The organism is Pedobacter sp. GR22-10 (assembly GCF_026239715.1).
Classification (GTDB): Bacteria; Bacteroidota; Bacteroidia; order Sphingobacteriales; family Sphingobacteriaceae; genus Pedobacter.
This window is the reverse complement of sequence record NZ_JAPIVR010000001.1, coordinates 1,614,801-1,672,471: the sequence shown is the minus strand read 5'-3', so window position 1 is coordinate 1,672,471 and position 57,671 is coordinate 1,614,801. Positions and strand designations below refer to the sequence as shown.

Annotated in this window: 48 protein-coding genes (1 of these 48 only partly in view); 18 read left to right on the top strand and 30 right to left on the bottom strand. The window is 39.0% G+C overall.

Annotated features, from left to right (window positions below; translation table 11 throughout):
* Window positions 1-976: 976 nt before the first annotated feature.
* From OQX64_RS07225 to OQX64_RS07210, 4 genes are all read right to left on the bottom strand, one after another.
* Window positions 977-2,296, bottom strand: coding sequence for a gluconate:H+ symporter (locus OQX64_RS07225; RefSeq protein ID WP_265818223.1), 1,320 nt, complete (start codon window positions 2,294-2,296; stop codon window positions 977-979).
* A 9-nt stretch (window positions 2,297-2,305) separates the two neighbouring features.
* Window positions 2,306-4,021: an IlvD/Edd family dehydratase gene (locus OQX64_RS07220; protein ID WP_265818222.1), complete on the bottom strand. Its 1,716-nt coding sequence runs from the start codon at window positions 4,019-4,021 to the stop codon at window positions 2,306-2,308.
* 135 nt (window positions 4,022-4,156) lie between these two features.
* Window positions 4,157-4,993, bottom strand: a complete 837-nt coding sequence (locus OQX64_RS07215) for a fumarylacetoacetate hydrolase family protein (RefSeq protein WP_265818221.1) — start codon at window positions 4,991-4,993, stop codon at window positions 4,157-4,159.
* Between the two features lie 274 nt (window positions 4,994-5,267).
* Window positions 5,268-6,155, bottom strand: coding sequence for an AraC family transcriptional regulator (locus tag OQX64_RS07210; RefSeq protein ID WP_265818220.1), 888 nt, complete (start codon window positions 6,153-6,155; stop codon window positions 5,268-5,270).
* Between the two features lie 572 nt (window positions 6,156-6,727).
* Here OQX64_RS07210 and OQX64_RS07205 point away from each other — a divergent pair.
* The 3 genes from OQX64_RS07205 to OQX64_RS07195 all read left to right on the top strand — a co-directional run bounded on the left by OQX64_RS07205 (window position 6,728) and on the right by OQX64_RS07195 (window position 13,273).
* A complete protein-coding gene (locus OQX64_RS07205; RefSeq protein WP_265818219.1) occupies window positions 6,728-9,898 on the top strand; it encodes a SusC/RagA family TonB-linked outer membrane protein in 3,171 nt (1,056 codons plus the stop codon).
* A 13-nt stretch (window positions 9,899-9,911) separates the two neighbouring features.
* The gene (locus OQX64_RS07200) at window positions 9,912-11,462 is read left to right on the top strand and encodes a SusD/RagB family nutrient-binding outer membrane lipoprotein (RefSeq protein ID WP_265818218.1); all 1,551 of its coding nucleotides are present in this window, start codon (window positions 9,912-9,914) and stop codon (window positions 11,460-11,462) included.
* A 293-nt stretch (window positions 11,463-11,755) separates the two neighbouring features.
* Window positions 11,756-13,273: a serine hydrolase domain-containing protein gene (locus tag OQX64_RS07195; RefSeq protein WP_265818217.1), complete on the top strand. Its 1,518-nt coding sequence runs from the start codon at window positions 11,756-11,758 to the stop codon at window positions 13,271-13,273.
* A gap of 62 nt (window positions 13,274-13,335) precedes the next feature.
* Here OQX64_RS07195 and OQX64_RS07190 read toward each other — a convergent pair whose 3' ends face one another.
* The 3 genes from OQX64_RS07190 to OQX64_RS07180 form a co-directional block, all read right to left on the bottom strand.
* Window positions 13,336-14,472 carry a sensor histidine kinase gene (locus OQX64_RS07190; RefSeq protein WP_265818216.1) on the bottom strand — a complete coding sequence of 379 codons (1,137 nt, stop codon included), beginning with the start codon at window positions 14,470-14,472 and terminating at the stop codon, window positions 13,336-13,338.
* Between the two features lie 228 nt (window positions 14,473-14,700).
* Window positions 14,701-15,465, bottom strand: coding sequence for a LytR/AlgR family response regulator transcription factor (locus OQX64_RS07185; protein WP_265818215.1), 765 nt, complete (start codon window positions 15,463-15,465; stop codon window positions 14,701-14,703).
* Between the two features lie 350 nt (window positions 15,466-15,815).
* Window positions 15,816-16,445 carry an outer membrane beta-barrel protein gene (locus OQX64_RS07180; RefSeq protein ID WP_265818214.1) on the bottom strand — a complete coding sequence of 210 codons (630 nt, stop codon included), beginning with the start codon at window positions 16,443-16,445 and terminating at the stop codon, window positions 15,816-15,818.
* A gap of 700 nt (window positions 16,446-17,145) precedes the next feature.
* Between OQX64_RS07180 and OQX64_RS07175 the strand changes: the two genes are divergently transcribed.
* Window positions 17,146-18,411 (top strand): NAD(P)/FAD-dependent oxidoreductase, encoded by a 1,266-nt coding sequence (locus OQX64_RS07175; protein ID WP_265818213.1) that lies wholly within the window; start codon window positions 17,146-17,148, stop codon window positions 18,409-18,411.
* Between the two features lie 35 nt (window positions 18,412-18,446).
* Window positions 18,447-18,545: a glycoside hydrolase family 2 TIM barrel-domain containing protein gene (locus OQX64_RS22545; protein WP_416240462.1), complete on the top strand. Its 99-nt coding sequence runs from the start codon at window positions 18,447-18,449 to the stop codon at window positions 18,543-18,545.
* A gap of 177 nt (window positions 18,546-18,722) precedes the next feature.
* Here the strand turns inward: OQX64_RS22545 and OQX64_RS07170 are convergent, their stop codons facing one another.
* The 5 genes from OQX64_RS07170 to OQX64_RS07150 form a co-directional block, all read right to left on the bottom strand.
* Window positions 18,723-20,102 (bottom strand): DUF3526 domain-containing protein, encoded by a 1,380-nt coding sequence (locus OQX64_RS07170; protein ID WP_265818212.1) that lies wholly within the window; start codon window positions 20,100-20,102, stop codon window positions 18,723-18,725.
* A gap of 7 nt (window positions 20,103-20,109) precedes the next feature.
* Window positions 20,110-21,555: an ABC transporter permease gene (locus tag OQX64_RS07165; RefSeq protein ID WP_265818211.1), complete on the bottom strand. Its 1,446-nt coding sequence runs from the start codon at window positions 21,553-21,555 to the stop codon at window positions 20,110-20,112.
* A complete protein-coding gene (locus OQX64_RS07160; RefSeq protein WP_265818210.1) occupies window positions 21,555-24,062 on the bottom strand; it encodes a TonB-dependent receptor in 2,508 nt (835 codons plus the stop codon). The genes OQX64_RS07165 and OQX64_RS07160 overlap by 1 nt, the downstream gene beginning before the upstream one ends.
* Before the next feature lie 13 nt (window positions 24,063-24,075).
* Complete coding sequence (locus tag OQX64_RS07155; protein ID WP_088301502.1) at window positions 24,076-24,771, bottom strand: ABC transporter ATP-binding protein; 696 nt, start codon at window positions 24,769-24,771, stop codon at window positions 24,076-24,078.
* 92 nt (window positions 24,772-24,863) lie between these two features.
* Window positions 24,864-25,238 (bottom strand): hypothetical protein, encoded by a 375-nt coding sequence (locus tag OQX64_RS07150; protein WP_265818209.1) that lies wholly within the window; start codon window positions 25,236-25,238, stop codon window positions 24,864-24,866.
* 306 nt (window positions 25,239-25,544) lie between these two features.
* Between OQX64_RS07150 and ligD the strand changes: the two genes are divergently transcribed.
* The 7 genes from ligD to OQX64_RS07115 all read left to right on the top strand — a co-directional run bounded on the left by ligD (window position 25,545) and on the right by OQX64_RS07115 (window position 32,965).
* Entirely contained in the window at window positions 25,545-28,244 is a 2,700-nt protein-coding gene (gene ligD, locus OQX64_RS07145) for a DNA ligase D (RefSeq protein ID WP_265818208.1), read from the top strand.
* A gap of 45 nt (window positions 28,245-28,289) precedes the next feature.
* Window positions 28,290-28,586 (top strand): Dabb family protein, encoded by a 297-nt coding sequence (locus OQX64_RS07140; RefSeq protein ID WP_265818207.1) that lies wholly within the window; start codon window positions 28,290-28,292, stop codon window positions 28,584-28,586.
* Window positions 28,587-28,733: 147 nt separating this feature from the next.
* Complete coding sequence (locus OQX64_RS07135) at window positions 28,734-29,054, top strand: hypothetical protein (RefSeq protein WP_265818206.1); 321 nt, start codon at window positions 28,734-28,736, stop codon at window positions 29,052-29,054.
* Between the two features lie 90 nt (window positions 29,055-29,144).
* Window positions 29,145-29,342 carry a hypothetical protein gene (locus tag OQX64_RS07130; RefSeq protein ID WP_088301497.1) on the top strand — a complete coding sequence of 66 codons (198 nt, stop codon included), beginning with the start codon at window positions 29,145-29,147 and terminating at the stop codon, window positions 29,340-29,342.
* Between the two features lie 74 nt (window positions 29,343-29,416).
* A complete protein-coding gene (locus OQX64_RS07125; protein WP_265818205.1) occupies window positions 29,417-30,577 on the top strand; it encodes a DUF3095 family protein in 1,161 nt (386 codons plus the stop codon).
* A 27-nt stretch (window positions 30,578-30,604) separates the two neighbouring features.
* The gene (locus OQX64_RS07120; RefSeq protein ID WP_265818204.1) at window positions 30,605-32,029 is read left to right on the top strand and encodes an NAD-dependent succinate-semialdehyde dehydrogenase; all 1,425 of its coding nucleotides are present in this window, start codon (window positions 30,605-30,607) and stop codon (window positions 32,027-32,029) included.
* Window positions 32,030-32,035: 6 nt separating this feature from the next.
* Window positions 32,036-32,965, top strand: coding sequence for an NADP-dependent oxidoreductase (locus OQX64_RS07115; protein ID WP_088301495.1), 930 nt, complete (start codon window positions 32,036-32,038; stop codon window positions 32,963-32,965).
* Window positions 32,966-32,996: 31 nt separating this feature from the next.
* On the opposite strand, the gene OQX64_RS07110 is transcribed toward OQX64_RS07115, so the two are convergent.
* The 5 genes from OQX64_RS07110 to OQX64_RS07090 all read right to left on the bottom strand — a co-directional run bounded on the left by OQX64_RS07110 (window position 32,997) and on the right by OQX64_RS07090 (window position 37,260).
* A complete protein-coding gene (locus tag OQX64_RS07110; RefSeq protein WP_265818203.1) occupies window positions 32,997-33,920 on the bottom strand; it encodes a cation diffusion facilitator family transporter in 924 nt (307 codons plus the stop codon).
* Between the two features lie 117 nt (window positions 33,921-34,037).
* The gene (gene mgrA, locus OQX64_RS07105) at window positions 34,038-35,027 is read right to left on the bottom strand and encodes an L-glyceraldehyde 3-phosphate reductase (protein WP_265818202.1); all 990 of its coding nucleotides are present in this window, start codon (window positions 35,025-35,027) and stop codon (window positions 34,038-34,040) included.
* Window positions 35,028-35,076: 49 nt separating this feature from the next.
* The gene (locus OQX64_RS07100; protein WP_416240469.1) at window positions 35,077-35,739 is read right to left on the bottom strand and encodes an HAD family hydrolase; all 663 of its coding nucleotides are present in this window, start codon (window positions 35,737-35,739) and stop codon (window positions 35,077-35,079) included.
* 57 nt (window positions 35,740-35,796) lie between these two features.
* Window positions 35,797-36,462, bottom strand: coding sequence for a phosphatase PAP2 family protein (locus tag OQX64_RS07095; protein ID WP_265818200.1), 666 nt, complete (start codon window positions 36,460-36,462; stop codon window positions 35,797-35,799).
* A 447-nt stretch (window positions 36,463-36,909) separates the two neighbouring features.
* Window positions 36,910-37,260, bottom strand: a complete 351-nt coding sequence (locus OQX64_RS07090) for a hypothetical protein (protein ID WP_265818199.1) — start codon at window positions 37,258-37,260, stop codon at window positions 36,910-36,912.
* A gap of 223 nt (window positions 37,261-37,483) precedes the next feature.
* On the opposite strand from OQX64_RS07090, the gene OQX64_RS07085 reads away from it, so the two are divergent.
* Entirely contained in the window at window positions 37,484-38,221 is a 738-nt protein-coding gene (locus tag OQX64_RS07085; protein WP_265818198.1) for a dienelactone hydrolase family protein, read from the top strand.
* Window positions 38,222-38,564: 343 nt separating this feature from the next.
* Here OQX64_RS07085 and OQX64_RS07080 read toward each other — a convergent pair whose 3' ends face one another.
* Window positions 38,565-39,425 carry a helix-turn-helix domain-containing protein gene (locus OQX64_RS07080; protein ID WP_088301489.1) on the bottom strand — a complete coding sequence of 287 codons (861 nt, stop codon included), beginning with the start codon at window positions 39,423-39,425 and terminating at the stop codon, window positions 38,565-38,567.
* A gap of 206 nt (window positions 39,426-39,631) precedes the next feature.
* Here OQX64_RS07080 and hxlB point away from each other — a divergent pair, with 206 nt between their 5' ends.
* Together hxlB and hxlA are read left to right on the top strand one after the other, a co-directional pair.
* On the top strand, window positions 39,632-40,231 hold the full coding sequence (gene hxlB, locus OQX64_RS07075) for a 6-phospho-3-hexuloisomerase (RefSeq protein ID WP_265818197.1): 600 nt from the start codon (window positions 39,632-39,634) through the stop codon (window positions 40,229-40,231).
* Between the two features lie 28 nt (window positions 40,232-40,259).
* The gene (gene hxlA, locus OQX64_RS07070) at window positions 40,260-40,895 is read left to right on the top strand and encodes a 3-hexulose-6-phosphate synthase (protein WP_265818196.1); all 636 of its coding nucleotides are present in this window, start codon (window positions 40,260-40,262) and stop codon (window positions 40,893-40,895) included.
* Between the two features lie 73 nt (window positions 40,896-40,968).
* Here the strand turns inward: hxlA and OQX64_RS07065 are convergent, their stop codons facing one another.
* From OQX64_RS07065 to OQX64_RS07050, 4 genes are all read right to left on the bottom strand, one after another.
* Window positions 40,969-42,054: a fatty acid desaturase family protein gene (locus OQX64_RS07065; protein ID WP_265818195.1), complete on the bottom strand. Its 1,086-nt coding sequence runs from the start codon at window positions 42,052-42,054 to the stop codon at window positions 40,969-40,971.
* Between the two features lie 311 nt (window positions 42,055-42,365).
* A complete protein-coding gene (locus OQX64_RS07060; protein ID WP_265818194.1) occupies window positions 42,366-43,349 on the bottom strand; it encodes a Gfo/Idh/MocA family protein in 984 nt (327 codons plus the stop codon).
* A gap of 100 nt (window positions 43,350-43,449) precedes the next feature.
* Entirely contained in the window at window positions 43,450-44,346 is an 897-nt protein-coding gene (locus OQX64_RS07055) for a helix-turn-helix domain-containing protein (protein ID WP_265818193.1), read from the bottom strand.
* Between the two features lie 72 nt (window positions 44,347-44,418).
* Window positions 44,419-45,423, bottom strand: a complete 1,005-nt coding sequence (locus tag OQX64_RS07050; protein WP_265818192.1) for an aldo/keto reductase — start codon at window positions 45,421-45,423, stop codon at window positions 44,419-44,421.
* Window positions 45,424-45,806: 383 nt separating this feature from the next.
* Between OQX64_RS07050 and OQX64_RS07045 the strand changes: the two genes are divergently transcribed.
* Window positions 45,807-46,442, top strand: a complete 636-nt coding sequence (locus tag OQX64_RS07045; protein WP_265818191.1) for a TetR/AcrR family transcriptional regulator — start codon at window positions 45,807-45,809, stop codon at window positions 46,440-46,442.
* Window positions 46,443-46,629: 187 nt separating this feature from the next.
* On the opposite strand, the gene OQX64_RS07040 is transcribed toward OQX64_RS07045, so the two are convergent.
* The 5 genes from OQX64_RS07040 to OQX64_RS07020 form a co-directional block, all read right to left on the bottom strand.
* Complete coding sequence (locus tag OQX64_RS07040; RefSeq protein ID WP_265818190.1) at window positions 46,630-48,828, bottom strand: peptidase domain-containing ABC transporter; 2,199 nt, start codon at window positions 48,826-48,828, stop codon at window positions 46,630-46,632.
* A 214-nt stretch (window positions 48,829-49,042) separates the two neighbouring features.
* Window positions 49,043-50,395, bottom strand: coding sequence for a hypothetical protein (locus tag OQX64_RS07035; RefSeq protein ID WP_265818189.1), 1,353 nt, complete (start codon window positions 50,393-50,395; stop codon window positions 49,043-49,045).
* Window positions 50,396-50,499: 104 nt separating this feature from the next.
* Window positions 50,500-50,661 carry a hypothetical protein gene (locus OQX64_RS07030; protein WP_265818188.1) on the bottom strand — a complete coding sequence of 54 codons (162 nt, stop codon included), beginning with the start codon at window positions 50,659-50,661 and terminating at the stop codon, window positions 50,500-50,502.
* Window positions 50,662-50,865: 204 nt separating this feature from the next.
* The gene (locus tag OQX64_RS07025) at window positions 50,866-53,301 is read right to left on the bottom strand and encodes an outer membrane beta-barrel protein (RefSeq protein WP_265818187.1); all 2,436 of its coding nucleotides are present in this window, start codon (window positions 53,299-53,301) and stop codon (window positions 50,866-50,868) included.
* Window positions 53,302-53,341: 40 nt separating this feature from the next.
* Complete coding sequence (locus OQX64_RS07020; protein ID WP_265818186.1) at window positions 53,342-53,719, bottom strand: hypothetical protein; 378 nt, start codon at window positions 53,717-53,719, stop codon at window positions 53,342-53,344.
* A gap of 133 nt (window positions 53,720-53,852) precedes the next feature.
* Here OQX64_RS07020 and OQX64_RS07015 point away from each other — a divergent pair, with 133 nt between their 5' ends.
* Window positions 53,853-55,235, top strand: coding sequence for a sensor histidine kinase (locus tag OQX64_RS07015; protein WP_265818185.1), 1,383 nt, complete (start codon window positions 53,853-53,855; stop codon window positions 55,233-55,235).
* Window positions 55,232-55,921 carry a response regulator transcription factor gene (locus tag OQX64_RS07010; RefSeq protein ID WP_265818184.1) on the top strand — a complete coding sequence of 230 codons (690 nt, stop codon included), beginning with the start codon at window positions 55,232-55,234 and terminating at the stop codon, window positions 55,919-55,921. The genes OQX64_RS07015 and OQX64_RS07010 overlap by 4 nt, the downstream gene beginning before the upstream one ends.
* Here OQX64_RS07010 and OQX64_RS07005 read toward each other — a convergent pair.
* The 3 genes in view from OQX64_RS07005 to OQX64_RS06995 are tightly spaced (at most 59 nt apart) and all read right to left on the bottom strand, a layout consistent with a single transcriptional unit that may run on beyond the window.
* A complete protein-coding gene (locus OQX64_RS07005) occupies window positions 55,903-56,637 on the bottom strand; it encodes a DUF429 domain-containing protein (RefSeq protein WP_265818183.1) in 735 nt (244 codons plus the stop codon). The genes OQX64_RS07010 and OQX64_RS07005 overlap by 19 nt on opposite strands.
* A 59-nt stretch (window positions 56,638-56,696) precedes the next feature.
* On the bottom strand, window positions 56,697-57,395 hold the full coding sequence (locus tag OQX64_RS07000; RefSeq protein ID WP_265818182.1) for a LytR/AlgR family response regulator transcription factor: 699 nt from the start codon (window positions 57,393-57,395) through the stop codon (window positions 56,697-56,699).
* Window positions 57,388-57,671 carry the final stretch of a sensor histidine kinase gene (locus OQX64_RS06995; RefSeq protein ID WP_265818181.1) on the bottom strand. 778 nt of this gene lie beyond the right edge of the window, so 284 of the gene's 1,062 nt are visible here — the last part of the coding sequence; the start codon falls outside the window, past its right edge; it ends in the stop codon at window positions 57,388-57,390. The genes OQX64_RS07000 and OQX64_RS06995 overlap by 8 nt, the downstream gene beginning before the upstream one ends.

The following is a 57,671-nucleotide window of genomic DNA, read 5'->3' as shown; positions in this document are numbered from 1 at the left end:
AATAATTGCAAATATAATAAGTTAACTTACATTTTGTGAATTTATTTCAGGTACAAAGCTGTTCCTGTCAATGAGGTTGTAATTAGGAAACAGGCTACTATACCAATGAGGTTTTTGACCATGCCCCGAAATGGTGGTGATGTTCGTTTTTTACGGTGATGACCATAGGCATGGTGCCCACGAGGTCTTTAACCTGATCGATCTGTTGGCTGATCTTCTGGTTGTCATAACGCTTGCTGGATTTTTCTATCTGGCCAGAGTGTTCGCTAAGGTCTCTTTATATTGTTCTAAAAACAACTTAAAATCTCTGGCAGTTCGCTTTCAATGACTTCCATCCGCTTAACTAAGCCCAGAATAAGCTTTTCAGCCATGTTTACTTTTTATTTTAATTCGTCGTGTTTCATTACACACCTGATTCAGAATGAACAATGTCATTTGTTCCAGGCCAGGTTGCTACCCTATTTTATTATTTTGCTTAAAACATGTCTTGAAGACATACCATTTTCGAAACAAAAAAGTTCGAAACATTTTTTTGTTTCGTGAAAATTTGTTTCAAAATCCTGAAACATTTTTTCCTGAAACTTTTTTTTGTTTCAAGGAAAAATGTTTCTAAATGTGGTAAAAAAAAGCCATAGCGTCACTTTTTTCTCTCAAAATCAATTTTAGGCAGCGTAGATTGAAACGAAAATTTTCAGGAGAAAAGATTTCTCAAATTTTTATTTGTATACATAATCATGCAACTAAAGATGATATTAATGACGTGAAATTTATTGGGGTACCAGGTCTTGAATGATTCTTGGTGGCATTGAAATGTTTGTCGATAGATTTTCAACAAGGGCAACGAATTAGCTAATGAAAAGGGTCTGCAACCCGCTTTTATTTTGGTTTATAGTCCCAATTTATGCTTATATCCATAGAGGCGCTGCGATTAATGCTAACGCACTGAGGGATATCTATCAAATGTTATGGCCATTATCTATTTAAACAGTACCTGGTTCAAAATCAGTATCCCAATAAGTCCGATAACTGAAACCAGTGTTTCCATCAGCGACCAGGACAAAAACGTTTGTTTGATAGATAATCCTAAATACTCTTTGAATAACCAAAAAGAGGAGTCATTTACGTGCGAACAAAACAGGCTTCCTGAGCCAACCGCGAGCACCATTAAATTTGGATCGGCACCATGAGGCCCGATAAGCGGAAACACGATGCCGGCAGCGGTGAGGCCGGCTACGGTAGCCGAACCCAGGCAAAGTCTTAGCACAGCCGTGATTAACCAGGCCAATACTAAAGGTGGTAAGGTCAGCCCTTGCAAAATTGCAGCAAGGCTGTTGCTCACTCCGGTTTCTACAAATACTTGTTTCAAAATGCCTGCGCTACCGATTATTAAAAGGATCATCGCGATATCTTTTGTTGCATCAACATAAATGACCATAATGTCAATCAGCTTTTTACCTGACCTGATCCCAAGTGTAAAAGTTGCAATGCAAATGGTTAATATCATGGCAATCGTTGGATCACCGATAAATCCGGCAAAATTTACAACAACCATATGGTCACTACATATCCTGTTTATCAGCGTGGTACCCAAAATGATCAGTACAGGCAACAATGCGGAAACCACACTATTTGTTATCCCCGGCAATTCATTATCGGGCAGTTCATCGGCCCGCAAGGTAACTGTTGGGCTGGATTGCATATTTATTAATATTCTTGCGAAAAGAGGGCCTGCAATAAGTATAGCAGGTATGGCCACGATTAAACCATAAACAAAGGTTTTAACCAAATCTGCATTAAATTGCGTCACTAAAGCCATGGGCGATGGATGAGGTGGTAAAAAACCATGCATTACGGACAGCGATGCGAGCATTGGCAAGCCTACATATACCAGGGGTAACCTGTAGTTATACGCTACCGAAAAAATAATTGGAATAAGCAATACAAACCCAACATTGTAAAATAATGGAATGCCCACTATAAAACCGGTTAAAGACATGGCCCAGGTGATGTATTTATAGCCAAATGTTTTTTTTAATACCGAAGCTATTTTTTGAGCAGCACCACTGGACGCAACGAGTTTTCCGAGCATGGCGCCCAAAACGATGATGATTGCCAGCGATCCTAATGTATCTCCTAATCCTTTATTAACAGTTTGCGGAATACTGGAAGCGGGCATACCCAACAATAAAGCTGCCATTACCGATACGATTAAAAATGCAAGAAAGGTATTCACCTTCGCCCAGGCAATTAATAGTACAAGTATTGCTATACAGCCAAAAAGAATGAGTACATCCATGTTTTTGCTTTAATGGGAGTCTCTGGTTACGGCTGAACCTGAGCCGCCTACTAAAAAGTCCAGATCAGCACCTTTATCCGCCTGCTGAACATGTTTGACGTATAAATTTACATAGCCACGTGTTGCATCAGAAGGTGGCTGTACCCAATTGTTTCGCCTCAGGGCTAACACTTCATCACTCACTTCAAGGTGGATACGTTTATTGGCTACATCCAGCTTAATGATGTCTCCGTTTTCTACAAGCGCTAAGTTTCCACCAATAGCAGACTCAGGCGATACATGCAGCACAACTGTACCATATGCCGTACCACTCATCCTGCCATCCGATATCCTTACCATATCTGTTACGCCTTTATCAAGTAGCTTTTTTGGTAATGTCATGTTACCCACCTCAGGCATACCCGGATAGCCGACCGGACCGACCGTTTTCAAGACCATTACACAAGTTTCATCGATATCCAAATCAGGGTCATCTACTCTCGCATGGTAATCCTCAATGTCTTTAAACACAACTGCCCGTCCTCGATGCTGCATCAAAGCTGGCGTAGCTGCGGATGGCTTGATCACCGCGCCGTTAACTGCAAGATTACCTTTGAGTACGGTAATTCCGGCTTCCTGAATGATCGGCTGCTCAAATTCATAAATCACTTCCTTATTGTAATTTATTCCTTTATCAGCAATGTTCTCAGCATGCGTTTTCCCGCTAACCGTTAGGGTATCCATTTTTAAAACAGATTGCATTTGTTTTATAACAGCAGGTACACCACCAGCATAGTAAAAATCCTCCATCAAAAATTTCCCTGAAGGCATCAGATTTACGAGCAGCGGCATTTTACTGCCAATATCATCAAAATCATCTAAGTTCAGCGCTACACCCATACGCCCTGCAATAGCGGTGAGGTGAATAATAAAGTTTGAGGACCCCCCCACAGCTGCATTTACCTTAATGGCATTTTCAAAAGCATCCCGTGTGAGTATTTTAGAAATTTTCAAGTCTTCTTTAACCATTTCAACTATTCTCCTTCCGGATAGCTGAGCAAGCCTTTTTCGCCGGGAATCAACTGCAGGTATAGCCGCACCACCCGAAAGGCTCATGCCTAAGGCTTCAACCATGCAGGCCATCGTGGAGGCCGTTCCCATGGTCATACAATGGCCAGGACTACGGGACATGCAACTTTCTACTTCTGCATATTCATCGTAAGTAATTTCGCCTTTTTTTAATTCCTCTGTCAGCTTCCAAACACTTGTTCCTGAGCCGATGTCATGTCCGTGATATTTTCCGTTTAACATGGGGCCGCCGGGAACCACAATCGTTGGTAAATCTACACTTGCCGCTCCCATTAGGGTAGAAGGTGTCGTTTTATCGCAGCCCGTAAGCAGCACTACACCATCAATAGGGTTGCCTCTTATTGATTCCTCTGCATCCATACTGGCCAGGTTACGGAACAACATGGCGGTGGGTTTCATGAGCGTTTCACCCAATGACATGATGGGAAATTCCAGCGGAAAGCCGCCAGCCTCTAATACCCCGCGACGAACACTTTCGGCAATATCACGCAAGTGGGCATTGCAGGGTGTAAGTTCAGACCACGTATTACAAATCCCAATTACCGGTCTGCCATCAAACATGTCTTCGGGCATGCCCTGGTTTTTCATCCAGCTGCGATAAATGAGGCCCATCTTATCTTTTTTGCCAAACCAGGTCGAACTTCTATATGATTTCATATTCCAGAATATACTATGTTGCGCTATTTTTTACTTCCTTATTTAGATTTCTCGCTAGTAGACGTATTTATTGAAAAATCGTTTCACTCGCTCCGGCATAGGTTTAGGAACCTATCATTTGTTTGCCAATGTTTATCATGCAACGGTATTGATCAGTGAACCAATCTCCGGAATGGTTATTTTTACAATATCGCCGCTGTGTAAAGTAAAATCATCGGCGGGGATGATTCCTGTACCTGTCATTAAATAAGTTCCATGAGGGAAATCCAATTCCCGAAACAAATAAGCCACTAAGTCCTTGTGCTTACGTTTCATTTGATTAATGGATATTTTCTCCTTAAAAAGAACAGCAGAATCCCTTGAGATTTCGATGCTGATATTCGTATCCGGATCTATTGGTCCGTTTGTTACTAAAAGGCAGGGACCTAAAGCGGTAGCCCCGTTATATGATTTTGCCTGCGGCAGGTAAAGCGGATTTTCGCCTTCGATGTCCCTCGAAGATACATCATTGCCTATGGTATAACCTTCTATAGTGCCTGCTGAGCAAATAAATAAGGTCAGTTCCGGTTCAGGTACGTTCCATTTAGAATCTGCCCTGATCCGTATGTTTTCTCCGGAGCCCACTGTACGGTAAGCTGGTGACTTAAAAAAAAGTTCCGGCCGGTCTGCATCATATACCCTGGCATAAAAATCCCCGCCTTTTGCTTCTTTTGATTCCTCTATTCTGGCTTCCCTGCTACGAAAATAAGTTACGCCGGATGCCCATACTTCCTGGTTACCGATGGGTGTTAAAACAGCTGAACGGGTGAGCGCTTGTAAATCTTCGTCAGGTTGGAGGTATTGCAATTCATTGCTGACCACTTTAAAGAGATTGCTTCTATTTACAAACCTATCCCAGCTTTTCTCTTCCGTTAAAAAATATTGGTTATTATGGTTGATAATAATCCCGCTAGAGGTGTTATAAATTCTCATAATTATTTGGTTAAGTTTTTTGGACCGAAAATTAGTTTGAACTTATTTACGTATCCAGGCGGTAAAATCGAAAGGCAAATAAATCCTTTTAAAGCACATTTACGGCATAATGTTAATATAATACAATAAAATGCTTCAATACTAAAATTGCTGGTTTGCGGAGCATAATTTGATCATTATTAACGCATATACTTTTTGATTTGAGCCTACCTCAGGTAAATTACCTGGCAGTATCTTAAAATAAACGGGCCATTAAAGCAAGTCAAGAATGCTGCTAGATAAATTTCTTCTCTTCAGTTTTAAGATAGTTGTACCTGTAGTCCATTGGATTTTTTTTGGTAAGCGCTTTAAACTGATGATAGAAGTGAGAGATATTGTTGTAGCCACAGGCATAGCCTACCTCAGTCATGTTAAATTCCTCTTCTAATAGCAATCTGCATGCATTTCCAATTCTCACTTCCATTAAAAACTGGATATATGTTTTCTTTGTTTTGGATTTAAAGTACCTGCAAAAGGAGTGCTTCCCCATGTTAATTAATGAGGCTACATCTTCTAATGCTACTTTTTGGTGGTAATGATTAAACGTGTATTCGAATATCGCGTTAATGCGGCTTTGATCAACGCTATTCACTTCTGGATTAAAGCCATTGGATGATATAATTTCATATTCTTTCGAAGCAGCTATTATTTCTAAAGCGGATAATAAATTGATCAACTTACGGGCAGGCGATTCGTTGAGCATTTCCTCCGCTATTTTACCAACCTTTCGTCTAGTTACTCCTTTTAAGCGCAAGCCCAGTTTGCTTGTGTTGAGCAGTTTAACAATCGGGCTAATTTCGGGGAGATTTAAAAATGCATCACCCCAGATGTTGTTTTCAAAAAGAATCACGATGGTTTCTCCAACCTTTTCGATATCGCTTTCCAGATATTTTTGTTCACACCGGAAAGTATGTGGCAGGTTTGATCCAAATAAAAATACGTCACCATTTTTAAAAGGACCCACGTAGTCGCCTATCAGGCAGGTGCCGTAGGTTCTTTTAACAACTAATAACTCACACTCAGGATGATAATGCCAGGCACTTAATATCGCATGTCCTATATCCTTATGGATATTAAAGGAATGCTCCGGGTTTGGAGTAGCCTTTTTTAACGTAGCTTTCATGTTTATAATTGGTTAATTACGAAAATGAAATTAGAAATTATGTGTGATATAATATCCATCTAATCACTTATTGAAGTGGATATATTAACCATGTCAAGCTTTTCTATTTGTGTATTATACCGATTCAATTATGAGGTGATATGATAAGTAATTGATAGACAGATGTGTTTTGGCGCTTTGTGAGGCGGTAACTAATATCAGGAAGAAATATCTATGTTAATATGTTACAATTTTTTGCTGTAATACTGAAATTGCTTTTCATTAAAGTTGTCTTTATTTGCTTGAGTAACATAATTGTTTCTAAACCAAATATAAAAGGAAAGTGATGCCTCTATTCTTCGCAATTATTTTCTTCAAATGAACTATTTAGCCTAAGCATTTTGCCTTAGATGATTAGAACAGAGATTGATTAATTAACCAAGCAATATAACCACATGAGATAGATTTTACTTACCATTCAACAACCTACAAAGTCGCTAAACGCTGCGTATGTTCCGAACTGACAGCAACCCCTCTTCTGCGGTTATTTAAGGCTGTTTATTAAAAATAACAATTCTAACCAAACAACAATTATGAAAAAAAAAATACTTCCACTAGTATTTATTTGTACTGTGTTAACGGTATTCATTCTTTTCAAGTCCGAGCGCGCATCAGCTGTTGGGCTAACAACCGGAGTCTTTAGTACGCCTTCAACAACCAAAAAGTTAAAAATAGCTTTTATAGGAATCACAGGTAAAGTTACCGATGAACAGGGCATTGGTTTGCCCGGCGTAAGCATAGTTGAAAAGGGAACGCGGAATGCTGTGGTAACCAATTCATCTGGCAGCTATACCATAAATGTTGCCAATAACAACGCGGTATTGGTGTTCACATCCGTTGGCTATAAGCCCATAGAAATAACAGTAAATACAAAAACCGTAGTTAATGTGTCTATGGTAGCGATTACAAATGCGTTAAATGAGGTTATTGTAACCGCACTCGGCATAAAAAGGGAGGCCAAAAGCCTGGGGTATTCAGCTCAAAAAGCCGACGTAGAGGCATTACAAACTAACCGTACAACTAATCTCGCCAATTCGCTTGAGGGCCAAATCGCCGGACTGGATGTTTCTCCACCTGCCGCAGGGCCAGGCGGGAGTACCAAGATTCGTTTGCGCGGACAATCTTCTTTCACCGCAGACAATTCGCCACTGATCGTAATCAATGGCTTGCCAATGTCGCAGGGTGCAAGCAGCAGTAATGGTTATACACAAAATGTGGATCAGGGAGATAATATGCAAGGCATCAATCAGGACGACATCGAATCGATGACTGTTTTAAAAGGATCTACCGCTGCAGCCCTGTATGGTTCTCGTGCCGTTAACGGAGCAATTATTATTATAACAAAGTCGGGATCAAAAAATAGTGGAATAGGTGTTGAGTTCAACTCTAATTTTACGATAAACCAGGCGCTGGATTATACAGATTTTCAATATGAATACGGGCAAGGTGAAAATAACATTCGTCCCTCGTCACAAGGAACTGCGCAGAGTTCCGGCGCCTGGAGCTTCGGTGTGCCGTTTGATAATGTACCTACCTACCAATTCGATGGTGTGCAGCGTCCTTATGCGCCTGTTAAAGATCGGATAAAGACGTTCTTCAGACTTGCACCATCGTGGAGTAATACAGTGGCAATTTCCGGCGGTAATGACAAAGGAAGTTTTCGGGTGTCACTTTCTAATCAAGATGCCCAGGGCATAGTACCAAACAACGATTATCATAAGAAGATTTTTAACGTTGGCATTAACTATAAACTTACTGATAAGTTATCTGCACAATTTTACGTTAACTATGATCACCAATTCAATAACAATCCGCCACTGGTCGGCGTACAGGGAAATGCAATTCCTACATCAATTTACAGGCTGGCTAACTCCATTTCTTTTGATGTACTCCAGGCAGACGCTATAGATGCCAACGGAAATGAAACACCTACTTCGAGGTTTGCTACCGTTACCAACCCATACTGGATATTAGCGAACCAATTTCAAAGACAAACAAAAGATCATTTGTTGGGTACTGCCGTGGTGCGCTATCAGTTTTTCGATTGGCTATATTTTCAGGGCAGGGCAAACATGGACCTGTTGCACTCTACCTATGAATCAAATACGCCGACGGGTACGCTGGCTGTATCTGCAGCACCATCAGGACTATATAATGGTAGCTATGGGATAAGTACATCAAGTACACGCCAAAATAATTTTGACTTCTTGCTGGGTGGTGGGCATAAGTGGAAAGATTTTTCATTTAATGCAACGGTAGGTGGGAATAACTTTCCCTTAATTACGTCTACATTTAACGAGGCGGTAACCAACTTTTACATCAGAGGTTTATATACCATTGGGAACGGTGTCACGGCAAATTCGAGTTACAACTTGACTAAACAAACCGTAAATTCATTGTATGGTACTGCAGAATTGTCCTACAAAAATTTATTATACCTCAATCTTACCGGCCGTACAGACTGGTATTCGGTACTGGCGAGAGATATAGATCATTATTTCTATCCTTCAATTAGCGGAAGTTTCGTTTTTTCTGAATTACTTCCAACAGCAAAATGGTTAAATTTTGGAAAGCTTAGAGTTGCTGTTGCAGAAACGGGAAGTGCCCAGGGTGTTGGTGCCTATAATGCATTAACATTTTTGCTTGCCCAGAATTCATTCAATGGGCTTCCTTTAGGAAGTATTAACGGAACAGCTTCACCAAATACCCAGATTAAGCCTTTTGGCGTAAATGAAAAAGAAATTGGTATCGAGTTGCACATGTTCAACAACAGGGTAAACCTGGACGTAGCTGCCTATGATAAGAAAACGACTAATCAAGCCGTTCCAATAAGCCTGTCTGCAGCAAGCGGATACAGCACCACGCTGGTTAACTTAGGTGGTTTGGACAATAAAGGATTAGAATTTAACCTGGAATTAATACCTGTCCAAAATAAAAACTTTACCTGGAAAACGGCTTTTAATTCTGCTTTCAATTCTTCAAAAGTATTATCATTAGCGAACAACCAATCGCAACTTGTAGTGGGCAGTCCTGAGTTTTTTGGTTCTATTGTCCATGTGGTAGGTTTACCCCTTAACCAAATTGTAGGTTCAACTTACAAGCGGGATGCTTCCGGAAATATCGTATTATCGGGAGGCAAACCCGTGGCAAGTGCTACACCAGTTAATTTTGGAAGTGGCCTTCCTACAGCAACAGGGGGGTGGCTAAATACATTGAATTACAAAGGCTTTACCTTTATTGCCCATATTGATTATAAAGCAGGTGGTAAATTACTATCGAGCACCAGTTTAAACTTATTAAGAGAAGGTTTATCAAAAGAGTCTTTACCTGGACGTGTCGGTGGCGTAATTTTTCCGGGCGTAAACGCTACAGACGGATTACCAAATACCACTGCTGTAAATGCAGAGGATTTTTATGCAAATTATCGTTCAACGAATATTTTAGATCCCTTTATTTACAACTCGAGCTTTGTTAAACTAAGAAGCCTTTCGCTGGGATACGATTTGTCTAGATTTATCAATAAAAAATATGTGAAAGGCTTAGTGCTATCTGCCGTATGCCGTAATGTATTGATCATCAAGAAATATACGCCGAACATCGATCCCGAAGCAATAGCCTCAAGCGGAGATAACCTCACGGGTTATGAGCAGGCATCGCTACCAACAACACGTACTTACGGATTTAACTTAAATGTAAAATTCTAACGCTTTATACAATATGAAAAATTTAATCAGAATTATAGCCATCGCCATTTGGGTTACAGTAATTTCCAGTTGCAATAAAGGGTTTGATAAGTTGAATATTAATCCAAATAATCCGACAGAGCTCGACGCGGCATTCTTGTTTACCAGTGCACAATTTGGAACGCATGGAGCCACGATGGAAACTGAGCCAACCATTGTGCAGCAATTTGTAAATCCATTTTCGGGAGTCACTTCGGCATTTAATTTTAATCAGCTGAATCAAACCTATACTTCGCAAAATTGGAATGCTGAATATACGGGGACAAACAGTGGCGCAACAAGCTCTTCAGGCCCTGTTCAATTACTGGTTCAAATCTTAAGCCAACTCAAAGGCAATGCTACAAGAACAAATTTATATAACGAAGCCAGAATCTGGAAAGCCTATCAATTTATGATGCTGGTAGACACTTACGGAAACGTACCCTATAGTGAAGCCGGACAAGCCTATTTATCAAATGTGCTCACCCCTAAATACGACAATCAGGCAGCGATTTATACCGACCTGATTAAAGAAGTTACGGAGGCAACGGCAGCTTTAGATCCGGCAAAGGATATTGTAAAGGCTGATGTGTTTTACGGTGGCAATATCGCCCAATGGAAAAGATTGGGTTATTCTTTATTACTTCGATTAGGGATGAGGTATAGTAAAATTGACCCTACCAAAGCACAAGCTATTGTACAAGCCGCCGTAGCTGGTGGTGTAATGACATCAAATGCCGACAACTGTTATCTGAAATACAATACCACTTACGTGAATCCCGTAAGCCAGACGATTACGGCGATAGCGAATACGTATTATTTAGCGGCTCCCTTTGTAGATCAACTAAAAAATAGTGGTGATCCGCGATTGAAATTTATATCCGGCAAATACGCAAACCCCTTAGCGGCACCAACAAGCGTACCAGATACCACATCTGCCAATCAGTTCGGACTTCCGGTGGGATATAGTAACGCTACTTTACCAACTGCCCCGGGATTTAGAGGTGCTAACGGTTCGGGTTTTAATTATTCACAGGTTAATTATAGTATTTTTGGTAGTTTAACCGCCCCGCAATTTTTCATCACCCATGCCCAAACACAATTGCTTTTGGCAGAGGCCGCTTTTAGAGGCTGGATAACTGGTGGCAGTACACCTGATGTTTATTATGCTAATGGTATACGGGCGGCGATGGACCAATGGACAACTTATAACCCGGCAGCCATCATTCCTTTAGCTACGCAAAATGCATTTATTAATCATCCTGCTAATGCTTATAATACAACAAATGCACTCAACCTGATTAATACGCAATACTGGGTGGCTTCCTGGGGCAATGGTACCGAGGCATTTGCTAACTTCAGGAGGAGCGGTTTCCCAGCTTTATCGCCAAATACCATCCCGGGACAAAATATAACTGGTGGTTTTGTTCGCCGGTTTGTTTATCCTACACTTGAGCTTTCTGCCAATGCAGCAAATTACCAGGCAGCAGTTGCAGATAATGGTGGACCAGATAATATGGACACACGCATTTTTTGGGATAAATAGATAAATCCTCAATAGTCATCGATCGTTTAATCAAAAATTACCGGCGACTATTCAAAGTGCACTCAAATGTTGCCTATTTAAAGCTAAATCTTCAAATGGATCCTGTAAATTTGTTTTACAGGATCCATTTTTTTGAGGGTTTTTGGTATCCGGTCTAATAAGGAGGGCAGACCGTAAAATCCATTAATAAATTGTTTCCTGCTTGCTTTCCTAAGTATAAAAAGTTTACTTCGCTGTAACCAATCAGATAAAACTTCGTCTACTCTAATAATGACCATACTATAACTTCTCAAATGAAACTAATTTCTTTCGCCACCATTTTCCTTTTACTGCTAGGTTCGATCAATATATCCACCCAGGCGCAGCAAATAACTGCTTCTGACAGTATCGATGTGTTTTTGAAAAATAAAATGCAGCAACGCCGCATTCCGGCATTACAGATAGCAGTTATCCGTGGTGGTAAAATCGTGAAAGACACCACCTTCGGAAAGGCCAATCTGGAATACAATATTAATGCAACCAACGAAACTGTATTTTCCATCAATTCTATTACAAAAGCTTTTGTCGGGATTGCCATTATGCAGCTTGCTGAAGAAGGAAAATTAAAAATTACCGATCCTCTATCGCTCCATCTGGGTAGCCTGCCCGATGCCTGGAGAAAGATTACGATACAACAGGTTTTGAGTCATATATCCGGACTGCCTGATATCATGGATGCCGATGAACAGGTGATGGGGCATAATGATGAGCAGGAAGCTATGCAAAAGGTAAAAGCCCTGCCCATTGAATTTCAACCCGGAGAAAAATTCAGTTATAACCAAACGGGTTATGTATTGCTCGGACAACTTATCACCAAACTGAGCGGGATGCATTTCACAAAATTCATTGAAGAACGACAATTTGAAGTATCCGGAATGAAATTAACCCGATTTGGTGATTCTTATGATGTGATTCCTAACTATGCAGGTGCTTATACTCTGACGAAACAAATGGGTAGTCGTTTCATCAGGAACAAAACACCAGGCCACGCTTATATGCAATTTCCAGTCTTTTTCAGAACTGCTGCCGGGATTCAGTCTAACGCAACTGACCTCGCCAACTGGATTATCGCTTTAAAAGGTGGAAAGCTTTTAAAGAAACCTGCTAGTGTGGATACGTTGTGGACACCTGCCAGACTTAATAATGGGAAAATTGGTGGATTCAATTTTTTAACGAATGGTTATGCGCTTGGTTGGCCAACGGTTACCCGTGAAGAACACCCTGCAGTCGGACCCGTAGGCGGAGGCAGATCTGCTTTATTTGTTTATTTAAAGGATGACCTTTCCATTGTGCTATTAACCAATTTAATGCAGGGAAACCCGGATCAGCTGATCGATGAAGTTGCGGGTTATTATATTCCGGATATGCATGAAGCCAATGGCTTTGGTTTACCCGCCAACCTGAAAAAATTAAGAGCCGAACTGTTAAAGCAGGGCTTTGATAAAAGCCTGGCTGTAGTAAAAAAATTAAAGAAAAAAGATTCAAACTTTCAGTTAAGTGAGGCTGAACTTAACGGCTGGGGATATCAGCTTATCAGCCAAAAGAATTTACCAGCCGCACTTTCTATCTTTAAATTGAATGTAGCCTTATATCCGGGAAGTGCAAATGCCTTCGACAGTTTGGCCGAAGCCGATGAAATAACGGATCACCAAGCAGAAGCACTGCTGAATTATAAGAAGTCGCTGGCTTTAAATCCTAAAAATAAAAATGCGGCAGAAAGGATCAAAGCAATTGAAGAGAGCATTCTTAAAAAAGCACCCGTTAAAAACTAAAATCCATCTGCATAAAAAAAAAATCTCCGTCAACAAAGAAATTAATGATTTAAAAGATGGTGTCAGGGCATTTCATGCTGTTCTGATGGCTGGAAGTCAATTTTCCGGATATAATCATGAATAGCTTGAAGTGGTATAACCATATTGACAATATAATGTCCGTCATCATTCAGGCCATGAAAAAAATCCAATCCATTACCATAGGCGGCAATTAGGCGTGTACTGATATTTTTAATTCCATTGTTAGTGCCTATTTTTTTGCCTGCACCATCTACCAGGTTATCGCTATGAATATGTAGTTTATCTTCATCAATGTATGTAGCCAGTAAAGCCGGATATGCCTCAACGGAAAGATTTCCATGTTTTAAAATGTTTTCCATCAGACTCAACAATACCAATGGGACAAACCTTAAGTCCATTGCATCCTCATCAATATAAACATCAATAAAATCTTTGAAATCCATTCTTGCCTTATGTAAATCAAGAAGCTGTTTAACCTGGTGCATTTCTTCCCCTAGAGCAATCAATTCATCCTCTCCTGAATCAATGGCGAATCGCATAATATCCGACAGGGTAATAACAGCATCTCGTGCATGCTGAGGATTTCTGGTGATATTGTTATACACATAATTTAAGGTATTGAATAAAAAATGTGGATTAATCTGTGCCCGAAGAAAATCATTTTGAGCTTTGGCAAGTGTTTTGGCTAGTTTTTCTTCCTTAATAAGGCCTAAAAGCCGCTGTTCTTCTAAAAAACTGCTGTGTTTCTTCTCGTTAAAATAAGTTTTTATAAAATAATAGGCCGTGGCAAAGCCTGTAAAATATAAACTTCGGTATAGATCATCCAGGATAAAATTTCTATCCAGAACGACCTTCTTCAGGTGTTTAACGATTCCGTTTGCTACCAGAATGGTATCAACAGCATAGTTTAACAATACGTAAGCACAAAACAGCACCACCATGGCCAATGGCAACCTGATGATGATTAACCTCTTTGAAGCCAGCGACCATGGAAGTGCTTTATCTGATACCACATAAAAATAGGCAATGATAATTCCATAATGAGCGGCATAGGTAAGCGGATGCCCAAATACCCCGTACCTCAATCCTATAAGTAGGACTTCATAAGTGATAAAAGCAGACCAGGCCAAAAGATGTATCCGGTATTTGCGCACTGATTTGATGATAAACTTTTTCATGTATTGTCAGGCTTTTAAATAGGATTCATATCGTTCTGTATAACAACTTTTTAAGGTCAGTTTCCAAGCCATAAGTTTCAAGAAAAAAACCATGAAACAGGCAATTAAACTATCTAAACGCAGAACAATTTTCATTTTTAAATCGGTAAAAGTTCAATCTTACAGTACAGATCCCACCACATTAACCTCCAGCATTACGGTAACTGGTATGTCAGGAATTTAAATTAATTATTCAGGTGTAGGCTTGTCTACCCTACGCCTGGGTTTAATTAAATACCGATTTATAAATTCGTTAAAATCTTTGCGGTAGTAATCTCCAACCGTTATCTTCTGCCCATTATCCATGATAACCGTATTTCCATCCACCGCATCTATTTTCTCCCGGTTTAAAATAAAACTTCTTTGAAACTGTATGAATCCCCTGGCCTCAACCAGCCATTTTGAAATTTCAGAGAGCGACATATAGGTGGTAACGTTTCTTCCGTTTTCTAAGCGCAGCTGAACATAATTCAGTTTACTTTCCACAGCGACCACTTCTTCAAACCTGATTTTCACAAGTTTCAGGCTATCCTCCTTACTTTTTACAAAAAAGAAATTTTCCAATACCTGCGGGGCAACAGGTTCTGCCTTTTTTATACTATCAGGAAAAACACGTTGCATGGTTTCGAGGAACTTTCCGAGTGAATAAGGCTTGAGCAGATAGCCATCTGCCTTCACTTCAAATGCCTGATAACCATATTTGGTATGCGCCGTGGTTAAAATTAACTTGTTCGTTTTCTGCCTGATTATGGAGGCCAGTTCTATTCCGGATAAGTGTGGCATATCCACATCCATAAAGATCAATTCCACATCGCTTCCACAACTTAATTCTTTTAAGGCCAATACCGGATCAGTATAGGTAGCCATCAGATTAAAGTCCGGCAAATGTTCCATGTAAACTTTTAATCCTTCTATAGCGTGAGCTTCATCATCTACAATTACAAAACGGTACATATGCATATCAAAACTCCTAATATAGTTTAAATACTATATTTAACAAATGTATTTGTCATAATTATCAGAAGAATTTAGTAATTACCAGTTAAGTCAGAACATGTCAAATCTTAAATATAAACACTGGTCACTATATTTTTTAAGTGTGCTTGTCAGCTATTCAAATGATGAGACAATAGCGCCATCATTCACCGGCTGATCTATACTTTAGCTTGTACTTAAATGCCATTTTACAAAAAAAGCTCCACGTGATGTGAAGCTTTTCATAACCCTTTAGGGATTTAACATGAGTATTTAAATGAACTTTCAGACATGTTAAGGGAGTCAGAAGAAAGTATACTTTATAGAGATTAAAGCTTAAATGCGATACCTACATTCAGCAATGCCAGACTCTGATAACCCAGTTCTGTAAATACACTGGTTTTAGTAGAGAAATAGTATTTACCTCCTGCAAACAAACCAAAACCTATACCGCTGCCTGTAGTGCCGCCAAAACCCTGGTCATTGCTTGTGCTAACCACTACATAACCAAGACTGGCACCCCCATAAACATCAAACTTTGGATCCAGCTTAAACAGTTCATTAAAATGATACGAACCACGCGCACCGATATAAAAAGCATTTTGCTTAAAGCTATAACTTGAACCCGGAAAGTCTGAATTATACTTAGAACTCGCATAAGCTACTTGTCCACCTACGCTGATTTCATCCGTAATGCCTTTTTCGTAAGATACACTCGGATTGACCGGCAGTGACGAAGAGTAACCTGAGCCAAAAAACGGGCTCCCGATGCCAATACCTATATTTAACAGGTTATCTCCCTTGCCATAAGCCCTAAGAGAAGAGGTATTGTTTCTGGAAGCCATCGTTTTGGTTTCAGTTTTCGCCTTCGGCGTAGCCTTACTTTTAGATTTAGACTGGGCTGATGCAATAACGCCAAGAGCCATAAAAAAGGACATCATTAATAATTGCTTTTTCATTGAGATCAATTGAATTACGGTTAAATAAAATGGATGTATGTGAATTATAATAGGCCTTTAAAAACCATTTAAAAGGTTGGTCAAAGATAAACCCGTGTCAATTACCCGTCCTATACCATTTTTTAGGTAATTTTTTATCATTAGAAATGGGATTTTAGGAGTCAGGGTGCTTGCATTTAACAAACTTATCCAATAGGTCCGATTGTTCTTTTGCTACGGACTCACGCTTTAATGGTTAGTCCCTGCTTCTTATTAAAGGTTATGCCAACTTTTTGTAGTTCTGATATTATCAATCCGGAAGGGTTTTCTGGCTCAATGTCCAAGCTTATGGTAACAAACTTTGTTGTCTGGTTTATTCTTGATTTAAAAAATATCTCTTGCCAGCCGTGAATGAGATTGTTATTCGGCAATTCAGTGTCTGGGTCAATGGCCTCAAAATTGATTTAGAAAATTTTGTCCATAGGCGCCGCCTACTTAGATTAAAATAGAATGATCATAACAGGTCGTTTTTTCATAAATCACGAATTTAAATTCTTAAAAGCTAACAAACCATCAATTCATTGCAAATTATTCAGATAAAATTGAATAAATCCTAACTTTATCGCTTAAAGTTTGTTCTGTTGTTATCAGGCGAAAATAGCGGTAGCGGTATTCTATTTATAAAATTTGAACCCTCCGTGAACAGCATTAAAAATCTTATATGAAAAAAGTTGTCATCATTGGCGGTGGCTTTGCAGGGCTTAACCTGGCTAAAAAGCTATCAAAAAGCACATCACATCAGGTTACCCTTGTAGATCAGCATAATTACCATTTCTTTCCACCACTATTATATCAGGTTGGGACTGCTTTTATTGAAGCATCCAACATTATTTATCCTTTCAGGAAAATGTTTCATAATCAAAACACCCGTTTTTTTATGGGGGTATTGAAAGAGCTACTTCCTGAACAGCATAAGGTGGTGACTGATAATGGTACACTTGATTATGATATTCTGGTACTTGCAATGGGGACGGAAACCAATTTTTTCGGAAATGATCGCATTAAGGAGCATGCTTTGCCCATGAAAAGTATTGACGATTCGCTCCGGATGCGCAATCATATCTTACTTCAGCTGGAAAAAGCAGTGCGGTCTGATCAGGATATTGACAAAAAGAGACTTTCCAGTATTGTCATTGCAGGTGGCGGACCAACAGGTGTTGAGCTTGCCGGCATGATGGCAGAAATGGGTAGTCATATCATTAAAAAAGATTATCCGGAAGCAAAATCCGGTTTGGGTAAAATCTATCTGGTTGATGGCTTGCAAACACTTCTGGCACCAATGAGTGATAAAAGCCAGGCAGAGGCCATTAAGGTGCTTAAAAACCTTGGTGTAGAAATTATGCTGGGTAAACTGGTGCAGAATTACGATGGACAGGTGGTATCACTTTCAGATGGTACGGAGATCGAAGCAGCAACCTTAATCTGGGCTTCAGGTGTAATCGCCCGCGAAGTTCCGGGGCTGCCAAAAGAGGCAATAGGAAAGGGACGAAGGATTCTTGTGGATGCATTTAATCAGGTGGAAGGCTTGAAAGGCGTTTATGCCATTGGCGATCAGTGTATGCAGTTGAGTGATGCTGCTTTTACCAACGGACATCCACAACTCGCGCAAGTGGCCATCCAGCAAGGTGATTTGCTGGGCGAAAATTTGTCGGCGGTTGATCATGGCAAACCAATGAAGGCCTTTAAATATAATGATAAGGGCTCAATGGCCATTATTGCCAAGTTTAAGGCGGTGGTCGATTTGCCAAAGGGATTTTTCCGGGGATTTTTTGCCTGGCTGGTTTGGTTATTTATCCACATTATTCCAATTGCTGGTTTCAGGAACAAAGCGAAGCTGGCTTTCAACTGGTTATGGAGTTTCATTACCAATGACCCAACTTTAAGGCTCATCATCCGGCCAGATGAAGAGGTAGAGAAGAAATATTAATCATTAAAGGCTATCGTGATGCACATCTCGCATGAATGGTAGCTTTAGTGGGGCACAATAAAAACCACGCTGCAGTAATTTTCTGGTCTTTAGGAAATGAAGCCGGTAATGGAAAGCCATTTTTTGATCTTTAAAACCGGGAAAAAACGAGATACAATTTGCCCGTACAATATGAAACAGGCTCACCTGAAAGATCAGAATACCGATCATTATTATTTATTTAACTTCCTTAATGCCTTAGATATCATGGTGCAAAACGAGTCATAGCATTTCGCTACGACTCGTTTTCAGAAGTTTCTACCTTACCAAGGTTACCTGGTATCTGTATTTCTCATTAAAGCACTGCCTTTTAGGTTTCTAACCGCAAATGTACCCATAATCAAGGTCCAGGTTAATAAAGGTAGAAGCCTGCTCCAGTCATGAATCTTCGTTGGAATGAATTTTTTTAATCCAACGCTTTTAATATCTGTAGAGGCGATGTCTTTTTCCTGAAAGATACTGGGGTAGAAGTGCAGGCGAATTTTTTCATGATTATCTCTTACCTTTTGTTGAAATTCGAGGTGTGCACTCAAGTCAGATCCGGCCAGCTCATTTACCGCCAGCTGGGTTTGAATGGTCGGAAAAAACAGTGCAGCTATGTTGGTGAAATGCTGACGGGATGCTAATTTACGAGCTACTGCCAACCGGCTTTTTATCGCCTGGTCATCACCCATTTGCTGCATGCCATAATACCAGAACCAGCTAAAAGTTTTATCGGCCGGAAAAGGATATTTCTTTAACTGCGGATAGTGTTCAAAAAAGGGTTTCATGGTAACTTCCTTTGGCATATCCCACTTTTCATGATAACCCTCGCGCTGGTTAATTACATTCTGTAGCGCTTCAGGCACGCCATATTTTTGGGTTAGAAAAAGATTTAAAGATGCAGGTATCACAATGCAAATGGCTACCCAGATGGCTACCAGAGCGGATGCATTATAGCTGGAAGAACGCCCTAATGAAACGATAAAGATTGAAACCGCAAACCAGAAAGCCAGGTATAGGATGATTAATCCCGTAACGGCTGCCAGGGTGGAATCTAAAGGTAGATGCAAATAAATAACCGCTGCGGTAAGCAGTAAAAAGGCTACTGCAAAAACAGCTGCTATCCTAATCAGAAATTTTCGCCAGATCACTTTTGTCAGTGCATTGGTTTGCGATTTAAGTAAGGACCATATGCCACTTTCCTGCAGTTCTGAAATGAGGTTGTAAGTGAAAGCAATAATCACAAGGGGAAACAAAAACAGGTACACAAAGCTCAGGTCCATATTGCCTAAAAGCATGCTTACCGGATTGGTGATATCGGTATCATAAAGCTGTCCTTCTATGCCCAGCATCGTTACTGATATTAGATAAGGATTCACATCCCGCTGACCGTTCGCGAAGGCTGCCCATCGATCCGGTAAATTGGCAGTAGAGAATTTGTTATGGAAGAAAATCAACCCGATGTCCTTGTTAAAATGCTTGATATTGTCAAGCGTGTTTTTCTTTTGCAATACGGCTGCCTTTTCAATTACTGACTGCTGGTTGGCAATAAACGTTTTTCCAAAATATAATCCGGCAACGCCGGTTAGCAGCAATACCAAAATGCCTATCCAGGCCGAACGATTTCTGAAGAAAAGTTTAAATTCTAAAATGGAGGTGCTTTTTTTCATAATGATGTTAGATGGTTTTAAGCCATTTAGATGAATATTGGAGAAAGAACAGAATGGTAATGAACCAAACGAACAAAGCCACCAGCGATAGCAGTTCATGGGTTAAAACATGACTCAAATGATCAAATTTATAATTGAAATCAGGTTGTTCTGCCCAGTTGGATTTACTGATAGACAATGGCTTTTCATGTTCACCAGGTGCATGGTTACTAATTTTATCGATTTGAAGTTTGTTCATTTTCTGCGCCAATCCATACCGGTAAGCCTCAGCCTGGTTCTGGAAATCAACATAAGTTTTAAAATCCGATGCCGTTAGGGCCATAGAAATTTGTTTCAGTGATAAATAAGGGTTGAACAAACCGGCAAATACGGTAAAGCTGTTTTGCTTATCGAAGGTATTATTCAGCTGCCGCTGATGATCGCTGTAAATGCCCGAAGTAATTCTTTCGCCTTCTGCCATAATATAACCGCCATAATTAAAGGGCAGTTTTTTCACATCATCAACCTGATACTTCTGCAATAACGAATCTTTAATGGCTGCAAAATGCGGATCATTCGGGTCGTGGCTATCACCTTGTTTTTGAATATCCGAAGATATGGCATCCGCAAATTCAATTTTGGAAGGAGTGGGGTGAATTTTGGTACCAATGGCCTGAATGATTCTCGGCATTAAGATGACGAAAAATATCCAGCAGGATAGTAAGGTAATCAATGCGGTTTTAGAGCTTCGCTGAAAGGCAGAAACCAATATGGTCAGGGCAGAAACAATGAAAAAGTAAATGGAATAGCTTAAAATTAAAATCACCAGCCGAAGCGTTGCATCTAAACTGATTTGCCAGTTACTTAATGATGCCCAAAGCAAAATCGTCAACAGAATGAGCGGGATAAAAATGGTAAGGACTACGCCAATGATGCCCAGTGTTTTACCCCAAAGCAGTTTTTTCCAGCTGACGTTCTGACAAAGCAAAATTTTCAGGGTTCCCGATTCACGCTCCGCAGAAATACTATTGTAGCCCAGAAAAAAGATGAGCAGCGGAACCAGTAATTGCAATACCATCGCAATACTGATCTCTCCAAAGCGCAGCATTCCGTTCGAAAAACCGGCCTCACTGAAATTTACTGTATTTTGCTTATGTGCTTCCAGAAAAATAGAAACACCGGCAAAGCTTTCAATCCCAAAGTCGAAGAAACTCAGTTCATGTTTTTCACGAAAAGCAAGATAGCCATAATGTGCCATCCGGTGTGGATGTTTATCCGGTTTAGCCAGCCACTGTGCCCTGACCATATTTTTATAGTAGAGCCGTTGATTATTTTGTGTTTTAAAATTCTGCCAGCCTACATAGGTAGCCAGGCCAAGCGAAAGTCCCAGCAAAATGGTCAGCACTAACGTAGCTTTATTCCCAAAGGTTGATTTGTAGGTTTGTTTGGCAATGGTTAAAGTGATATTTGGCATTAGATTCTGTAGGTTACATTAAACATGACATTTCTTGGCGTACCAGGGAAAAGGCGCAGGTAATTCTGGGCACCCACCCAATAAGTTTTATTGAAGATGTTATTGATATTCATGGCCAACTGAACTCTTGATGCTGCCGGGCTGTAATAAATGGCGGCATCAGCTACGGTATAGGCAGGCAGCGTAAAATCTCTGATATACAGGGGAAGTTTATTACCGCTGTATTGTAATCCTGCGCCAATTCCTACTCCCTTTAAAAGCCTGTTTTCGAGGTTGTAACGCGTCCATAAGCTGGCACTGTGTTTAGGTGTATTTTGCACACGCTGGCCGATGATCAATGGATCAAGATCTTCGGTTACAATGGCATCAACATAACTATAGCCGATGTTAAATTGCCAGTTTGGCCTGATAAAGCCAGAAGATTCTACCTCAATTCCCCTGCTTCGCTGCGCACCCCGTTCAATTAAGCGATTTACATCAAAAGGATCATTGGCATTCATCAACAGGTTTTTCTGGTTAATTTCAAACAGGGAAACATTAACCATCAGATTGCCCCCAAGCCATTCAGATTTGGCACCCAATTCTTTCAGGTTACTTTCAAGGGGTTTAAAATTGGAACCAGCCGGCGGCGGAACAATAACCAGACTGGATGTGTTTCCTTGTGGCTGGTACCCCTGAAGATAGGTTCCGTAAATGTTGATGTGTGAATTTACCGCATAGGTAATGCCAAGCCTTGGCAACAACTTGTGCCGGCTGATTTTACTTTCATTTGAAAGCTGGTAATTGGCGTAATCTTCGTACCATTCCTGTCTGAGTCCTAATGTTAAAGTTAACTGATCATATTTGATCTGATCCTGAAGATAAATGCCATTAATGAGGTAATAGGTTGGGGCAATTTCTACTTTAGAGAAGACATAATCATTCAGGTTTTTCAGGGTATAAGATGGATTGGCGAGGTTAAAATGTTCCACATTAGGAACCGGTGCATTCACGCCATTTACCACCTTAAATTGATAAAGGTCTTTTTTAGTTACATCATACCGGGTTGCAATGGTACCGTCTTTCAAGCGATAGCCCTGAGCCGTATTGATCCCACCACCTCTTAATTTTTGATTCACAATGTGGTCGTAACCCACTACAATCTTATGTGCTAACCCAAAAGTACGGGTATTGATAGCCAGATAAGTACTGAGATTATCGGTGGCAAATTTTTGCTGACGCTGAACAGCAATCATGCCGGCCAGACTGCGGATGGGCTGGTTATTTTCATCAACTGCAAAGGCATTGTTGGTACGGTGCTCCACTAAATCCTCGCTCCAGTTTTGTTTCATACAAGCCATGTTGAAAGAAATGTCTTTTGAAATTTTATGCGAGAAATTAGCCATCAGCATCAGGTCTTGCGTATTGAACTTATCATTACTGGCCCCCAGGTTAAAATGGATAGGAGTACTGTTCAGATCCGTCTTACCGGCTATTGCACCAAAAATAGGCTGGCCGCGATCCAATCTCGAATTACTGTTGTTCATCACCACTTCTACATTTAAGCTGGTTTTATCGTTAGGAATGTAAGAGAAGGATGGTGCAATAATGTACCCCTTTCTAAATTGCAGGTCCCTAAAGCTTTTGCTATCTTCATAACCTAAATTCAGGCGGTAGAGCAAGGTTTTTTCAGCGTTTAAAGGACCGGTAAAATCCAGTGCGCCACGAACGGTACTGAAGCTTCCGCCAGAGATGCTGATTTCTTTCCGGTCTTCACTTAAAGGTTTTTTAGTAACCAGATTGATACTTCCACCCGGATCAACACTGGAGAATGTGGCACTTGCCGGGCCTTTAATGACCTCAATTCTTTCTAGGTTATTGGTTAGTGGCTGGTTAAAATAATTTTGGCGGGTGCGCATCCCGTTGATGATTGTTCCTTCTTCGTTCTGGTTAATACCACGAATAGAAAACTGATTGTAAAAACTACTTTGCGACACACTGGTTACATTTTTAACCGCATCGGAAAGCACGGCAGCCTGTCTGTCGGCAATCAATTCTTTTGATATGGATGAAATGGCCTGTGGAATATCCTTATTCAAGGTAGCCGTTTTAGTTGCCGAAAAGGAATAGTTACCGTAATACTTTTTGGCATTGGTACCTACCACTTCTACCGTTTGCAATTCTTCATTCGCTGGTGTTAAAACGATAGGGTCTAATTTTAAACCATCAGAACTATTGAGGAAATAATTCTGCGAAAAGCTACTGTAGCCTACTGCACTCACCGTAATCGTATAATTGGCTGGTTTTGGCAGGATAATGGAAAAAAATCCTGCTGAATCGCTGCTGAGATTTAACTGGTCTTTACCGCTTTTGAACCTGATGGTCGCTTTGTTGATTCCTTTGCCTTGCAGGTCATTGACCTTCCCGGTAACCTGAACCTGTGCGGTGGCAGCTAGGGTTATAATATTGAAAAATAAAAAAAAGGATATTAACCGCCATATCTGACGGGGTTTATTGATTTGATCCATTAAAACGTTGTTATTAAATGGTTTGTAAGTATAATTCCTGAAGATCTGAAGCTGAAATTTCACTGGCTTTTAAGGTGTGAATCAGTTCGCCTTGTTTCATAATGCCAATATGTGTGCCTAAGCTTACCGCATTGAAAATATCATGCGTGGCCATCAGGATGGATTTACCTTCCGATGCAAGTTTTTTAACCAGTTCGGTAAATTCTGCTGTAGCTTTAGGATCGAGTCCGCTGGTGGGTTCATCCATGAGAATGATCTTTGCATTTTTAGCCACGGCAATGGCAATGCCTACTTTCTGGCGCATGCCCTTGCTAAATCCTGCCAGGTGTTTGTGGTGGGCGGTAGATTGCAAACCACAATTGGTTAAAAACTGAATTAATTCCTGCTCACGATAATCGAACCCCGCCAGTTTAGAAAAGTAATCCAGGTTTTCTATGGCAGAGAGATTTCCGTAAAGCATCACTACTTCCGGGATATAGGCAAGGTGTTTTCGACGTTGATGATCATCCACAGAAACCTCTTCATTGTCAATTAAAATTTTTCCGTTACTGGGTGCTATAAAGCCCAGAAATAAGTTTATGGTGGTCGTTTTACCGGCACCGTTCTGCCCCAGCAGGCAGTATACCTCACCCTGATTAACAGTGAGGTTTAATTGATTAAGGGCTTGATATGATCCGTAATTTTTGGATAATGCAATGGCTTGAAGCATAAAAATCAAATATAAATGAGTACTGTAGGCCCTTGCAGGCTTACAATGGATAGAAAATTAATGATATTAAAGTATACTCCTGAACAGGCGTATTAAGCGATAAAGCTGGGCGGACCTTTATTGGCCGCTGAAAGAATATAAGTAACAGGATGTCTCCTGGAATACCTGAAATGAAAATCTGAAGCCATTTCCTGCTTCACAACAGTAACATCAGGTTGTGTTAAAGTGCAGTCATGCCCCTGCTGCTTCAGCATCTCACAAAGTTTACAGTTGATTTTATAGGCTTTGAATTGAGTGGATGACTGTGTCTGTTCGTAAGCCGAATGGCGGTAATAAGCGGCATCCGGTTCATGATGGTGAAGTGCCTGGATCAGCAGGGCACTGGCAAATAATATCAATAACAGAAATGCCCTGATCTGGGTAAACTCTTTTTTACGATATAATTTTATTGCCTTTTCCAATTGCAACAAAGATACATTTATGCCAAAACTTTTAGTATGTTTTTTTATTTTTTTGTTAAAACCCGAATGATAAGGTTTCAATCCGCATGTATGTGGGAAAAAAAACTTGAGCCTTGATTAATTCAATGACCTGAAATTGAATACATGGCGCTACGTTTCTGGTGCATGAAATTTGGAAACTGACCAATTAACAACCTTAAATTTATGGTTATACCGGATTGAAAAACCTTTTCTGTTTCCGCACTGTTTTAAAGTTTTCTAATCACCATCCACTATTGCGGAATAGTGGGAACATTTATAAATACATGCCTCATGGGACTGAAACAATACGAAGCCAAGCGCAATTTCAATAAAACGGCAGAGCCTAAATCAGGGAAAAGCAGAGATAAAAACAAATTACAGTTTGTGATTCAAAAACATGATGCTACCCGTTTACATTATGATTTCCGTTTAGAAATGGATGGGGTATTAAAAAGCTGGGCTGTGCCGAAAGGTCCGTCAACCGATCCTAAAAACAAGCGGTTAGCCATGATGGTTGAAGATCATCCTTTTGATTATAAAGATTTTGAAGGCATCATTCCGAAAGGCGAATATGGCGGCGGAACAGTAATTGTATGGGATGAAGGAACCTATGAACCGATAGAAACAATCAAAGGAAAAAAAGCGCAGGAAAAGCATCTGTTAGAACAACTGGAAGCGGGTTCCGTTAAAATCAAACTTAACGGGCAAAAACTCAAAGGCGAATTTGCCTTGGTGAAAACAAAAGGCATGGGTGAAAACGGCTGGCTCCTGATTAAGCATAAAGACGACTTTGCCAGTACCAAAGATATTACCAGGCAGGATAAATCGGTACTGTCCGGAAAAACCGTCCATGCGATGGAAAAATCATCAGAAAAGGTTTGGAAGGACGGCAAAGAACAGGAGGTAAAGGTTAAGAAAAAAGCCCCGGCAGAACAAATCAGTGCTAAAGCAGAAACCATTGGTGATCAGGAAGTGGTTGACGTAAAGAAACTATTGAAAAAAGCACCAAAAACAGCCATTCCAACCGCTATAAAGCCTATGCTGGCTACATTGGTTGATGAACCTTTTGATGATGAGGGTTGGCAATACGAAGTAAAGTGGGATGGATACAGGGCGCTGGCCGCTATAAATAAAGGGAAAGTGGAACTGTTTTCCAGAAACAACAAATCTTTCAATGATAAATTTTATCCCATTTATGATTTACTTGGCAAATGGAAAATCAATGCCTTAATTGACGGCGAAATACTCGTGTTAAATGAAAAGGGCATCTCGAAGTTTGGATCTTTGCAAAACTGGCGTAGTGAAGCAGATGGTGAACTCATTTTTTATGTGTTTGATTTATTGTGGTATGATGGTAAGAACCTGATGGAGCTTCCCTTGTTTCAGCGGCAGGCCATTTTAAATGAAGTGCTGCCTGCTAACGATGATCGGGTACGTTTGGGCAAAGTGTTTAAGGCCAGTGGAATTGATTTTTTTGCAGCGGCAAAAAAGATGGGACTGGAAGGTATCATCGCAAAAAAAACAAACAGTACCTATCTTTCTGACCGGAGATCGAAAGAATGGTTAAAGATTAAGGTCAGCAAAAGGCAGGAAGTGATTATTGCCGGATTTACCAAAAATGAAGATACTTCAAAAGCATTTAGTTCCCTGTTGCTCGGTGTGTATGACAATGGGAAACTGCAATATGTTGGCAAGGTTGGAACGGGGTTTTCTGATCAGCAACAAAAAGACATGATCAGGCAGTTTGAGCCCTTAATCATCACTAAAAGTCCTTTTGATGAATTGCCTGATGTAAATAAACCTTCACGTTTCAGGCCAAATCCGCCAAAGGCAAAGGCCACCTGGCTAAAACCAGAGCTGGTATGTGAGGTGGCTTTTACCGAAGTGACGGATGATGGCGTATTCAGGCATCCATCTTTCCGGGGTATGCGTGAAGATAAAAAAGCGAAAGATATTATTCGCGAAGAAGAGATCGCTACAGAAGAGATTATCGGCGGTAAAGCCCCTGAAATTGAAAAGCATAGCGCAGCTATCAAAGCACCTCAACACAGCGGGCACAAAACATTACTCAATCCGAAAGAACAAACACAGGTTCGAAAAATAAAAGGTCATGAATTAAAGTTTACCAATCTGAGCAAAGTTTACTGGCCTGATGATCAGGTAACCAAAAGGGATATGTTCAACTATTATTATCAGGTAGCTGATTACATTTTACCTTATCTGAAAGACCGCCCGCAATCCTTAAACCGTTTTCCAGGGGGCATCAATGGGAAGAGTTTTTACCAGAAGGATGTGAAAGGGAAGGCACCTGAATGGGCCAAAACTTTCCCATATGAAAATGGCGAAGGTGAGAAAAAGGAATATCTGGTGGGTACTGATGAAGCTTCCCTGCTGTGGATGGCGGGTTTAGGCTGTATTGAAATGAACCCCTGGTTCAGCAGGGTTCAGAAACCCGATTATCCTGATTACTGTGTGATTGATCTTGATCCGGATCAGCATTCATTTGATCAGGTGGTGGAAGCCGCGCAGGTAACGAAAGAAATCCTCGATGCCATAGATGTTCCTTCTTATTGTAAAACATCAGGGTCTACCGGAATGCACATTTACATTCCCCTAAATGCCAAATATAATTACGATCAAAGCCAGATGTTTGCGAAAATGGTAGTCAGCCTGGTTCAAAAGCAGATCCCAGACTATACTTCGCTGGAAAGAATGATTCCGGCCAGGAAGGGAAAAATGTACCTGGACTTTCTTCAGAATCGCCCGGGTGCTACCATTGCCGGACCATATTCCCTTCGGCCAAAACCCGGTGCCACTGTTTCAATGCCCTTACACTGGGAAGAAGTGAAAAAAGGTTTAAAAATGAAAGATTTCAATATTTTTAATGCGATGGATCGTTTAAAAGATGAGGGAGATTTGTTTAAAGGTGTTTTAGGAAAGGGAATTGATTTAAAAAAGGCTGTAAATAAAGCAAAGACTGTCTTCGGATAGAAAAGAATACCCATACATTTCTATATTTGAAAAAAAATTGAATAAATGATTGCACACCATGTTTTATTTTGGCTTAAAGCCGATATGACCGAAACGGAGAAAGCCGCTTTCCGTAAGAGTTTAGACACCCTTGAACAAATTGAAGAAGTAAAAACTTTTCATTTGGGTACACCGGCACCTATTGAACGTGCGGTGGTAGATAGCAGTTATACATTTAGTTTACTGTTGCTCTTTGAAGATCTGGCCGGCCATGATGTTTATCAGGTCCATCCGCTGCACAAAGCCTTTCTGGATGAATTTAAAGTATATTTTGAAAAGGTAATCATTTACGATGCTAACTAAATCATATTAGAATTAAATGCCGGCACGATCCGGCATTTTTTATGAACAGGGATGAGTGGAATTTGACCTTAAATTTATGACATTTTATTTGGAATTATTCTAAATAGTGTGATATTTGCTTGCAATCATAATTTAATTTGAAAATTGATGTGTAAAACAACTATCCTCGCTCATAATGAAAATATCACGATTGCTCAATGCAATAATTGTAAGGTGCTTAATATCTGGCGTGCGGGTGTACTGATGAATTTTTCATTTGAACAGTTTAATGCCTTTTGCACGGCTACCAAAAAATTATGCTTCGATGATTATCTCGAAAGTCGCCCCGATGGCAAAGAAGTCGTCATTCTGTCAACACCTTTTCCTGATATCAGCCTGGTGTTTACCCGGGAAGAATGGCAGGAATTTTTTATTAAAATTGATGAAGCCTTGTATATGAAAAGGATTTATGAATTGGTATATTATTAAATCATTTTGCCAGAAAACGCACTGCTGGTATATTTTTTTCAGTTGAAATCCGGATGCATTTACTTTCCGTAAGTAAAAAAAAACGCGATCATGGAAAAATATGCTACACAAATTAAAAGGGCATCTGTCAGCAGGCATCAGCTGGAAAAGATAAAGGTAGGTGATTTTGTAGCGGATGAGTTCGGCAAATCAGGAAAGGTTTGTGAAATTGAAAAAATCCACTACAGTTACGAATTGCATTACTATTTTCATTTAGGCAAATCCGGAACCATCCTGGTGATCATTTAAATCATAAACATTTTTGGTTTAATTGTGCTACAAACATCTGCTTTAGCTATATTGTAGCATCATTATCAGTTTTTATGCCTTCAAAACAGGATCATTTCTATTCTAATCTGGTCATTAATAAGTTAAATTTAAGCAGGTTACTGCTGAGGAGAAAGTTGTTTAAGGATATTCCTGAGGATTGGTGTGTGATCATAACGGATATAAAAAGCTCTACACAAGCCGTAAATTCCGGTTTGCATGAAGAGGTGAACCTTGTGGCAACCGGCAGCATTGTAACCGTACTCAACATCGCATATAAAGCCGGTATTTTAATTCCATTCTTTTTTGGTGGTGACGGCGCTACCTTCATTGTGCCATCCAGTATCATAGAAAAGTGCATGAAAGCCTTATTAAAGTACCGTGCCAGTACAATGGATAATTTCAGACTGGAGTTAAGGGTGGGTATGATCAGGGTTAAGGAAATTTACCATCAGGGCCATTCGCTTAAAATCAGCAGGCTGAACAGTGGTGAAACATTTTCCATTCCGATTATCTTAGGTGATGGACTGGAGTATGCCGAGAAAATGATCAAGGGTGATGATTATTTGTTTTCAGATCACGACAGTAGCGATGAAGAAATTGATTTAACAGGTATGCAGTGCCGCTGGGACAAAATCCTTCCCCCGGAACATAGTGATGAAGTGGTCACACTGATTGCCGTTGCTAGTGACATGAATAAACAAGCTGAAGTGTTTAGTAAGGTTATTCATCGCCTGGATCAGATTTACGGTTCTCCTGAAAAGCGCAAACCCATATCTATCCCCAAACTGGTATTCAAAACCTCTTTCAATAATCTGGGCAGGGAAATGCGGCATCGTTTAGGTAAAATAAAATGGCTGGAACTGGTTAAAAACTGGTTCGTAAATATGTATGCCTTTGTGTATTTCAGAACGGACAGCGGAAAAAAATACCTGCAGCAACTGGTTGAAATGTCTGATACACTGGTAATAGACGGCCGGATCAATACCGTAATTACCGGGACAGAAAAACAGCGTTTGGCCTTACAGAAGGCCCTTCAGCATTTAGAAGATACCGGAGAAATATCTTTTGGTATCTATGTCAGCGGCGAATCTGTCATGTCTTGTTATGTGCGTGATTTTGAAGATGAGCATATTCATTTTGTGGATGGGGCAGACGGTGGTTATACCAAAGCCGCCGGAATTTTAAAGCAGAAATTAAGGGAAAAACAGGTTTAAGAATCCCTGTTCTGTAATTTAAGATTCATGAAATCAAATTACAGCACACAAAATTCAGAGATGAAGTGTTCATTTAACATGAGTATTTCATCCATCAACCCCGTTAATGGGCAGGTCATAAAAACATATCAGGAAGATACTCCTGAAATCATCAATAAAAAAATTGAACAGGTTCATGAATCCTGGATTGCTTATCGGCAGACGGATTTTGAATATAGGGCAAATTTTTTGCTTAAAATAGCCGGCCTGTTAAAAGAACGACAGGATGAACTCGCTACGCTGATGGCTTTGGAAATGGGTAAACCATTAAATGCTGGTTTGGCTGAAGTGCTCAAGTGTGCATCAGTTTGTGAATACTATGCAGCAAATGGTGCCAGCTTTCTGGCAGATCGGCACGTTGAAACCAATGCCAGTAAAAGCTTCATTAGTTTTCAACCCATTGGAATCGTTTTGGCTGTCATGCCCTGGAATTTTCCTTTCTGGCAGGTTTTCAGGTTTCTGGCCCCGGCCTTGATGGCCGGCAATTGTGGCGTTTTAAAGCATGCTTCAAGTGTAACGGGCTGCGCGTTAGCCATTGAAAAACTGGTGGAAGATGCCAGCTTTCATGCCCATGTATTTAAAACTTTAATATGTGGAAGTAAAACTGTTTCAGGGGTGATTGCCCATCCGCTGGTTAAAGCCGTTACCTTAACCGGAAGTACAGAAGCTGGTCAAAAAGTGGCAGAACAGGCTGGAAGCTTAATCAAAAAAACAGTTCTGGAACTTGGCGGAAGCGATCCTTACCTCATTCTGGCCGATGCTGATTTAAAAGAAGCCGCAAAAGTTTGTGCCGAATCCCGTTTAATTAATAATGGCCAAAGCTGTATTGCGGCTAAGCGCTTTATTGTGGTAAAGGAAGTGGAAACTGAATTTACAGCACATTTAAAAGCAGCTATGGCGGCTAAAAAAACTGGTGATCCCCTTCATGAAACAACTGAACTTGGTCCGATGGCAAAAGTGTCGCTCCGGGATGAGCTGCATGAGCAGGTGTTAAAAACCATTGCTCAGGGTGCAACTTGTATCCTGGGTGGTGAAATTCCTGCATCTAAAGGTGATCACGCCTTCTATCAACCTACCATTTTAACCGGTGTAAAAAAAGGAATGCTGGCTTATGACGAGGAAATCTTCGGTCCCGTTGCGGCGGTAATTTCTGCGGAAGATGTGGCCGATGCCGTTCGCATTGCTAATGATACACCCTTTGGCTTAGGGGCTGCTGTTTTTACATCTAATCTTGTGTTGGCTGAAGATATTGCTAAAAACCAGCTACAGGCGGGATCTTGTTTTGTGAATGAAGGTGTAAAATCAGACCCTGCATTGCCTTTCGGAGGGATCAATCAATCCGGGTATGGCCGCGAACTGAGCCTGTTCGGAATTCATGAATTTGTAAATGTTAAAACCGTATATATTAAATAATTGCCTATGAAAGCGATCAGAATCCACGAATTCGGTGGTCCGGATGTATTGTCAATTGATGAAATTCCGGTACCACAGCCGGAAAAAGATGAAGTGTTAATCAGGGTACACGCCACCAGCGTAAATCCTGTCGACTGGAAAATAAGAGAAGGATACCGTAAGGAAAAGTTTCCTTCAAAACTACCTTTAACCCTGGGTTGGGATGTTTCAGGTGTAATTGAAGCTCTTGGAGACAAAGTGGGGCATTTCAGAAAGGGAGATGAGGTTTATGGCCGGCCGGATCCGACAAAAAATGGGGCTTATGCCGAATATATTGTGGTAAAAGCAAATCTGCTGAGTATTAAGCCGATCAGTATTGGCCATACCGAAGCGGCAGCTGTTCCTCTGGCAGGTTTAACCGCCTGGCAGGGTTTATTTGACCACGGACTTTTAAAAGAAGGACAAAAGGTTTTGATTCATGCAGCTGCTGGAGGCGTTGGAACTTATGCCGTGCAGTTTGCGAAGAATAAAGGTGCTTATGTAATTGGAACAGCTTCTGATCAGAACATCGATTTTCTGAAGAGGTTGGGTGCAGATGAAGTGATCGACTATAACATGGAAAGCTTTGAAAATATCCTTCATGATATAGATTTGGTATTGGATACCATCGGTGGTGATACACAACTTAAATCTATTGATGTCTTAAAGCCTGGTGGCCGGCTCATAACTACACTAGCCCCCGAATTTGTAAATGAAGCAAAAGCAAAGAATATTCATTTGAGCAGTTATATGGCCCAATCCATTCCGAAACAACTGGAAGAAATTGCGCAATTAATTGATGCCGGTAAGGTTAAGCCTGTTATTGACCAGGTACTGCCATTTACGGAGGCACGAAAAGCACACCTCAGCAATGAACAGGGGCATACCCGCGGTAAAATCGTACTGCAGGTGATTTAATGTTGAACAGGCCGCATTTATAAATTGCCGATTAAGCAATTTCTTCAGTGGTGATGTTTACCGATTGAGGCTGAATAATGACGAATTTAACAAGTTCATATTCAGCCTTAATTCTTTCCCTTATTCTATCTATTGCCCCGGTTAATTCTTCAGTATCCAGTTCAGGCCTGAAAGTTAAAACCAATACCAGTAAAACTTCTTTTGGAGACTGATAAGTAGACAAAATACTTTTTACTGCCATAACATCAGGATCACTTTCCGTTAAATCTTTTAGTTTTTGCTGAGTTTCTGGACTTAATCCTTCACCCATTAATAAACTTCTGCTTTCCCTGGCTAAAATAAAGGAGACAAAGATCAGTAGAAGGCCAACTAAAACAGATGCCAGGCCATCTAAAAAAGGCATGTTGAGGTGATGGCTTAATACCATCATCACAAAAACAATCAACAGTCCCAATACAGCTGCACCATCTTCAAAAAGTACCAGAAATCCGGAAGGATCTTTACTTTTGATCATAGCTTTCCACCAGGGCAAACCTTTACGGGTTTGGTTAAATTCTTTAATAGCAACGAGAAGTGAGGCACCCTCAAATACAAATGATAGGGCCAGGACAGCATAATTCCAGCCGGGATTCACAAGCGTTTCCGGATAGCGGATATGGGTAATGCCCTGCGAAACTGATAATACACCTCCCAGGCCAAAAATCATGATGGAGACGATAAAGGACCAGAAATAGAGTTCTTTTCCGTAGCCAAAGGGCCGGTACTGATCTGCTGGTTTTATACTGCGCTTTAAACCGTAGAGCAGCAGCAGCTGATTGCTGGTATCAACCGTGGAGTGAATGCCTTCCGCAATCATAGAAGAACTATTGGTAAATGCGCCTGCAATAAATTTGGTAACGGCAATTAATAAGTTGGCTGCAAGTGCACTGTATATCGATTTGTTGGCTTTGGCCATAGTCAGAATTTGTAAATGATATACCTTTAACCAAATCCGCCGTTTTTAGTTTGCTCAGGCAATAATAAACACCAGGATCATCATAAACTGACATGAACCTGGTTTATTTTTGAAATCTTAAGCCAGCAGTTGATCAATAAGATTAAGCTCTTCAGCACTGAAACGCGTAAAGTCTAAAGCCGGGAGTGCATCTGTAATCTGTTCAGGCTTGCTGGCGCCGATTAAAACAGTGGTAATCCGCTGGTCTTTTAAAATCCACGAAAGTGCCATTTGCGATAATTTTTGTCCGCGTGAGCGGGCAACTTCATTCAGCTTGCTGATCACTTCAATTTTTTCTGGCGTGATCTGACTTTCTTTTAAAAATATACCACTGGTCGCCACCCTTGAGTCTGCAGGGATTCCATGCAGGTATTTATCCGTGAGTAAACCCTGTGCCAGGGGAGAAAATGGAATGCAACCTACACCGTTTTCTTCCAGCACATCCAGTAAACCACCTTCTACCCACCGTTCAAACATCGAATATTTTGGCTGATGGATTAAGCAGGGCGTACCATTTTCTTTCAGTATTTTGATGGCTTTCTCTGCTTCATGTGCCTTGTAATTGGAAATCCCTACATATAATGCTTTTCCCTGCTGCACCATTAAGCTCAAGGTATCCATCGTTTCTTCAAGTGGTGTCTCCGGATCAGGTCGATGGTGGTAAAAGATATCTACATAATCCAGTTTCATGCGTTTCAAACTTTGATCCAGGCTGGAAACCAGATACTTTTTTGAGCCCCAATCGCCGTAAGGACCATCCCACATGGTGTAACCAGCCTTGCTCGAGATGATCATTTCATCGCGGTAACCCTGAAAGTTTTCCTGCAGTATTTTTCCGAAAACTTCTTCGGCAGAGCCAGGGGGCGGACCATAATTGTTGGCAAGGTCGAAATGGGTGATGCCATGATTGAAAGCTGTAAAGATCAGGTTCCGGCTGTTTTCAAAATCGTTAACATGGCCGAAATTATGCCAGAGCCCAAGTGATATGGCCGGTAATTTTAAACCGCTATGGCCACAGCGGTTATATTTCATTTTGTTATACCGGTCGGGAGAGATGCTATGGTTCATGTAATAGAGTGGTTGATGTATTTAAGTATGGATTGATAAACCACCGGGATTAAAATAATTGATTTAATGCAGGATCATGATAATCCTCAATAAATGCAATGATATTCTGGTAGGCCGAAAACTCTTCTGCACCATGCATGGTGGCTAAGGCGATGCACTTCATTCCTGCATGTTGTGCCGCTTCAACACCTTTCGGAGCATCCTCAAAAACAATACAGTTTTCGGGCAGAACGCCCAGTATGTTTGCGCCCTTGCTAAAGGTTTCAGGATCTGGTTTGCTGTTTTTTACATCTTCTGCACTTACGATGGCATCAAAGTAAGTGCGAACATTTAAGTTATCCAGTACGAAATTGATGTTAAATGGAATAGCCGCCGAACCAATCGCCATGACAATGCCGGATTGTTTTGCACGATCCAGAAAAGCATTTAAGCCGGGAATTAAGGTCAGGTGTTCTTTGTATGCCGCTTGATAACGGCGCTCTTTTTCAATGGAGATCTGGTCTATCTGTTCCTGAGAAAAATGTCCGACGCCAAAAACCCGCTCCAGCAGGTCCTGGTTTTTTCCGTACATCTGTTTTTTTACGGCTGCAAAACTAATGTTTGCACCCAAATCATTGGTCAGAATATCGTGCCAGGCATGGTTATGATAGGCCATGTCGTCAATCATTGTCCCATTTAAATCAAATAGAAATGCTTTAGGTTTTGTATCCATCATAAACACAAAAATATCAGATTTTTTTACAATAGGTTATCTTCTTTATCTGTTTTGTTAAACCTTCTCCACAGGTTTATTCCGGAAATAGAAATAACATAAAGGGAATAAGCAGATGATTCCCAGTAAAAAGCCGCCGATGGTATCAGTGAACCAATGTGCACCAAGATAAATTCTGGAAGGTGCAATCATCAGTACCAGAAACACAGAAATACCTGTAATGAAGTTTCTGGTAACTAGAGGGATTTGCTTTAATGTTCGCATTAAAATAATCAGAAATCCAAAAAATAGTACATAAGAAAGTACATGGCCACTGGGATAACTCTGAAACCGGTTCACTTCAACCAGCCTGATATAAAAAGTTGTTGGACGTGGGCGGTTAACTAAATTTTTCACCCCGAGAATAATCAGGCCGGAAAATAACACCATGGCAATGTAAAAGGCCTCACGCCTGAACTTCTGCCAGTAAAATATCCCGGCAACCAGCAGTACAGAGAGCAGGGAATAGGGAAGTTCGCCGAAGAAACTAATGGCCAGCATCAGCTGATCCATCCAGCCCGACTGCAATTTTTGAATAAATAAAGAAACTTTAATATCAAAAGGAAGAATGGGATGCTCCGCAATAAATACGCTTAATGTTGAAAACATCAGGATCAGGAGAACGAGTATGGATAAAAGAATGGTAGGTTTAAACCTCATTTGCTGCTGTTGTTGAATTTTCAAAACTATCAAATTATCACATAGGTCTGTAATTTTTCATCAATAATTTATTGTACCATTTTCTTTAAATGGATACACCCGAGTAATGAGGAGGATTAATCCTGTCATTATTGCTTTATATCCTGCAATAAGGTGTGTTCATATAATATGTATGAGAATCATCATTGGATTTTTAATCTTTACAGTTCAAAGCGCAAATTTTTCATTATATCATTTCGTCTTTTCTTTTAGCTAATGCATCAGGCATCAGTGCTAATCAAATTTATATATTAAGTTCGCTCTGCCGAATAGTTCTTCCTTTTCAATGGGAAGGTACTATTCGGCTATTTTAGCAGGAAAAGAAAATTTATGAAGAAGTGTGATAGTCTGGTTGATAATTATCTTATGAATAATACCGCGTTAAACAGAAGTACAGATAAATAGGCATGCTGCCCTCTGATTTAAGGCAGATTATTTGATGACAATTTGTTTAGGATCTGTTACTACAATTTGTGGTTTACCTTTAAATTCGCTAACGATGCCGGTAATGCAAACATTATTCCCTAAATACATGCTGGCTGGTTCGGAGGTAAATTTACTTTCGTCGGCTTTGTTAATCACCACCGTAATGAATTCTTTTGGAAAGGCACCACCAAGATTAATCAGGGTTAATTTATCCAGTGTTTTGGTGGTATAAACAGAATCGCAAATGGTAACGGTTTTTCCGATATACTGGCCCACATCTTTGGCCAGAATTAAAGTCTGACTTTTTGCAAAATAAAACAAGAACATCATTGCCGTTAAAAGCATGTACTTTTTCATAGGATGTGATTTACAAAACCAATCGGGATGATTAGGGTTGAGCAGCACAAATATAGTCAACAGGGTTTGCAAAAAACGAGTTTACTTTGTAACGCTTCAGATATAATGTTGCCGAAAACTAAAATAATATAAATCAGTGATGTAGCATCATTTATGTAAACAATTCATACATTCATTTGTATCTTTTAAAAATCTATTCAAACCCATTATCAAATAATAACAGATGAACAAATTATTTCTAAGTATTTTTCTGCTATCTGCCGGAATCGCAAATGCACAATTAAAAACAATTGAATATGCTGATGGCAGTCAGAAACTCCATGGAATGGTTACCGCCAATACCGGTAAAAAATTGCCTGGTGTATTAATCCTCCCTGCCTGGAAAGGAATAGACGAAGAAGCAAAAACAGCAGCTTTGGAATTACAGCAGCAAGGTTATATGGCCTTTATAGCCGATATTTATGGCGAAGGTAATATACCTAAAGACAATGCCGCTGCCGCACAACTTTCCGGCAAGTATAAGCAGGATTATCAGGCGTATCAGAAACGTATTTCCCTGGCGCTGGAAGAATTAAAAAAAGCCGGTGCACAGGCAGATAAACTGGCCGTAATCGGGTATTGCTTTGGTGGAGCAGGTGCGCTGGAAACTGCCCGCGCTGGTTTCCCGGTAGTGGGAGTGGTATCCATTCATGGAAGTTTGGGCAAAGCAGCCGATCGAAAAAATGGGGCTTTAACTGCAAAAATGTTAATTGAAAACCCGGCTGATGACCAAAGTGTAACGCCAGAAAATATGAGTATTTTGATAAAAGAAATGAATGATGGCAAAGCCGATTGGCAGATAATTACCTATGCCAATAGCAAACATACCTTTACCGATCCGAAATCTGCAGATTATAATGCAGTTATGGCTAAAAGGGCATGGAACCATACCCTGATGTTTTTAGGTGAATTACTTAAATAAATACTCCTTTGCTGTTTATGTCTTTGAAATGTCATCAGAAAGTTTTAGCTTGGATTTCCTAAACTTTTAAACCTATGGATGACAGAACCAATTTAATCATGGGAGTATTTTTGATACTCAGCTCACTGGGCGTATTTATTGAGATTTTCAGAGCAAAAAAAGCCGATAGGCGTTATTGAAAAAATAAAAAACAGCTGAATCATAAACTGAAATGTCATCCTGAGCCTGTTGAAGGACTTGTAAAATCTATTTAAAGGTTTTTCGACAAGCTCAACATGAAAATCTTAATTATTCATGATGATAAAGCCCTCTTTTTATGCAGCTGTATTTTAAAGGACTGATCTTATATCAAGGTGTTAAATTTCGATTCAATGTGTGCCCTTGCTTTTTTCTGAAATTCATCAGGTGTTTCACCAGTCTGCTTTTTAAAGAAACGACTAAAATAAGGGCGGTCGGAGAAACCTAAATCGTAGGCTATTTCCTTGATGGTTACTTCACTATGGATCATTCTTCTTTTGGCTTCCAGAATAATCCTGTCGTGAATGATTTGGGTACCTGTTTTATCTAACTTGTCTTTCAAAATCTGGTTTAACCGCTTCGAACTGATGCCCAGTTTTCCGGCATAAAAATCTATATTGGTAACCGTTAAGAAATTACTTTCCAGCAGCATTAAAAACTCATAAACCCTTTTCTGATGAACGTCATGGCTGGTAAATTCATGCTCTTTTACACTGATCAGTTTAAGCAGGAAAACTTTAAGTAAAGCTTTAAGCATCATGAAATGATTTCCTTCACGGTTATATTCTTCTTCCATAATTTGATAGATGGCACCCAATTCCTTTGAAGATGCAGCATCTAACCTTAAACAGGAAAACTCCCCCTGAACATTAAAAATTCTGAAAAGATCCAATAGAAAATCTTTGTCTTCTTCCTCCAGCATGGATCTTTTAAATGAAATCAGCTCACCATTTTTTCCGGCCTTGTTCAATTGGTGTACCCTGTAAGGCGGAATCAGGTAAATCCAATCGCCTTTAATGTTAAAGGTGGTATCAGACATGCTATGCAGCGGATCTTCATTTTTTAACCAGACCACTTCGAAAAAATCTTTCCGTCCCGGATCGTTCAGGTAACTGGGCGGACAATTATTCAGGTTTCGGATATACAGCAATGATTTTTCGAGCGGAGTTGGTGCAGCAACATTCATGTGTGCAAAGATAAGTGCTTACGATTTATGACCTTGGATAATCGACGCATAAAGGTGGACTATTCGGAAACACAGTCTTTTTTATGTGAAAAGCATGACTATTCAGGTCTGATCTTAGCTGATTGTCCTACATTATGTGCCGATTGTATAACAGGCTGGCGCGGCACTTCGTTTACCTTTGATGCATTGAACAGGATCAAAGAGACATGCAAAACGAAACAGAAGAATTAGCAGACAATCAGCAACTGGTTTGGGATCTACAAATGAATTTAGAACTGGTATTGAATGAAAATTTAAAGCTGGCTAAAGATATAGACCTGGAAAGCCTGGTTCCGCTGATCGGTTATATCCAGCAATCGCCGCGTATTTTTATAGTATCGGCCGGAAGGTCAGGGTTTGCCATGCGCGCAGCTGCTATGCGACTAATGCATTTAGGCTTGCAGGTGTATATAGTAGGTGATACCACTACCCCAGCGATTAATCAGGAAGATCTGCTCATTGCAGCTTCCGGATCAGGCACCACAAGCGGCATTGTCAGGGCAGCAGAGAAAGCTGTTTCGATAGGGGCAAAGCTGGTTACTTTAACTGCAGATCCGAATGCCGCACTTGCTAAACTGGCTGATCATGTTGTTTATATTCCTGCTGCAGGAAAGGAAGAACATGGCAGCGGGAAGTCAGCTCAATATGCAGGCAGTTTATTTGAACAGTTTTTAATGCTTTTAATGGATGCAGTATTCCAGTCTTTATGGAAACTCGACGGTACGCCGGCAGCAGCATTATATCAAAGGCATGCCAATCTTGAATAACAATTAAATTATATAAATACAAAACATCATGGCAAAATTACAAGTAGCAATAGATTTGTTAACTACTGAAGAGGCGTTGGCTTTGGCCGCAAAAGTGGCTCCTTATGTAGATATTATTGAGTTAGGTACACCATTAATCAAAAATGTGGGATCATCGGTTATTACCGCAATGAAAAACGCACATCCTGATAAATTGGTTTTTGCAGATTTAAAAACGGCTGATGCAGGAGAACTGGAAGCAAATATCGCATTTAAAGCAGGCGCGGATTTGGTTACTGTAATGGGGGCTGCCGGAAACGCGACCATTATCGGTGCCGTTAAAGCGGCTAAAGCGCATGGTAAAGGCGTAGTGGTTGATACCATTGGTTATCCTGACCGTGTACAAAGGGCACAGGAAGTGACAGAACTGGGCGTTAAATTCGTAGAGTTACATGCTGGCTTAGATGAGCAATGGACAGCTGGTTATTCTATTCAGGTGTTGATTGATGAGGCTGCCAGAGTGGGTGTGCCGGTATCAATTGCTGGAGGTGTAAATATCGATAATGTGGCGGCGGTTGTTAAATCGGGTGTAGAAGTTGTTGTAGCTGGTGCAGCCATTTATGGTGCTGAAGACCCTGCAGCTGCAGCGAAAGCTTTGCGTGAAGCTATGGAAGCAGCAGTTTAACCTTCCCTTATTTAGAAAAAAGTGGAGCCTTTGTAAGATGGTTCCACTTTTTTATTTCCACTATCCCATAAAATTATACCACAGCGGGCCGGCCTAATTTCTTTAAAAGACGGAAATGTGAGCGCATTGCTGAAGAAAAAGTATGGTTCTCATGATAAGGAATACCATATTCTAATGCCGTTTGTTTCACAATCACCGCGATCCGGCCATAATGCACATGACAGATTTTAGGGAAAAGATGGTGTTCAATCTGCCTGTTTAATCCACCAAGAAAAAATGCAGCCATTGGAGATTGGGTGGCAAAGTTTGCCGTGGTCCGCATTTGGTGTTCTGCCCAGGCTTCTTCCATATCACCGTTTGCATTCGGTTGCGGAAAGGCCGTTCCTTCCACTACATGTGCCAGCTGAAACACCAGTCCCATGGTAATGCCTTGCGCCAGATGCAATAAAACAAAACCCATCAACACCTGCCACCAGTGCAGATTCATAACCAGTATTGGCACAATTATGAAGAGCGCATAATATAAGAATTTGAAGAAAAACAGGTTAAAGTATTCTATCCTGGGATGAATGTTCTGCCTTGCACCAATGTTTTTTTGAAAAAATTTCTTGTAATCTTTCCGCAATACCCATGAAAGAGATGCCAATCCATAGAGTGGAAAGGCATACCATTGCTGATAACGCTGATGTGGTTCCAGCTTATCCTCATGGCTGATTCGAATCAGTCCTGGTGCAATTTCAATATCTTCATCATGTCCCGGAATATTGGTATAGGTATGGTGAACAATATTATGGGTGATGTTCCAGACATACGGACTGGCACCAACCAGATGAAATAGCAGGCTTAATATTTTATTGGTTTGTTTACTGGCTGAAAATGAACCATGAATGGCATCATGACAAATATTAAAACCGATAAATGCACAAATTATACCAAGTGCTAAGGTGAATAAGGTGAGCATTATTCCGTTTAGATGGGCAAAAACGATGGTGAGGTAAAGAATGGTAAATAAGCTCAGAAAAACAAATGTTTTAAACCACATGAGTCCATTGGCATGTATACTTAAATTTTTGGAAGCAAAATCGAGATTTACTCTCTGCCTTAATGTTGCATAAAAATGGGCGCCTGTTGCCGCCGGGAACTTTGTTTTTGTCTTCATGTCTCTTCTTAATCCACCCGCTGTACAGGGTCGATATTTCCGAGTTCATCAAGCTATTTAACTGCAAATCATTTAAGCAGTCATGGTATGAACGTAATATGTGATGATAAGTTTTATAATATGATTTTATTTTATCAAATAATCCGTTTGCCCGTCATTTTTAAAATGAGAAAGCCCCATATTTCTATGAGGCTGAATTATTTTGCTTTAAAGACATCCATCGTGTAAAGCATAAACCAAACAAACTACATAATAGACAACTCAGAATTAAAATTGTTTTTAACTTTTTTAAAAAAAAATAAAAAAAACTTTTATTCATGTTTTTGATGCGTAAATCCGTCCAGTAATTTCATGGTTTTAAGTGCTTCTTCGCCGCTGCAAGGGTTTTCTGCTTCATTCAGGAAATAGGCCACCACCTTTTCAATCATGGATTGCTCCACATGCTTCAGTGGGAGAAAATCCAATTTTTCATCATCGCCATTTATGGTTACCTTAATTTGATGGCCAAACATTGGGAAACTAATTTTCCCCCTGGTCCCAAAAATCACACAACTATCCGCTTGTTGTGCTTCAGCTACCGTAAAGCACCAAGTGCCGTTAAATACCACGCCGTTTTCAAATAAAATATGCCCGGTAACCAGATCATCCACCTGTTGATTGCCAGATTGATTGACAGCAATCCCGTGATAGCTTTTTATACTTCCGAAGTAATACAACATTAAATCCAGCTGATGCGGAGCCAGATCATGAAAAAGTCCACCACCTGATATTTCCGGATTCGTTCTCCAATTTGATTCTGCAGTGGCAATGAGATCATTTTTTTGTGGTTGCAGCATTTTTAAATCAACGAAGCGGATGTCGCCAATTATCTTTTCCTCAATCAAAGATTTTATTTTCAGGAATAAGGGTTGGGCCCTCCGGTAATGCGCGACAGAAAGTTTAACATTATATTGATGCGCAGCGGAAACCATTCTTTTTGCCGCTTCACTGTTTAAGGCCATTGGTTTTTCTACATACACCGGTTTTCCTGCAGCGAGGGCTTTGATGGTCAATTCTTCATGCTGCAGGGGAGGAGTGGCAATATAAACGGCATTTACTTCAGGGTCATGAATTAACTCGTCCACGTCGCTATACCATTTTGGTACTTGATGCCACCTGGCATAATCTTCAGCTTTAGCCGCGTCTCTCCGCATGACAGCTACCAGCGAAGAATTGGGTGCTTTGTTGAAAGCCGGTCCGCTTTTTACCTCTGTTACATCTCCACAGCCAATAATTCCCCATTTAATCTCCGTCATATACCCTCAATTTAATTTGGCAGGTAAGTTAAGGATAGTGATTTAAGATGGAAAGACTGATGTAGATTTTATTTTAGAGAAATAGTAAGCTTTTGTTGTTTTAACTTAATGTATTTCTAAAAGCAAGCGGAGAAAGATTTGTTTTCTTCTTAAATAAGGTGCTGAAAGATTGTGCGTGCTCAAAACCGAGCGCGTAAGCAATTTCATTAACAGACAAGGTTGTTATAGAAAGTTTTTCTTTCGCTTTCGCAATTAATTTTTCATGAATATGTTGCTGCGTATTCTGCCCGGTATGAACACGCAATAAATCGCTCAAATAATTAGGCGATAAATTCAGCTTGTCGGCCAGGTAGTGTACTGTAAGCAAGCCCAAGCTTGCCGTATGGTTGGCATTAAAATACTCATCAATAACCTGTTCAAATTTAATCAGTAATTGATGGTTATTGTTTTTTCGGGTGATAAACTGTCTTTCGTAGAAGCGGTTGGAATAATTCAGCAGCAATTCAATTTGCGATAAAATAATTTCCTGCGTATGCCTGTCAATATGCAGGCACTCTTTATTGATTTTGTTCAGGATAGTAATCAGGTCATCTTCCTCTTCTGCGGAAAGGTGTAATGCTTCATTCACAGCATAAGAAAAAAAGCCATAATTATTAATTGCATTCGCCAGGTCGTGTTTCAGTAGAAAATCCGGATGAAAGATGAGTAGGTAGCCAGAACCACATTCCATGTTTTGCAAATCAAGAGACTGCACCTGATTGGGTGCGGTAAAGCTCAGTACGCCTTTATCATAATCGTAATGCTGCTGGCCGTATTTGATTTTCCCTGTAGCCTCACGTTTCAGTGCAACGCAATAAAAGCGGTTCACAAATCCTTTCCATACCTCATCTGCTATAAAAATGCTTTCTGCCAGATTGATCACACTTACTAAAGGATGATGTGGCTCAGGGAGAGATAATAAGCGATGAAATGCTGATATGGATGAAATAGTGTTCATGATGATGCTAATTTATAGATAATAAAATTGAAAAAGCACAACTCCGGTTTATTCTGAAGTTGTGCCTGTAGGTTAGTCGATTAGCCCCATGCTGAATTCATCATAGGCATTGCCTGTATCGGTACCCAGCGGAATGATGCTTTCCAATTTTGAGACATCACTTTCGCTAAGCTGAATAGCTGCCGCTGCAATATTTTGTGCTAAATATTTTCTCCTTTTAGTACCCGGAATAGGGATAATCCCTTTATTCATCATCCACGCCAGTCCGAGTTGTGTTGCCGTAATATTTTTATCTGCGGCCATGGCTTCAATGGCATCAACCAGTTCGATATTTTTGTGGAAATATGCTTCCTGAAAACGTGGAATCGATCTTCTGAAATCATTGGCAGGTAAATCATTAATGGTACGAATCTGACCGGATAGAAATCCCCGCCCGAGCGGTGAATAGGCTACAAAACTGATTCCGAGTTCTTCCAGTGTTTGCAAAATCCCTCTTTTTTCTACAGTGCGTTCAAACAGGGAGTATTCACTTTGTACTGCGGCAATTGGATGTACGGTGTGTGCCCTTTTAATGGTTTCCGAAGAAACCTCTGACAAACCAATATGGCCAATTTTTCCTTCTTTTACCAATTCACTCATGGCTTCAACTGTTTCTTCGATAGGGGTATTTTTATCTAAACGATGCAGGTAGTATAAGTCGATATAATCGGTTTTAAGGTTTTTAAGCGACCGCTCTAATGCTTTTTTTACATATTTCTTCTGACCATTAATTGCCCATGTCACTTTATCATTATCATCTATTTCCCATCCAAACTTAGTGGCAATGATGTAATCATTTCGATGCCCTTCTATGGCTCTTGCAATGAGCTGTTCATTTTTTAACGGGCCATATAAATCTGCAGTATCCAGAAAGTTAACGCCTAATTCTTTTGATTGATGTATGGTAGCAATAGCCTCCTTTTCATCTGCCTTGCCATACATGTCAGCTTCTTCAAATCCTGTCATTCCCATACAGCCTAATCCCATTACGGGAACAATCAGGCCTTGATTTCCTAGGTTTATTTTTTTGATTTCCATAGTTACTTATTTTATGGTTCAAAGTTCGGGAAGATGGAACGCGCAGCTGTATGCAAACCCCTGAAAGTTGTGTGCAAATCAATGAAAGTGATTGCGGTGGAGATGAGATTAAATATATTAAAGCATATTAAACTTTCAAAAGCATTTAATTTATTCACACCTGAATACTTTTTATAAAATAGAATGTTTTTTAATCATAAATCTTCAAGTAGTGATTTTACCAGATCCATAATAACTTAACATTTTTGTTTATTATTAGTATTATTTAAAATACATAATATTTAATTATTGTTATAATTTATCTAATTATTAATTAATTTAGCTTTCAGTTTTCACTGATTATGTATTATTTAAAATACATATTCAATGGAATAGCAAATTTTATGGCGAAAAAAAGATATCAAGGAACATCTAATGATAAAGAGCGCTCAACTCAAAAACTTATTGAAGCTGTTGGAATAATCATTAAATCCAAAGGATATACTGGACTAACTGCCACAAATATTTCAAAAGCTGCAGGTCTTAGTCGCCGTTTGATTACTATTTATTTTGAATCATTAGAAAATTTAATAGAAACTTATTTTAGAAATAAAAACTATTGGGTAGCCGCCTTAGGTCATGTAAATGAAATGATAGAAAAGAATCAAGGTGGAAATACTAGACAATTATTAGATTTTCTATTACAAAATCAATTGGATTGTTTTTATGAGGATGAGGAGATGCAAAAGGTTATATTATGGCAGATTAGTCAAAGAAACCAAATCATGCATGAAATTTCTGAAGATAGAGAACGATTTGGTTCATCTTTCTTTAATCTTGCAGATAAAGAGCTATCTGGAAAAGATATTGATTTAAGAGCAGTAACGGGTTTATTGGTTGCGGGGATTTATTATCTGGTATTACATGCTAAATCGAATGATAGTCTTTTCTGCGAAATCGATATAAATAATCAAGAAGGTATGATTCGAATAAAAAAAGCAATATCTTCAATATTAGAAAAAGTTTATGATGAGGTGTAATAAATAATTTTATCGAAAATAATATTCTATAGTCATTTGAAATAGAGATTTATGATCAATTTTTATGATAAGGAATGAGGCCGCTATTAACACAATTGTGATGATAATGATGATATATCCATGTTTCATGAAAAAATATTTATTAATCTCTAATTCTTTCTGAAGTTGTTCTTCCATTTTGCGCTTATTAATTTCCTAATTCCAGTTGGTTTTTAATTAAGTTATAATATTCTGCCTTATTATTAACTAGTTTTTGGTGATTTCCTATTTCCACTATCAGGCCGTTTTTCATTACAATGATTTGATCGGCATTTTTAACAGTACTGAGCCTATGTGCAATGATAACTGCTGTTTTTCCTATTAAAAAAGCATGTAGGTTATCATGTACAATTTTTTCATTTTCAGCATCAAGAGCACTTGTTGCCTCATCAAAAAATAAATAACTGGGATTTTTATATACAGCTCTTGCAATAAGTATTCTTTGTTTTTGCCCTCCGCTGATTCCGCTCCCTGAAGCACCAATTTTAGTTTTTAATCCAAGGGGTAATTCTTTAATAAAATCAGACATATTTGAAATTCTGATTGCTTCTGCAAGTTTATAATTATTAATAATTTCATCTCCTGAAACAATATTTCTTTCAATAGTATCTGCAAAAATATAGCCGTCCTGCATCACAACGCCGCATTTACTTCTCCAGCTTACAGGCGATATGTCTTCAAGATCATGATTGCCGATGCATATTTTACCATCAGGTGTGGCGTAAAACTTTAAAAGTAATTTCATTAATGTGGTTTTTCCACTTCCACTTGATCCTACAATGGCAGTCGTCTTACCAAAATGAATTTGAGAATTAAGATTTTTAAGTACGAAAGTAGATGTTGGACTACCATATTGAAAGCTTAAGTTTTTTAAGTAAATATCTCGATCAGCTAAATGTTGGTCATCCAGCAAAACTATTTGATCAGCCTTTTCTTCTTCTTCCTGACGCTGTACATCGTTTAATCTTTCAAGACTAAGTTTTGCTTCTTGAAATGACCGAAAAAATGTGATAAGTTGATTTATAGGAGAATTCATTTGGCCAATGATATAAGATATACTCAGCATCGCCCCTAATGATATGTGCCCCAGTATTACCTCTCGGGCTGCAATATAGGTTACAATTATATTTTTAAACTGATTGATAAAATCAAAACCAACGATCTGTAATTGGTCAGTCTTAAGTATTCTGATATTAATGCCAAATAGTTTTACCTGGATTTTTTCCCATTTATCTCTTTTGTAATTTTCAAGATTATGCAATTTTATTTCCTGAATCCCATTAATGAATTCGTAAATGGAATCTTGATTTTCCGATCGCCTTTGAAAACGATAATAATCTAATATCTTTCTTCTATTTAGAAATATGATAGACCAGCCAACGGCAAGAATACTAAGTAATGAATATGTGATAACAATTTTTACATCATAGTAAGATAAAACAAAGAAAAATACTAAGAAATTAATTAATGAAAAAAGTGTTAGTAAGCTTTGAGAGGTTAAAAAATTTTCAATTCTCACCTGATCCTGGATTCTCTGGTTAAAATCTGATCTCATTTTTGAATCAAAGAAAGAGATGGGTAATTTTAATATTTTTCTCAGAAAGTCAGAGATAATATGAATATTGATTCTCGTGCCTAAATACAGGGCGATCCAATTCCGGACAACATCAATAATAGTTGAGCCAATAAAAAGAAATACTTGTGCTAATAAAAGGATAGATACGATATTTAAACTTTTTGATCCAATACCTTTATCTATGATTGATTGGGTTAGGAAAGGAAAAATTAACGTAATGATGCTGGTTGCGAGTAGTGCAAGTGCCAATTGAAAGATTTGCCATTTAAAGGATTTTAAATGATTATAAAGATATTTAAAATGAAAAATTTCCTGTACAGGTTCTGATTTTTTATAGAAGTCCTTCGTAGGCTTTAGGAACATTGCAATGCCACAGTTATCTGCGCTAATCCAGTGTTTACGAAAGGTAACCTCATCTAATGTAATTTTTCCATGTCCAGGATCTGCAATCTTGAATTTTAAGTTATTTGAGAATAGTGATTTTTTAATTTCATACAATACCACAAAGTGATTTTGATTCCAATGTAAAATACAAGGGAAGTCTTTATCAGCTGCTAAAAGTTCAGGAGTTAACTGAATAATAAATGGATCTAAGCCAATATCTTTTGCGGCATGGGATATTCCAGCAATGCTTACACCTTCCCTGGTAATATATGATTTGTCTCGAAGAAATTGTAAAGTATAGTTTTTACCATAGTATTGTGAAATCATGGAAAGTGCGGCAGGGCCGCAATCCATTTGATCATGTTGAGGTACGAATTTAAATTTCATTAACCTTTATTAGCTTATGAAGCCGATGTATTATTGTCCATTGTTATCCATATTATATATTTATTTTTATATATAATTATAAATTATGTGAACTCATGTTTTTATCTGAAATAAATCGTCTGATTTAATCTGCAACCACAATTTAACCAGATAATTAGCATTGAAGCATAGAATGGAAGACAACCCTAAAAAACTCACTAAAATCGTTCAATAGTTAAGCATTAAACTCTATAGCCCTTTTATCGTATAAAAGTCCAAGAATGTATAATCCTGCATCTTCAGGCCATTCTACAGATAGTTTTTCAATAAGTTTAGCTGAATTAACTTCTTCGCCTTTATTGAGTTCGTGTATAATGTTTTCTATCTCAGGATGATAACGCATTTTTAATTTTGAACCTCTAGCAAATATAATTATTTCTTCGCCGTCTATTGATCTTCTGGAATATATTTTAAACGGCTGTGTTAATTTAATAATTCTATCTTTTAATAAAATATAATTATCAACATCAAAAAGTTTCTCATCAGATAATGAAGTCGTTCTGGTTTTCCATCCGGAATTACTAAATAATGCAAGCTTATAATCATCATGCAAGACCTTAAAAGCATCATTAAATGATAAATTAAGTATATTTTCATCTACCACTAGAAGGTCTCTTAACTCATCTAGCGTTTCTTGTCCATAAGGATCTTTTACTGGGGTCATGATATCCTTGAGACTATCGTCATTTACCATATACTGTTGAGATAGCGAGGATATAATTTTATCAAAAAGTTTTTTTTTGGGAGGGTTATTAAACCATACGGTTGCGCCAATTGATAAGCCATCAGTTTTACCTAAATGAAATTTATTCCATGGCATAAAGTAGACGTCACCTTTTTCGAAATTGTATAATTCTGCATATGGCAGCAAACTTTCGAAATCTTTATCTTCATTCTTCTTTTTTCCATTTATTTGTTCGTAAACTTCATCACTCCAATTATACATTGTTTTTCTGCCTGGCCCTAAATGAAAATGAATTACATTTTCTCCTGGATTGTCTTTATGGATACCTAAAGGAGTATAACCATAGTTTCCTACAAAAGTATGAACACTTAATCCCACCATTGGAATACCAACAATTTCAAGTAATGGTGAAATCAATTCGATTAATTTTTTAGATAATGGATCAGAAAATTTTTCACATCCATTTATAATCATACCAAAGTTTTGATCTTTAAAGACACGATCAGCATATTGGTCTACATCCTCTAATGGTAAGGGTGGATTATCAAAAATATAATTTAAATAATCATCTTTTACTAGTTTGTCATCGACATAAACGCGATATCCGTATTTATTAGTACGAAGCCTGCAAAGTTCTTGAATTACATGTAAAATTTCTCCTGATAATAAATTTGTATCATCTATGGATATTGCATTCTTAATTACAGCTGTTTGTGTTCTATTATTTGTTACAGATAAAAATTTTTCCCACCAATCATAGCTGACCATTTGGGATATTTCAGGGGTTTTTACGTCTATGTGTTCCATAATATTTGTAATAATTTTGTCAATACTATCAATCATAATTAGTTTAAGAATTTATACCAATTAGAAAGTTAAAAGAAAAAACTAATAAGAGAAAGGAATTAATTTAAAAAGCTGCCTCAGAGTGAGGCAGCTTTTTTGCATTACGGTTCAACAACTGTTACTACTACAACAATTGTTTCTACTACAGTAACAACCTGAACGTCACCAGCGGTTGCAATACCGCCAACTAGTTTTTCTTGCTCTAAAGGTGAAACCACCTTTGCGCCTAAGAAATCCTTAGGGTCAAAATTTTTACTTTCCATTAGTTTGAGATTTAATATTAGACCCCGACAAACATGCACCCTTGTCAGCTAGATGTTTTGTTAGATTATAGAGTTACAAATCATACTCTTAAACAATTTTAATAAATAAATATTATAATTCAAAATAATTTTCCCATTTGCGGGAAAATTATTTATTATAAATTATTTCTTATTTAAGATTCTGATTTACAGTATTTAATAGTCTTAGTTTTTAACTCTTCCCTGTTCGCTGTTTGTACTATTATTATCATGCTTACGCTGACCGGAAATTGATTTGCCAAAGCGATAACTTAAAGTAAGTATTGCTGTTCTGGTATCTAATACATTGCGGTAGTTTGCCTGTGTTTGAAGAAGATTATTAATGGTTCCGCTATTTACATAAGAATGAAAGACATCATTCATTACCAGTTTTACACTTGTACTTGCTGATATTTTTTTAGAGATGGCTGCATTTACTCTTTTTTGATCACCGGCTACAAACTGTGCATTGGTTACCTTACTTTGGTAATAACCATCAATCTGAAAAATCCAATCGCCTTTTATTTTAAACTGAAACTGTGGTTTAATATAATAAAAGGTACCTTTTGTATCAATATAGCCGGTATAGAATGAACCTGTGGTGTGAATATTTGAAACCTGTCCATACAGATTAACATTAAACCAGGGCAGGAGGTCGAAATTGCCATTAACAGAAAGAGATTTGAACACAGATTGCCCAATATTGCCTGGCCGACTGTAATAGATTCCATCCAGAATTTCAATGGTTTCATTTACCTGGTCTAAGGTTTTACTGTAACTTAGGGTAGTAGTCAGTTTGCTTTTATACGTATGAGAAAGTTCCAGGCTATTTGAATAGGATGGATTTAAAAAAGGATTGCCTGTATAATAAGTGAATTTATCAATTGGAGAAATAAAAGGATTTAAGTCCTGGTAGTAAGGTCGGTCAATTCTTCTCCCATAATTCATTCCAATGAGGTTGTTACCCGTGGTATCCAATTTATATTGTAGGTATAAAGTCGGAAATAGCCCGGTATAATTTCTATTGAAAGTGGAGTCGCTTTTCTGAATATTACCCAGTTGATGTCCTTTGGAAAATGTACTTTCCATTCTTAACCCGGCTTGTACCGTTAACCGTTTAAATTCTTTATTGGCGCTGATATAAACAGCGTTAATATTTTCCCTGTAATTGAAGTGATTTGTTTTGCTATAATCAGGTATTTTCACACCCGTAACGGTATAAAAATAGTTTGCCTCGTTATCTGTTAAGGTAATATTTGATTTTGCTCCCACAGAAAGTTTAATGCCATTTTTAAAAGGATGGCTATAATCTGCCTTAGCCGCATAAATTTTAATATTCGTTGGTAAATCGCCAGTTAATAATTCATGATTTGTCAGCATTCCATCTCTTAAATAACTATTATTCAGGAACGATTGCTGACTTCCCATATCATAGTTGAGATAATCTACATCTATGGTTAATTCGCGGCCTGATTGATTATACTGATGGCGGTAATTCAGGTTTATATTGTTGTTTTTAAAAGATTCATCCTGATGGTTGTTGGCCACAATGGTTGAATCCAATTGATTTGCTTCATTTAAGAACCTGCTGTTCACCATCGATTTTTGATTAGCAGGGTGTGATATTGCAGTCCAGCCGATACCGATCGTGGTCTTGTCAGATACATAATAGTCCAGACCCAGCCTTGAAGTAAAACTGTTTCCGGTATAACGTGTAAAAGAATTCTGCAAAAAATTAGCCGTTGTTTCGCCCATCGCATTTTGAAAATGCCGGTTAATATCCAGATCGCTGTAGCTATTGGTTGTAATGTAACTCAGATTTTCTGAAATATTAATTTTATTATTCCTGTAATTCACATTTAAGCTATTATTGGTTCTGGCATAATTCCCCTGGATATACCCTAAATTTATGCCCCCGTTAATGCCAACAATTTTAGTTTTCTTGGTGCGTATATTAATCACACCACCATTACCGGCTGCATCATATCTAGAAGAGGGATTTGTCATCAATTCTATCTGATTTAAAGAAGCAGAAGGCAATGACCTGAGGTAATTCTCAAGGTCCTGACCCGAAAGATAGGTCGGTTTGTCATCAATGAAGATTGTTGTTGCCTTACCTTTGAGTGTAATACTACCATTTTGCCCAATTATAACCCCTGGCGATTTTTCCAATACTTCAAGTGCAGTGCCACCGCTTGCAGTAAGCATGGCATCAACATTAACAACGGTTTTATCAATCTTTTGCTCAACCAAAGGTTTGCTTGCCGTAATCTTTACTTCGTTTAATGCTAAAACAGATGGTTGTAATACGATATTTGCTGCTTTTGTTGCGCTATCCACATTAAAATTCCTATAAACACTTTCGTATCCGATTGAAGTAGCCATAACCTTATACATGCCTCTTTTTACAGTGTTAAAAGCATAATTCCCATTGATATCCGTTACGGCCGATAAAATAAGGGAAGTATCTGCAACACTCGTCATTGATACATTGGCGCCGTTAATAGGCTGATTCATCAGATTTAATACCTTGCCACTAACAGAAAGTTCATTTTGGGCATATGTTGAAACTGTAATTAACATCAGTAAAACGATCAGAATGTTTGCCGTTCTCGATTTCATATCAGGAGCATTTAAGTGAAATAGATAGGTTAATTCTTAATTATGATTTCGTTAAGGTTTGCTGGATATCCTGTCCTAACTGCCTGATCAATTTATAAAGCGACCCTGTGGCCTTTTCTTTATCCAGTTTAATCGTTAACTGATCCTTTTCTAATTTAATGGAATACGTATCCTTTAATTTCCAAATTGTTTCATCCGCTTCATTTTCTCCCGACTGTGCCAGGGCTTTAATAATTAAAGTCTTAACAGCTTCTGCTTTAACCGGATTAAAGCTGGCATTTAAACGATACTCATTATCACTGTTGTTGATGCTAACAGATGTGGATTGAGTAGAAGTTTTAGACTGATTTGGTTTTTGCTGACCGAAGGCTGCCCCGGTAATGAATAGCGCTATGGCTATCAAAAAGATTTTTTTCATATGATGTTGTTTTAATATCTGGAACAAATCTGAAATAAAATAACCTGTATAATGGTTAATGATGAGTTAACGAAGTGTTAATGGTATTAAATAATCACTTTAATTATGAGGATAAAACTATTTTTGTTAAACAATGGAAAAGAAATTTACAATCAGGATGCTGATGATACTATCATTATTAATCATTGGCACGTTGTCATCAATACAATATTACCTGATCCATAATACTTATGAGCTTACGAAGGAGAAATATTATACAGAAGTAAAGAAAAAGACCACTCAGCTGATGAATGCTGCTGTGGTTGATTCACTTGAGGATAAATTACAGGAGAATTTAAAACAGGTTATCATACATGCATATGAGCAAGATAAACTAAACAAAAAGGTTGTTTTTCAATCATTGAAAGACAGTAATCATGTATGGTATCAACAACTAAACGGCTACATCTATCAAAATCTTCAACATCGTAAAGACCTGAGAAACATTCAATATAAGTCGCAGTATGAAGAGATCATCATCGAAAAGGGCGGTGTTCTGGATACCTTACTTTCCTCAACGGATGTGCCGGTTATGCTTTTCGGAAATAAATTTAATGATGCCAATACCTTATTGTTAAACCATAATGAAACAGTTAGTGTGGTTAACAAAAACATGCGCGAGAAGCAAATAAACTATAGTCAAAATTTAAAACTGATTGTCAGAACCTCAAATTACATTAATGTGTCAGACTGGAAAAAAGCCGTTTTTAGCCGGATGCTAGGCACCTTTACTTTGGGGGCAACCTTAATTATTGCTGTCATTTCACTTTTGTATATGGTGTTTAGTGCGATGATCAGGCAAAAGAAAATTGCCGATATCAAAACTGATTTTGCCAATAATATTACGCATGAACTTAAAACGCCGCTCAGTTCTGTGAGTTTGATTTTAAAAAGCATGGGCCGCGATGATGTAAAAGCAAATAAGGTATTGCAGGATGATCTGTTACAATCTTTAAACCGGCAATATCTGAAAATTCAGCACATTGTAGACAGTGTGCTGGAAGGTGCCATGTTATCTGAAATTCCTGTTCAGCTTGAACCATTAGACATGCATACTTTTTTAGAAAACTATGTGCATGATCTTAGGTTAAAATCTCATCAATTGGCTGTTGATATTGATCCGGCATCATGCCTCCTTCATAGCAGTCCGCTTTTTATAGAGAAAATTCTCAATGTGCTGGTGGAAAATGCTCAAAAATATAGTGCCACACAAACTGTTATCAAGCTTGAATCCGCTATCAATGGTAAATATTATACCATTGCCGTAACAGATGAGGGCCCGGGCATTACAGCGGACCACCAGGCGCATATATTTGATAAATTTTACCGGGTTCCGGAAGAAAACCGGCATTCGGTTAAAGGCTTAGGATTAGGTTTGTTTTTAGCCAGGCAGGCTGCAGACCGGATACAGGCCAAACTCGAATTAAAAAGTAAAGCGGGCAAGGGGAGTTCATTTTTAATTCATTTACCCATATGAATGCGCACATTTTGATTGTTGAAGACGATATTGACCTTGGCCACCTGCTGAAGCAGTATCTGAATTTAAATCATTTCCAGGCCGATCAGGTATTTAACGGCATTGAAGCCAGGGCCGCATTGCGCGAAAAACATTATGATATTCTGATCATTGATGTCATGATGCCAGGGGAGGATGGATTTCAGCTGGTGGAAAAACTCAGTAAGAACTATCCTGATCTGCCCTTTCTGTTTGTAACTGCCCGGAAAATGAAGGAAGATATTGTGAGAGGCCTGGAGTTGGGCGCTGACGATTATATTTTAAAACCCTTTGATGCCGATGAACTTATTCTAAGAATCAGAAATATATTAAAGAGAACAAACAAATTACCGAAAGATACGGATGCCATGATTCAACTGGGAGTTTACCAGTTCGATTTGCCGAATATGCGTTTAACCTCCGCTTTTTCTGAAACGTTGCTTACTGAAAAAGAAAGCCAGTTGCTGCATTATCTGAGTAAACATCAAAACGAATTGATTAAGAGGAATGATATCCTGAACTATTTATGGAAGGAATCTGATTTCTTCAACGGGCGCAGTATGGATGTGTTCATCAGCAGGCTACGTAAATATCTGGCTGATGATCCAAACATCCAGATTGAAAGTGTACGCGGTATTGGTTTCAGGTTTTACATTAGAACCCCATAATGAATCGCCATTTTTATGCCACAGGCATCTTTAAATGGTTTTTCAGGAAAGGTATGCAGCTGTCCTGACTTTTCATTTTGCTGAATCACGGATTGCATGGCTGATAAGCACAAAGCATCCAGGATGTCATCCGGGGCAAGGGCTTTTTTTGTAAACAGCTGAATAGCCGATTGATAAAGGTTCTCTGTGCGGGAGTCCCATTGCTGCAGGATCGCCAGCCTTTCCGCTATGCCTGCTGTGGTTTTCTTGCCGGCCCTTAAAGGTTTACCCTGATTCAGCAACTGAAAGGAAACTTCCGGGTGTGCTTCTTTAAAACGTACTCTCGCTGCATGATTGCCAGTCAGCAAGTCATCCACTTCTTTCATCTTCGGCATAATGAACCAGCTTTGCTTTGATAGTCCCTTGCCTAAAATATTTTTATTGATTTCATTCGCTTCACTGTAGCTTTCTGCTGCAAATGCTTCGCGACAGGGCACCGGAAACAGACTGGATTTTCTTTCTTTTGGTAAGATTGCTCTGGCTTCCTGCTCACAGGTACGGTGTGGGTTTTTCGCACTGGGCAAACCTAATGGCATGTCGATCAGAAAATCACCATACTTTCCAAAGTATGACCACACTTCGGTAATGTTGCTAAAGCACTTTATGGTTTCTTCAGCATAGCTGGCTGCCACCCAACCGAATTTGCATCCATCTACACCCACGGCATGATTACTCATATTGAAATTATGATTTCTATTAATATTTAATTGACAATGTTAGCCATTCCCTTTAAAACTTAAAACAATCGTTTTGCATAGAATTTTTTAAGCACATCATCAAATTCCTTTTTATAGCTTCGTCCAACCGGAATTTTAAATCCGGATAATAAAATTGCATCATTATTGACGGCGTTTATCCAACTGGTATTAATGAGGAATGAACGGTGAATTCTTAAAAATCCTTTATGGCGCAAACGGGTGGAGAGTTCATTGATCGTCATCTTTGGAACAGCAATCAACTCCTTACCCAGCATTACTTTAATGTCATTGCCGTTGCTTTCCATGTATATGATATCACCCAGTATGATCTTTCGGTTAAATCCTTCTGCTTTCAGGATAATAAAATCTTCATCGATTTCTTTGTTATTATGTCTCAAAACCCGGTCTACTGCTTTAAAAAAACGGTTAAATGTAATGGGCTTTAATAAATAATCCACTGCTTCCAATTCAAATCCATCAATGGCATATTCCCGATATGCAGTGGTTAATACCGTTTTAGGTTTTTTATTCAGCGATTTTAAAAAATCTATGCCATTTAAATCAGGCATCTGAATATCCAAAAACATTAAATCGATGGTTTGGTGTTGCAATACCTGATATGCCTCCATAGCATTTTTAGCTGTAGCCAACAATTTTAAACCATCAATTTTAGAGATATGGTCTTCCAAAAGTGCAATGGCCAAAGGCTCATCATCCACAATCATAATATTAATCATCACTACCTGGGGTTATCACTTCTACCTTAAACCAGTTATCCTCCTGCTTTATCGTTAACGTGTAGTTTTGCCGGTAATACAGTTCAAGTTGTTGTTTGATGTTTTTAAGTCCGATTCCGACCCGTGTTTCAGTCCTTTTTTCAAAAAAGGTATTATCTATTTTAAAAATACTTTGTTTCTTGCTGGAGCTTATCGAAATGACAATTTCTACAATGTTGCTGGTTTTTTCTGCACCATGTTTAAAGGCATTTTCTACCAAAGAAAGATACAGTAAAG

Excerpts from the sequence above, each read along its gene's own strand:
- OQX64_RS07225 (WP_265818223.1), bottom strand. The coding sequence starts at position 2,296 with ATGGATGTACTCATTCTTTTTGGCTGTATAGCAATACTTGTACTATTA.
- OQX64_RS07220 (WP_265818222.1), bottom strand. The coding sequence starts at position 4,021 with ATGAAATCATATAGAAGTTCGACCTGGTTTGGCAAAAAAGATAAGATG.
- OQX64_RS07215 (WP_265818221.1), bottom strand. The coding sequence starts at position 4,993 with ATGAGAATTTATAACACCTCTAGCGGGATTATTATCAACCATAATAAC.
- OQX64_RS07210 (WP_265818220.1), bottom strand. The coding sequence starts at position 6,155 with ATGAAAGCTACGTTAAAAAAGGCTACTCCAAACCCGGAGCATTCCTTT.
- OQX64_RS07205 (WP_265818219.1), top strand. The coding sequence starts at position 6,728 with ATGAAAAAAAAAATACTTCCACTAGTATTTATTTGTACTGTGTTAACG.
- OQX64_RS07200 (WP_265818218.1), top strand. The coding sequence starts at position 9,912 with ATGAAAAATTTAATCAGAATTATAGCCATCGCCATTTGGGTTACAGTA.
- OQX64_RS07195 (WP_265818217.1), top strand. The coding sequence starts at position 11,756 with ATGAAACTAATTTCTTTCGCCACCATTTTCCTTTTACTGCTAGGTTCG.
- OQX64_RS07190 (WP_265818216.1), bottom strand. The coding sequence starts at position 14,472 with ATGAAAAAGTTTATCATCAAATCAGTGCGCAAATACCGGATACATCTT.
- OQX64_RS07185 (WP_265818215.1), bottom strand. The coding sequence starts at position 15,465 with ATGTACCGTTTTGTAATTGTAGATGATGAAGCTCACGCTATAGAAGGA.
- OQX64_RS07180 (WP_265818214.1), bottom strand. The coding sequence starts at position 16,445 with ATGAAAAAGCAATTATTAATGATGTCCTTTTTTATGGCTCTTGGCGTT.
- OQX64_RS07175 (WP_265818213.1), top strand. The coding sequence starts at position 17,146 with ATGAAAAAAGTTGTCATCATTGGCGGTGGCTTTGCAGGGCTTAACCTG.
- OQX64_RS22545 (WP_416240462.1), top strand. The coding sequence starts at position 18,447 with ATGGTAGCTTTAGTGGGGCACAATAAAAACCACGCTGCAGTAATTTTC.
- OQX64_RS07170 (WP_265818212.1), bottom strand. The coding sequence starts at position 20,102 with ATGAAAAAAAGCACCTCCATTTTAGAATTTAAACTTTTCTTCAGAAAT.
- OQX64_RS07165 (WP_265818211.1), bottom strand. The coding sequence starts at position 21,555 with ATGCCAAATATCACTTTAACCATTGCCAAACAAACCTACAAATCAACC.
- OQX64_RS07160 (WP_265818210.1), bottom strand. The coding sequence starts at position 24,062 with ATGGATCAAATCAATAAACCCCGTCAGATATGGCGGTTAATATCCTTT.
- OQX64_RS07155 (WP_088301502.1), bottom strand. The coding sequence starts at position 24,771 with ATGCTTCAAGCCATTGCATTATCCAAAAATTACGGATCATATCAAGCC.
- ligD (WP_265818208.1), top strand. The coding sequence starts at position 25,545 with ATGGGACTGAAACAATACGAAGCCAAGCGCAATTTCAATAAAACGGCA.
- OQX64_RS07140 (WP_265818207.1), top strand. The coding sequence starts at position 28,290 with ATGATTGCACACCATGTTTTATTTTGGCTTAAAGCCGATATGACCGAA.
- OQX64_RS07135 (WP_265818206.1), top strand. The coding sequence starts at position 28,734 with ATGTGTAAAACAACTATCCTCGCTCATAATGAAAATATCACGATTGCT.
- OQX64_RS07130 (WP_088301497.1), top strand. The coding sequence starts at position 29,145 with ATGGAAAAATATGCTACACAAATTAAAAGGGCATCTGTCAGCAGGCAT.
- OQX64_RS07125 (WP_265818205.1), top strand. The coding sequence starts at position 29,417 with ATGCCTTCAAAACAGGATCATTTCTATTCTAATCTGGTCATTAATAAG.
- OQX64_RS07120 (WP_265818204.1), top strand. The coding sequence starts at position 30,605 with ATGAAATCAAATTACAGCACACAAAATTCAGAGATGAAGTGTTCATTT.
- OQX64_RS07115 (WP_088301495.1), top strand. The coding sequence starts at position 32,036 with ATGAAAGCGATCAGAATCCACGAATTCGGTGGTCCGGATGTATTGTCA.
- OQX64_RS07110 (WP_265818203.1), bottom strand. The coding sequence starts at position 33,920 with ATGGCCAAAGCCAACAAATCGATATACAGTGCACTTGCAGCCAACTTA.
- mgrA (WP_265818202.1), bottom strand. The coding sequence starts at position 35,027 with ATGAACCATAGCATCTCTCCCGACCGGTATAACAAAATGAAATATAAC.
- OQX64_RS07100 (WP_416240469.1), bottom strand. The coding sequence starts at position 35,739 with ATGGATACAAAACCTAAAGCATTTCTATTTGATTTAAATGGGACAATG.
- OQX64_RS07090 (WP_265818199.1), bottom strand. The coding sequence starts at position 37,260 with ATGAAAAAGTACATGCTTTTAACGGCAATGATGTTCTTGTTTTATTTT.
- OQX64_RS07085 (WP_265818198.1), top strand. The coding sequence starts at position 37,484 with ATGAACAAATTATTTCTAAGTATTTTTCTGCTATCTGCCGGAATCGCA.
- OQX64_RS07080 (WP_088301489.1), bottom strand. The coding sequence starts at position 39,425 with ATGAATGTTGCTGCACCAACTCCGCTCGAAAAATCATTGCTGTATATC.
- hxlB (WP_265818197.1), top strand. The coding sequence starts at position 39,632 with ATGCAAAACGAAACAGAAGAATTAGCAGACAATCAGCAACTGGTTTGG.
- hxlA (WP_265818196.1), top strand. The coding sequence starts at position 40,260 with ATGGCAAAATTACAAGTAGCAATAGATTTGTTAACTACTGAAGAGGCG.
- OQX64_RS07065 (WP_265818195.1), bottom strand. The coding sequence starts at position 42,054 with ATGAAGACAAAAACAAAGTTCCCGGCGGCAACAGGCGCCCATTTTTAT.
- OQX64_RS07060 (WP_265818194.1), bottom strand. The coding sequence starts at position 43,349 with ATGACGGAGATTAAATGGGGAATTATTGGCTGTGGAGATGTAACAGAG.
- OQX64_RS07055 (WP_265818193.1), bottom strand. The coding sequence starts at position 44,346 with ATGAACACTATTTCATCCATATCAGCATTTCATCGCTTATTATCTCTC.
- OQX64_RS07050 (WP_265818192.1), bottom strand. The coding sequence starts at position 45,423 with ATGGAAATCAAAAAAATAAACCTAGGAAATCAAGGCCTGATTGTTCCC.
- OQX64_RS07045 (WP_265818191.1), top strand. The coding sequence starts at position 45,807 with ATGGCGAAAAAAAGATATCAAGGAACATCTAATGATAAAGAGCGCTCA.
- OQX64_RS07040 (WP_265818190.1), bottom strand. The coding sequence starts at position 48,828 with ATGAAATTTAAATTCGTACCTCAACATGATCAAATGGATTGCGGCCCT.
- OQX64_RS07035 (WP_265818189.1), bottom strand. The coding sequence starts at position 50,395 with ATGATTGATAGTATTGACAAAATTATTACAAATATTATGGAACACATA.
- OQX64_RS07030 (WP_265818188.1), bottom strand. The coding sequence starts at position 50,661 with ATGGAAAGTAAAAATTTTGACCCTAAGGATTTCTTAGGCGCAAAGGTG.
- OQX64_RS07025 (WP_265818187.1), bottom strand. The coding sequence starts at position 53,301 with ATGAAATCGAGAACGGCAAACATTCTGATCGTTTTACTGATGTTAATT.
- OQX64_RS07020 (WP_265818186.1), bottom strand. The coding sequence starts at position 53,719 with ATGAAAAAAATCTTTTTGATAGCCATAGCGCTATTCATTACCGGGGCA.
- OQX64_RS07015 (WP_265818185.1), top strand. The coding sequence starts at position 53,853 with ATGGAAAAGAAATTTACAATCAGGATGCTGATGATACTATCATTATTA.
- OQX64_RS07010 (WP_265818184.1), top strand. The coding sequence starts at position 55,232 with ATGAATGCGCACATTTTGATTGTTGAAGACGATATTGACCTTGGCCAC.
- OQX64_RS07005 (WP_265818183.1), bottom strand. The coding sequence starts at position 56,637 with ATGAGTAATCATGCCGTGGGTGTAGATGGATGCAAATTCGGTTGGGTG.
- OQX64_RS07000 (WP_265818182.1), bottom strand. The coding sequence starts at position 57,395 with ATGATTAATATTATGATTGTGGATGATGAGCCTTTGGCCATTGCACTT.